Source organism: Acidovorax sp. SUPP1855, assembly GCF_030158955.1.
Lineage (GTDB): Bacteria > Pseudomonadota > Gammaproteobacteria > Burkholderiales > Burkholderiaceae_C > Paracidovorax.
This window is the reverse complement of the sequence record NZ_BQXI01000039.1, coordinates 1-40,543: the sequence shown is the minus strand read 5'-3', so window position 1 is coordinate 40,543 and position 40,543 is coordinate 1. Positions and strand designations below refer to the sequence as shown.

30 protein-coding genes are annotated in these 40,543 nt (G+C 68.6%); 21 read left to right on the top strand and 9 right to left on the bottom strand.

Going from position 1 to position 40,543, the window contains the following annotated elements; translation table 11 throughout:
* Positions 1 to 236: 236 nt before the first annotated feature.
* On the bottom strand, positions 237 to 1,517 hold the full coding sequence (lplT, locus tag AVMA1855_RS23455; RefSeq protein WP_272565936.1) for a lysophospholipid transporter LplT: 1,281 nt from the start codon (positions 1,515 to 1,517) through the stop codon (positions 237 to 239).
* Positions 1,518 to 1,656: 139 nt separating this feature from the next.
* On the opposite strand from lplT, the gene alr reads away from it, so the two are divergent.
* A complete protein-coding gene (gene alr / locus AVMA1855_RS23450; protein ID WP_284427529.1) occupies positions 1,657 to 2,763 on the top strand; it encodes an alanine racemase in 1,107 nt (368 codons plus the stop codon).
* Entirely contained in the window at positions 2,763 to 3,602 is an 840-nt protein-coding gene (locus AVMA1855_RS23445) for a hypothetical protein (protein ID WP_284427530.1), read from the top strand. Before alr ends, AVMA1855_RS23445 begins: the two co-directional genes overlap by 1 nt.
* A gap of 18 nt (positions 3,603 to 3,620) precedes the next feature.
* On the opposite strand, the gene AVMA1855_RS23440 is transcribed toward AVMA1855_RS23445, so the two are convergent.
* Positions 3,621 to 4,556 (bottom strand): LysR family transcriptional regulator, encoded by a 936-nt coding sequence (locus tag AVMA1855_RS23440; protein ID WP_284410533.1) that lies wholly within the window; start codon positions 4,554 to 4,556, stop codon positions 3,621 to 3,623.
* Positions 4,557 to 4,714: 158 nt separating this feature from the next.
* Between AVMA1855_RS23440 and AVMA1855_RS23435 the strand changes: the two genes are divergently transcribed.
* Positions 4,715 to 6,307, top strand: coding sequence for an ABC transporter substrate-binding protein (locus AVMA1855_RS23435; protein WP_284427528.1), 1,593 nt, complete (start codon positions 4,715 to 4,717; stop codon positions 6,305 to 6,307).
* 127 nt (positions 6,308 to 6,434) lie between these two features.
* On the opposite strand, the gene AVMA1855_RS23430 is transcribed toward AVMA1855_RS23435, so the two are convergent.
* From AVMA1855_RS23430 to AVMA1855_RS23420, 3 genes are all read right to left on the bottom strand, one after another.
* Positions 6,435 to 7,043, bottom strand: coding sequence for a glutathione S-transferase family protein (locus tag AVMA1855_RS23430; protein WP_284394644.1), 609 nt, complete (start codon positions 7,041 to 7,043; stop codon positions 6,435 to 6,437).
* Between the two features lie 137 nt (positions 7,044 to 7,180).
* Positions 7,181 to 8,158 carry a 2-dehydropantoate 2-reductase gene (locus tag AVMA1855_RS23425; protein WP_284427527.1) on the bottom strand — a complete coding sequence of 326 codons (978 nt, stop codon included), beginning with the start codon at positions 8,156 to 8,158 and terminating at the stop codon, positions 7,181 to 7,183.
* Between the two features lie 110 nt (positions 8,159 to 8,268).
* A complete protein-coding gene (locus AVMA1855_RS23420; protein ID WP_284410540.1) occupies positions 8,269 to 8,592 on the bottom strand; it encodes a hypothetical protein in 324 nt (107 codons plus the stop codon).
* Between the two features lie 222 nt (positions 8,593 to 8,814).
* Between AVMA1855_RS23420 and radA the strand changes: the two genes are divergently transcribed.
* From radA to AVMA1855_RS23385, 7 genes are all read left to right on the top strand, one after another.
* Entirely contained in the window at positions 8,815 to 10,194 is a 1,380-nt protein-coding gene (radA, locus tag AVMA1855_RS23415; protein WP_284394641.1) for a DNA repair protein RadA, read from the top strand.
* An 82-nt stretch (positions 10,195 to 10,276) separates the two neighbouring features.
* Positions 10,277 to 10,726, top strand: coding sequence for a glycerate kinase (locus tag AVMA1855_RS23410; protein ID WP_272565926.1), 450 nt, complete (start codon positions 10,277 to 10,279; stop codon positions 10,724 to 10,726).
* Between the two features lie 42 nt (positions 10,727 to 10,768).
* Complete coding sequence (locus tag AVMA1855_RS23405; protein WP_284427526.1) at positions 10,769 to 11,707, top strand: branched-chain amino acid transaminase; 939 nt, start codon at positions 10,769 to 10,771, stop codon at positions 11,705 to 11,707.
* A gap of 5 nt (positions 11,708 to 11,712) precedes the next feature.
* Positions 11,713 to 11,919 carry a zinc-finger domain-containing protein gene (locus tag AVMA1855_RS23400; RefSeq protein WP_272549760.1) on the top strand — a complete coding sequence of 69 codons (207 nt, stop codon included), beginning with the start codon at positions 11,713 to 11,715 and terminating at the stop codon, positions 11,917 to 11,919.
* 3 nt (positions 11,920 to 11,922) lie between these two features.
* Positions 11,923 to 12,723 (top strand): glycosyltransferase family 2 protein, encoded by an 801-nt coding sequence (locus AVMA1855_RS23395; RefSeq protein WP_284427525.1) that lies wholly within the window; start codon positions 11,923 to 11,925, stop codon positions 12,721 to 12,723.
* On the top strand, positions 12,720 to 14,036 hold the full coding sequence (locus AVMA1855_RS23390) for an O-antigen ligase family protein (protein WP_284427524.1): 1,317 nt from the start codon (positions 12,720 to 12,722) through the stop codon (positions 14,034 to 14,036). The genes AVMA1855_RS23395 and AVMA1855_RS23390 overlap by 4 nt, the downstream gene beginning before the upstream one ends.
* A gap of 19 nt (positions 14,037 to 14,055) precedes the next feature.
* Positions 14,056 to 15,030: a glycosyltransferase gene (locus AVMA1855_RS23385; protein ID WP_284405766.1), complete on the top strand. Its 975-nt coding sequence runs from the start codon at positions 14,056 to 14,058 to the stop codon at positions 15,028 to 15,030.
* A 23-nt stretch (positions 15,031 to 15,053) separates the two neighbouring features.
* On the opposite strand, the gene AVMA1855_RS23380 is transcribed toward AVMA1855_RS23385, so the two are convergent.
* The 4 genes from AVMA1855_RS23380 to AVMA1855_RS23365 form a co-directional block, all read right to left on the bottom strand.
* Positions 15,054 to 15,569: a type 2 periplasmic-binding domain-containing protein gene (locus AVMA1855_RS23380; RefSeq protein WP_284410547.1), complete on the bottom strand. Its 516-nt coding sequence runs from the start codon at positions 15,567 to 15,569 to the stop codon at positions 15,054 to 15,056.
* A gap of 230 nt (positions 15,570 to 15,799) precedes the next feature.
* Positions 15,800 to 17,020, bottom strand: coding sequence for an ATP-binding protein (locus tag AVMA1855_RS23375; protein ID WP_284427523.1), 1,221 nt, complete (start codon positions 17,018 to 17,020; stop codon positions 15,800 to 15,802).
* Between the two features lie 3 nt (positions 17,021 to 17,023).
* Positions 17,024 to 17,740: a response regulator gene (locus AVMA1855_RS23370; RefSeq protein WP_284427522.1), complete on the bottom strand. Its 717-nt coding sequence runs from the start codon at positions 17,738 to 17,740 to the stop codon at positions 17,024 to 17,026.
* Positions 17,741 to 17,921: 181 nt separating this feature from the next.
* Positions 17,922 to 19,256, bottom strand: coding sequence for an AmpG family muropeptide MFS transporter (locus tag AVMA1855_RS23365; RefSeq protein WP_284427521.1), 1,335 nt, complete (start codon positions 19,254 to 19,256; stop codon positions 17,922 to 17,924).
* A 109-nt stretch (positions 19,257 to 19,365) separates the two neighbouring features.
* Here AVMA1855_RS23365 and AVMA1855_RS23360 point away from each other — a divergent pair, with 109 nt between their 5' ends.
* From AVMA1855_RS23360 to AVMA1855_RS23310, 11 genes are all read left to right on the top strand, one after another.
* A complete protein-coding gene (locus AVMA1855_RS23360; protein WP_284427520.1) occupies positions 19,366 to 20,037 on the top strand; it encodes a helix-turn-helix domain-containing protein in 672 nt (223 codons plus the stop codon).
* 135 nt (positions 20,038 to 20,172) lie between these two features.
* Positions 20,173 to 21,099, top strand: a complete 927-nt coding sequence (locus AVMA1855_RS23355) for a DMT family transporter (RefSeq protein WP_284427519.1) — start codon at positions 20,173 to 20,175, stop codon at positions 21,097 to 21,099.
* A gap of 109 nt (positions 21,100 to 21,208) precedes the next feature.
* Positions 21,209 to 22,108: a M48 family metallopeptidase gene (locus tag AVMA1855_RS23350; protein ID WP_284394632.1), complete on the top strand. Its 900-nt coding sequence runs from the start codon at positions 21,209 to 21,211 to the stop codon at positions 22,106 to 22,108.
* Between the two features lie 557 nt (positions 22,109 to 22,665).
* Positions 22,666 to 24,549 (top strand): filamentous hemagglutinin N-terminal domain-containing protein, encoded by a 1,884-nt coding sequence (locus AVMA1855_RS23345; protein WP_284427518.1) that lies wholly within the window; start codon positions 22,666 to 22,668, stop codon positions 24,547 to 24,549.
* A 9-nt stretch (positions 24,550 to 24,558) separates the two neighbouring features.
* Entirely contained in the window at positions 24,559 to 26,259 is a 1,701-nt protein-coding gene (locus AVMA1855_RS23340; protein ID WP_284427517.1) for a ShlB/FhaC/HecB family hemolysin secretion/activation protein, read from the top strand.
* Between the two features lie 55 nt (positions 26,260 to 26,314).
* Positions 26,315 to 32,527, top strand: coding sequence for a beta strand repeat-containing protein (locus tag AVMA1855_RS23335; RefSeq protein WP_284427516.1), 6,213 nt, complete (start codon positions 26,315 to 26,317; stop codon positions 32,525 to 32,527).
* Positions 32,517 to 36,167, top strand: a complete 3,651-nt coding sequence (locus tag AVMA1855_RS23330; RefSeq protein ID WP_284427515.1) for a hemagglutinin repeat-containing protein — start codon at positions 32,517 to 32,519, stop codon at positions 36,165 to 36,167. The genes AVMA1855_RS23335 and AVMA1855_RS23330 overlap by 11 nt, the downstream gene beginning before the upstream one ends.
* Positions 36,164 to 36,910 (top strand): C39 family peptidase, encoded by a 747-nt coding sequence (locus AVMA1855_RS23325; RefSeq protein WP_284427514.1) that lies wholly within the window; start codon positions 36,164 to 36,166, stop codon positions 36,908 to 36,910. Before AVMA1855_RS23330 ends, AVMA1855_RS23325 begins: the two co-directional genes overlap by 4 nt.
* On the top strand, positions 36,907 to 37,326 hold the full coding sequence (locus tag AVMA1855_RS23320) for a hypothetical protein (protein WP_284427513.1): 420 nt from the start codon (positions 36,907 to 36,909) through the stop codon (positions 37,324 to 37,326). Before AVMA1855_RS23325 ends, AVMA1855_RS23320 begins: the two co-directional genes overlap by 4 nt.
* Complete coding sequence (locus tag AVMA1855_RS23315) at positions 37,323 to 37,877, top strand: hypothetical protein (RefSeq protein ID WP_284427512.1); 555 nt, start codon at positions 37,323 to 37,325, stop codon at positions 37,875 to 37,877. Before AVMA1855_RS23320 ends, AVMA1855_RS23315 begins: the two co-directional genes overlap by 4 nt.
* Before the next feature lie 239 nt (positions 37,878 to 38,116).
* On the top strand, positions 38,117 to 40,456 hold the full coding sequence (locus tag AVMA1855_RS23310) for a hemagglutinin repeat-containing protein (protein ID WP_284427511.1): 2,340 nt from the start codon (positions 38,117 to 38,119) through the stop codon (positions 40,454 to 40,456).
* Positions 40,457 to 40,543 lie beyond the last annotated feature (87 nt).

The following is a 40,543-nucleotide window of genomic DNA, read 5'->3' as shown; positions in this document are numbered from 1 at the left end:
AGCAGCGGCCCCACCTGTCCCTAGAATACAAAACGCCCGATGCGGTGCACCGGGCGTCTCTTGCAAGCCAATTACGGCTAGGGTTCAGTCCCGCATAGGTGTCAACCTATTCCAGGACGGGTCACTCGGATGAAGGCAGTTCCATGTCCGGCTGTGGTTAAGTTGTACTTTCCATTGCGCAGGCCGGCAGGCGGCCGCGCGTGGCGCCCGGGGCGCGCCGCGGCGGCCGGCGGCGGTCAGTGGTGGTGATCGTGCCGCGCCAGGTGCAGCAGGTGGTCCACCTCTTCGCGGTAGCGCACGCAGTTGTGCTGGTGCCAGCGGCGGATCAGCCACATCACCCCGGCCACCACGAGGCCGAACGCGGTGATGGCGCCGAACACCGACAGCCCCATCTTGAGCGACAGGCTGTAGAACGCGCCCAGCGCCAGGATGCAGGCCTGCTCGTTGAAATTCTGCACCGCGATGGAGCGGCCCGCGCCCATGAGGTTGTGGCCCCGGTGCTGCAGCAGCGCGTTCATCGGCACCACCAGGTAGCCGCCCAGGCCGCCCAGCAGGATGAGGAAGGGAATGGCGACCCAGATGCTCTTGATGAACACCATCAGCACCAGCAGCAGGCCCATGGCGATGCCCAGCGGGATCACCTTGGTGGCCATGTCCAGCCGCATGCGCATGGAGGCCACCACCGCGCCCACGGCCGTGCCGATGGCCACCACCCCGGTGAGGGCCGAGGCCTGCGTGGTGTTGTAGGACAGCGCGGCCGCGGCCCAGGCCAGCACGATGAACTTGAGGTTGCCGCCCGCGCCCCAGAAGAGGGTGGTGGTGGACAGCGAGATCTGGCCCAGCTTGTCGCGCCACAGGCGGTTGTTGCAGGCCCAGAAGTCCGGCAGCATCGCCAGCGGATTGGAGGGCAGCGGGCGCATCTCCACGCCGGTGTGGGGAATGCGGGTGTTGAACCACGCGGCCACTAGGTACAGGGTGATCAGCGCGGCGATGGCGGCCTCGGCCGCGGTGTCCACGCCGGTGTCCACGAAGGGCAGGTCCACCGACAGCAGCAGGCCGGCGATGGCGGGCCCCACGAGCTGGCCGCCCAGCAGCACGCCCAGGATGATGGAGGCGATGGTCAGCCCCTCGATCCACCCGTTGGCCTTGACCAGCTGCGAGGCCGGCAGCAGTTCGGTGAGGATGCCGTACTTGGCGGGCGAGTAGGCCGCCGCGCCCAGGCCGACCACGGCGTAGGCGATCAGCGGGTGCGAGCCGAACAGCATCATGAGGCAGCCCACGACCTTGATCGCGTTGCTGAAGAACATGACCTTGCCCTTGGGCATCGCATCGGCGAAGGCGCCCACGAACGGCGCCAGCACCACGTAGAACAGCGCGAACATCGGCACGAGCGCCGCACGCTGCCATTCCGGCGACCCGTTGGTGCGCAGCAATTCCACGGCGGCCACGAAAAGTGCGTTGTCGGCCAGCGAGCTGAAAAACTGCGCCGACATGATGGTGTAGAAACCGCGCTTCATCGAATGGCTGTTGGGTGCATCAGTTCGCCTGATGCCCTGTTAAATATCGGAACCCGCTGCAAGTGACTGGCGGTTATATCACGCGGTTTCTAGAGGGCGATGCCAGAATTCCTTCCTTTTCGCTCCGCAGATCCACCCCATGCCGCGTCCCATCCAAGCCACCATCCACACTGCTGCACTGCAACACAATCTCGAGCGCGCCCGCGCCAGTGCGCCGGACGCCCTGGCCTGGGCGGTGGTGAAGGCCAATGCCTACGGCCACGGCATCGAGCGCGTGTTCGAGGGGCTGCGCGCGGCCGACGGCTTCGCGCTGCTGGACCTGTCCGAGGCCGAGCGCCTGCGCGCCCTGGGCTGGCGCGGCCCCATCCTGCTGCTGGAGGGCGTGTTCGAGCCGCGCGACCTGGAGCTGTGCTCGCGCCTGGGGCTGTGGCACGCGGTGCATTGCGACGAGCAGATCGACTGGCTGGCCGCCCACAAGACGCAGGCGCCGCACCGCGTCTTCCTCAAGATGAACACGGGCATGAACCGCCTGGGCTTCACGCCCGAGCGCTACCGCTCGGCCTGGGCGCGGCTCAATGCGCTCACGCAGGTGGACGAGATCTCGTACATGACCCACTTCAGCGACGCCGATGGCCCCCGCGGCATCGCGCACCAGATGCAGGCCTTCCAGTCCGCCACGCAGGACCTGCCCGGCGAGAAGAGCGTGTGCAACAGCGCGGCCACCCTGCGCCATGCGGTCGATGCGCGCGTGCGCGGCGATTGGATCCGCGCCGGCATCGTGCTCTACGGCGGGGCGCCGGACTACCCCGAGCACGACGCCGCCCACTGGAACCTGCAGCCGTCGATGACGCTTTCGGCCCGCGTGATCGCGGTGCAGCACGTGCAGGCCGGCGACACGGTGGGCTACGGCTCCGCCTTCACGGCCGACGCCCCGCTCACCATCGGTGTGCTGGCCTGCGGCTATGCCGACGGTTACCCGCGCCACGCCGGCACCGGCACGCCCGTGCTGGTGAACGGCGTGCGCACGCGCGTGGTGGGCCGGGTGAGCATGGACATGATCACGGTGGACCTCTCCCCCGTGATCGCGGCGGGCGTGGAGGCGGGCTTCGGCGCCGAGGCCACGCTCTGGGGGCGCGCCGCCAGCGGTGCCGTGCTGTCGATCGACGAGGTGGCGCATGCCGCCGGCACGGTGAGCTGGGAGCTGATGTGCGCCCTGGCCCCGCGCGTGCCGGTGGCGGTGGCCTGATGCGCCCGGGGCAGCGCGCGCCGGCCGCCCGATCCGGCAAGGGCTCGACCTGGCGGCGGGTGCAGGCGCCCGACCGCGAACTGGTGCACACCCTGCGCCAGCGGCACCGGCTGCACGTGCACGGCTGGTGCATCGGCGCCTTCATGATGGCGTTGATGTGGGCCACCTCGCACACCCAGAAGGTGATGGGCGTGGACTCGCTCGCGCTGCGCTACGGCATCACGCTGGGCGTGGGCTACGTCGCCTACCTGCTGGTGCTGCGGGCCTGGGCGGCCTGGCTGGTGCGGCCGCCCCGCCAGCGGGACGACAGTGGGTGGACCGATGGCATCGACCTGCCGTCCGACATCGACCTGCCGACCGGCGGCGCGCGGGTGCCCGTGCCGCGCAGCGGGGGCGGCGGCGACTTCGGTGGCGGCGGGGCGAGCGGTGATTTCGGCGAGGGCGTGGGGAGCGGCCTGGGCGAGGGTTTGAGCGACGTGGCCGGCGGGGCGCTGGAGGCTGCCAGCGGTGCGGACGAGGGTGCGGTGGTGATCGTGCCCGTGGTGGCCATCTTCCTCATCGGCGCGGCCATCGTGCTGGGCGCGGGGGCCCTCGCGCTGCTGTACTTCGGCTTCGACGTGCTGCTGGCCGTGGCGGTGGAACTGGCGTTCTCGTACGCCACCGCGCGCGCCGCGATGGGTGTGGAGCGGGCCGGCTGGCTCTCGGCCGCGGTGCGGCTGACCTGGAAGCCGCTGCTCGGCGCACTGCTGTGCGCGGTGGTGCTGGGCGCGGCCATCGACCGCTTCCTGCCGCAGGCCAACTCCCTGCCCGAAGCGGTGCGCCTGCTGCGCGCGCGCTGAAGCCCGCGGGGCCGGGCGCTACTTCGGCGCGTGCAGCAGCCGCAGGAACGCCTGGGCCGGCGGGCTCAGCGGCCGGTCGGCCCGCACCAGGCTGCCGTAGGCCTCCAGCGTGTGCTGGAAGCGGTAGGGCAGCACATGCAGCAGGCCGTGCTCTGCATCGCGCTGCGCCACGGCCTCCGGGATCACCCCGATCAGCTCGGAGCGCCGCACCAGGTTGATGGTGGTGAGGATGGAGCCGGTCTCGATCAGCCCCTGTGGCAGCGCCGCGCCGTGGTCCTTGAATTCCTGCGCGATCAGGTCGCGCATGGGGCTGCCGGCCGGCTGCAGCACCCACGGAAAATCGAGCAGCGCCGCGAAGCCCACGCGCGCCTTGCCCGCCAGCGGATGGCCGTTGCGCACCACCACCGCCAGACCTTCGCCGTCGATGGGCTGGAAGGTACAGTCCCGGCCCGAATCGCCGGAACGCCGGCCCACCACCACTTCGAGCACGCCCTCGCGCAGCTGCGCCAGCAGCCGGTCGCTCGTGTCCACGGCGATCTCCAGCGCCAGCAGCGGGAACACCGCCTTCAGCCCGAGCAGCGCGTCGGTCAGCCGGCCCGGCGAGGCCGCCATGATGCTGCCGACCGACAGCTTGCCCGCGCTGCCCAGCCGCATCTCGCTGAGCTCGCGGTTCAGCGCTTCCATGCTGCCGCGGATGCTGCGAAAGTAGCCGGTCACCCGCTCGCCCGCGGCGTTCAGCCGCAGGCCGCGGCCCACCCGGTCGAACAGCGGCTGGCCGAGGGCGGCCTCCAGTTCGTGGAGCATCTTGGTCGCGGCCGGCTGGCTCAGGCCCAGCGCGCCCGCGGCCGCGCGCAGCGTGCGGTGCTCGGCAATGGCCAGCATCAGCGCGACCTGCCGCATGCGCAGCCGGTTGAGCAGCTGCGGGGTGCTTTCCTGCGGATCGATGGAGCCCATGTGGGATGGCCTGTGTGAGGGGTGGAAGGCAACGAAACGGGCCCCTGAATTTACCCGGCCCCGCGGCCTGCATAACGTTAGAACCACAAAGTCGTTCGCCGCGCGGAGGGCCGCGGGCATAGTGGCCGCACTCTTCGTTGCTTCAGGGCCTTTGCACCATGCGCTTTTCGCTTTCCCTCGCGGCCACCCTGGCCGCTGCCGCCTTCACCGTGGCCACGCCGCTGGCCGCGCAGGCCGCCACCTTCCGCTTCGCCCGCTCGGCCGACGTGTCCTCGTGGGACATCCACGCGCAGAACGTGGGCGTGAACAACGCGCTGCATTCGGCCGTGTACGAAACGCTGGTCGAATACAACAGCAAGACCTTCAAGCCCGAGCCTCAGCTGGCCACCGCCTGGAAGCGGGTCAGCCCCACGCAGCTGCGCATCACGCTGCGCCAGGGCGTGAAGTTCAGCGACGGCTCCGCCCTCACGGCCGACGACGTGAAGTTCTCGCTGGAGCGCGCCAAGGCCAAGACCTCCAACTACGCCGTGTACACGCAGGGCATCGACCGCGTGGACGTGGTGGACGCGAACACCGTGGACATCTTCTCTGAGGTGCCCAACCCGGTGCTGGTCAACCAGCTGACCGAGCTGCGCATCATGAGCAAGCCCTGGGCCGAGAAGAACAACGCCACGGCGCCGAAGGACATCAAGACCAGCGACGAGCCCTACACCCACCGCAACACGCTGGGCACGGGCCCGTTCGTGCTCAAGTCCTGGGCGCCCGACCAGCGCCTGGTGCTGGCGGCCAATCCCCACTGGTGGGGCAAGGGCCAATTCGGAGGCAACGTGACCGACGTGGTCTACACGCCCATCAAGTCCGATGCCACGCGCACGGCGGCGCTGCTGTCGGGCGAGGTGGACTTCGTGCTCGACCCCAGCCTGCAGGACGTGCCGCGCATCCGCCAGCAGCCGCAGCTGAAGGTGCTGGACGGTGCCGAGAACCGCACCATCTTCCTGGGCCTGGACCAGTTCCGCGACGAGCTGCAGAACTCCAGCGTGAAGGGCAAGAACCCGCTCAAGGACGTGCGCGTGCGCAAGGCGCTCTACCAGGCCATCGACATCAACGCCATCCAGCGCGTGGTGCTGCGCGGCCTGGCCCAGCCCACCGGCGCGATCATCGCGCGGCAGGTGAACGGCTGGACCCCGAAGGCCGACGTGCGCTGGCCCTACGACCCCGCCGCCGCGCAGAAGCTGTTGGCCGAGGCCGGCTACCCGCAGGGCTTCGACGTGGACTTCGCCTGCAGCGCGGGCCGCTACATCAACGACGAGCAGCTGTGCCAGGCCATCACCGCCCAGTGGGCCAAGGTGGGTGTGAAAGCCAGGCTGCGCTCGCTGCCGTTCGCCACGTACTTCCCGATGATCCAGCGCAACGAGGCCAGCATCTACCTGCTGGGCTGGGGCGTGCCGACGTTCGATGCGTTCTATTCGCTGCAGTCGCTGATCCGCTCGCCCGGTGCCGGCGGCGACGGCAACTTCAACCTGGGCCGCTTCAGCGACCCGCAGCAGGACGCGCTGATCGAGCGCATCAAGAAGGAAACCGACGCCGCCACGCGCAACAGCCTGATCGAGCAGGCGCTGGTGCAGGACCACCAGCTCATCTCGCACATCCCGCTGTACAACCAGGTGATCCCCTGGGCGGCCTCGCAGAAGGTGGAGATCATCCACCGCGCGGACAACCGCATCGACTGGCGCCTGCTGAAGGTCAACTGAGCCGCCAGGCCATATCGTTGCCGGTCATCGCGCCTGGCCCTTCACGAACCGCCCCGCGGGCCGCCCGGCCCCGGGGCTTTTTCTGGACGGGCGCCGCCTCGCGCGGCATCCGTCCCCCCGCGGGACATCAATCCAACGACCGCTGCACCGCCGGCCGCGCCGCCACGCGCTGCGCGTGCGCATGCACCTTGGGGAACCGGGCGATGTCCACGCCATCGCTCTGCAGCCATCCACCGATGGTGAACAGGTAGCCGTCGCTCACCGAATAGGCGTCGCCCAGCACCCACGGCCCCTGCAGCTGCTGCTCGATCAGCGCGAAGCATTCGGTCATGTTGGCGCCGACCTTGCGCTGCATCGCGGCGATGGCCTCGGGCTCGTCGGCCCAGCGGTTGGCGCGGGGCCGGTGGGCATGGGCCACGTGCACGGTGGAGGCGAGGTAGCTGTTGAACTCCTGCATGCGCGCGAACCCGTGGGGATCGGTGGGCGCCAGCCGCGCCTCAGGGAACCGCTGGGCCACATAGGCCAGCAGCGCTGGCGTCTCGGTCAGCACGCCCTGCTCGGTGACCAGGGCCGGCACGCGGCCCTTGGGGTTGATGGCCAGGTACTCGGGCGTGCGCTGCTGCTGCGCCTTGAAGTCCATGCGCTCCAGCGCGTGATCGGCGCCGGCTTCGTTCAGCGCGATGCGAACGGCCTGCGCGCAGGTGCCGGGGGCGTAGTAGAGGGTCAGCGAGGCCATGGGGGGCTCCAGTGGGTTGGCGATGGGAAAAGGAACTGCCGACGCCTGCGGCCTGGTGGTTTCAAGCAAAAAACCGCGGCAAGGCAATAAGTACTAGGGCATGTTGCTATGGTTTTTGATATGCCCGTCCGTGCGCATCAGTGCAGGCCACGCACCCGCGCCATCAGCCGCACCAGGCCCAGCAGGGCGTCGGTGTGCGGCGTGGGCACGGCGGTGAGGCGGCCCAGCTCGTGCACCGCGCCCACCAGGGCGTCGATCTCCAGCGGCTTGCCGGCCTCCACGTCCTGCAGCATCGAGGTCTTGAACGCGCCCAGCTTGCGGGTGACGGCGTGGCGGTCTTCGGGCTGCTGGTCGATCGGCAGGCCCAGCCGTTCGCCGATGGCCTTGGCCTCGCGCATCACGTCGGAGATGAAGGTGCGCACCAGGTCGTCGTCGAGGATGCGGTCGGTGGTGGCACCGGTGAGCGCGCTGATGGGGTTGACCGTCAGGTTGCCCCAGAGCTTGAACCACACGTCCTGCTGGATGCGGGAGGACACTTCGGCCTCGATGCCGCCGCGCCGCAGCGTGTCGGCCAGTGCCTGCAGCCGCGGCGTGGGCGCGCCGGCGGGCTCGCCCAGGATGAGCCGGTTGCCGAAGTGGTGGCGCACCACCCCGGGCGCGTCGAGCGAGCAACTGGTGTGGACCACGCCGCCGATCACCTGGCCGGCCGGCACGGCACGCGCCATGGCGCCCGAGGGGTCGACCGACTGCAGCGCCTGGCCTTGTGCGGGGCCGCCGCAGCCGTCGAGGAACCACCACGGCACGCCGTTCATGGCCGTGAGCACCAGCGTGTGGGGGCCGATCAGCGGCGCGATGCGGGCGGCCACGTCGGGCAGGGCCGGGGCCTTGACGGCCAGCACCACCAGGTCCTGCACGCCCAGGGCGGCCGGATCGTCGTGCGCGCGCACCGGCGTGGCGTGCACGGAACCATCGGGTTGAACGAGGCGAAGGCCCTGCGCATCGAGGGCCTGCCGCGTGGCGCCGCGCGCCACCATGGACACATCGCCGCCTGCTCGCGCCAGCGCCACGGCGAGCCAGCCGCCGATGGCGCCCGCGCCATAGATACATGCCTTCATCGAAACATCCGCCTCTGCAGGGACCGGCCGAACGGCCGCGAAGCGGTGGATGTTAAGCGCTCCCCGCGGCGTGCGCCGGGGGAGGCGGCAGGGGCGCGGTCAGCGCGCGATCACTTGGCGTCGCTGGCCGGCTCCGAGGCCGCGGTGGCCGGCGCCGGCGTGCTGCCGCCGAACACGGCGCCGCCGGCCGGGGCGGAGGAAGACGGGGTGGAGGACATGCCAGCGTCCGACGCAGGCGTGGCCGGCGTGGCAGGGGCGGGGGTGGCGGGGGTCGTCGGCGCCGGGGTGGTGACGGGTGCGGTGTTGGTGGGCGTGTCGGCTGGCTTGTTGCGGTCGCAGGCGGTGAGCGCCAGGGCGGACACGACGATCAGCGGGGCGGCGGCGAGCCAGCGGCGGGAAGGGGTGGCCGAAGCGTTCATGGTGTTTGGGGTCATGGGTTGTATCTCCTTGAATGGCGTGCGGCGGACTGCCGCTGGAATGGGCATGCTAGGCAGGCTCCAGCAGGCGCGGGGTAGGATAGGGTTGACATCGCAATTGCTTACTTTCAGGCCGTGCACCCCCGCTGGCGCCCGGCTTGGAGCCGCTGCGGGCCGGCCGCCGCCGGGCATGCCGCCCCGCTGCGATCCCCCCTGGTGCCCCGTTTTCCGATCCCTGCCATGGCCAAAGAAAAAACCCTCTTCACCTGCTCCGAGTGCGGCGGCACCAGCCCGCGCTGGCTGGGCAAATGTCCGGCCTGCGGTGCCTGGAACACCCTGGTCGAAACCGTGGCCGAGGCCGGCCCGGGCAAGAACCGCCTCAGCGCGCCGCAGTTCTCGGGCCTGGCCCAGGCCCAGGCGGTGATGCCGCTGGCCGCCATCGAGGCGACCGACATCGCCCGCACGCCGAGCGGCATCGACGAGCTGGACCGGGTGCTGGGCGGCGGCATCGTGGAGGGCGGCGTGGTGCTGATCGGCGGCGACCCGGGCATCGGCAAGTCCACGCTGCTGCTGCAGGCGCTGGATGCGCTGCAGCGCGTGGGCCTGCCCACGCTGTACGTGACGGGCGAGGAAAGCGGCGCGCAGGTGGCGCTGCGCTCGCGCCGCCTGGGCCTGGACCACAGCCAGGTGAACGTGCTGGCCGAGATCCAGCTGGAAAAAATCCTCGCCACCATCGATGCCACCCAGCCGGCCGTGGCGGTGATCGACTCGATCCAGACGGTGTACTCCGACCAGCTCACGAGCGCGCCCGGGTCGGTGGCCCAGGTGCGCGAGTGCGCCGCGCATCTCACGCGGGCGGCCAAGGCCTCGGGCGTGACCATCATCCTCGTGGGCCACGTCACCAAGGAGGGGGCGCTCGCCGGCCCACGCGTGTTGGAGCACATGGTCGATACGGTGCTGTACTTCGAAGGCGACACGCACAGCCAGTTCCGCCTGGTGCGCGCCATCAAGAACCGCTTCGGCGCGGTCAACGAGATCGGCGTGTTCGCCATGACGGAAAAGGGCCTTAAGGGCGTGACCAACCCGAGCGCCATCTTCCTGAGCCAGCACAGCGAGCCCGTGCCCGGCAGCTGCGTGCTGGTCACGCTGGAGGGCACGCGGCCCATGCTGGTGGAGATCCAGGCGCTGGTGGACGAGGGCGGCCCCAGCCCGCGCCGGCTGTCGGTGGGGCTGGACCGCGACCGCCTGGCCATGCTGCTGGCGGTGCTGCACCGGCATGCCGGCGTGGCCTGCATGGACCAGGACGTGTTTGTCAACGCCGTGGGCGGCGTGCGCATCAGCGAGCCCGCGGCCGACCTGGCGGTGATGCTGTCCATCACCTCCAGCCTGCGCGGCAAAGCACTCCCCCGCGGGTTCATCGCCTTCGGCGAAGTGGGCCTGGCCGGCGAGGTGCGCCCGGCCCCGCGCGGTCAGGAGCGGCTCAAGGAGGCGGCCAAGCTGGGCTTCAGCGTGGCCGTGGTGCCCAAGGCCAATGCGCCCAAGAAGCCCATCGAGGGCATCACCATCCATGCGGTGGAGCGGGTGGAGGAGGCGATGGAAGTGGTGCGCGGCATGGGCTGAAGGCCGCCCGCCGGGCGGCGATGCCGCGCCTACGCACCATCCACACCCGGCCCCGGCGGCCGCCATAGGACAATCTCGCCCCATGAATCTGCGCAACCTCTTCATTCCCGTCGGCATCGCGGTGCTGGTCTTCGCGGCCCACCGCTCCTATGGCTGGCAGGGCGTCATGGCGGTCGGGGGCGGGCTCGTGATGTGGGCGCTGCTGCATTTCACCCGGCTCATGAACGTCATGCGCAAGGCGGCCGACCGGCCCATCGGCCACGTGGGCAGCGCCGTCATGCTCAATGCCAAGCTGCGCAAGGGGGTCAATCTCATGCACGTGGTGGCCATGACGCGTTCGCTGGGCGAGCCGCTGTCGGCCGACGGCGAGGAGCCCGAGCGCTACCGCTGGACCGACGGCACGCAGTCGCACGTGACGTGCGAATTCCGGGCCGGCAAGCTGGTGGAATGGGCGCTCGTGCGGCCCGTGCCGCAGGAGGATGCGCCCCAGGCGCCGGCGGATGTGGCGGCCCCTGCCCGCGCAGACTCGTAAAATCGCGGGTTTTGCGACTTCCAGCAATTCCAAAGGAACCCCATGAGTCCCGTAGCTCCCTCGATGGCCGACCGTGACGGCAAGATATGGATGGACGGCCAGATGGTCGATTGGCGCGACGCCAAGATCCATGTGCTGACCCACACGCTGCACTACGGCTGCGGCGCCTTTGAAGGCGTGCGTGCCTACAAGACGGCCGACGGCACGGCGATCTTCCGCCTCGAGGAGCACACCGAGCGCCTGTTCAACAGCGCCAAGATCCTGCGCATGACCATTCCGTTCACCCGCGACGAGGTGAACGAGGCCCAGAAGGCCGTGGTGCGCGAGAACCAGCTCGAATCGTGCTACCTGCGCCCGCTGACCTGGATCGGCTCGCAGAAGCTGGGCGTGTCCCCCAAGGGCAACCAGATCCACCTGATGGTGGCGGCCTGGGCCTGGGGCGCCTACCTGGGCGAAGAGGGCATGAAGCGCGGCATCCGCGTCAAGACCAGCAGCTACACGCGCCACCACGTCAACATCACCATGACGCAGGCCAAGGCGGTGAGCAACTACACCAATTCGATCCTGGCCAACATGGAGGCCCTGGACGACGGCTACGACGAGGCCCTGCTGCTGGACGCCTCCGGCTTCGTGTCCGAGGGCGCGGGCGAGAACGTCTTCATCATCAAGAACGGCGTGGTGTACACGCCCGACCTGTCGGCCGGCGCGCTCAACGGCATCACGCGCAACACCATCGTCCACATCTGCAAGGACCTGGGCCTGGAGCTGGTGCAAAAGCGCATCACCCGCGACGAGGTGTACATCGCCGACGAGGCCTTCTTCACCGGCACCGCCGCCGAAGTGACGCCCATCCGCGAACTCGACCGCCTCGCCATCGGCAGCGGCTCGCGCTGCCCGATCACCGAAAAGATCCAGAGCGCCTTCTTCGACATCGTGAACGGCCGCAATCCCCAATACGCCCACTGGCTCACCAAGGTCTGAAGAACATGTCGCAAGCCATCGTCGAACTGGTCGCCAAAGACCTCAACCCCCAGGGCGGCGTCTTCTGCCCCAGCCCCAAGGCGGACATGAAGATCTGGAACACCCACCCCAAGGTGTACCTGGACGTCGCCCACACGGGCGAGGCCAAGTGCCCCTACTGCGGCACGGTGTACCGCCTGAAGGCGGGAGAACGCGTCCATTCCGGCCACTGATTGATGCCGGCTGAACGCGGCAGCGCGGCCCGCCCCACGCTCACGGTGGCGGTGCTGACGCTGAACGAGGGCCACCGCATCGAGGCCTGTCTGGCGAGCGCCTCGTTCGCCGACCAGATCGTGGTGGTGGACAGCGGCAGCACGGACGACACCGTGGCCGTGGCGCGGCGCCTGGGTGCCCAGGTGCATGTGTATCCCGACTGGCAGGGCTTTGCCGTGCAGCGCAACCGCCTGCTGGCGCATGCCACGGGCGACTATGTTTTCTTTCTCGACGCCGACGAGGTGATGGGCCCCGACTTCCGCGAGGAGCTGCAGGCCATCGTGCGCTCGGGCGAGCGCGCGGTGTGGAAGATCCGCTGGCGCATGGTGGCCTTCGGCCACGAACTGCGCTACCTGCGCACCACCTCGACCGTGGAGCGGCTGTTTCGGCGCGACATGCTGCGCGAGTACGTGGGCGTGGTCCACGAGGAGGCCGTGCTCACCGAGCCCGGCGTGCCGCGCCACGTGATGCACGCGCGGCTGCTGCACCACTCGCGCGAGACCGTGCGCGGCAGCCTGGAAAAGCTCACGCAGTACGCCATGCTGGGCGCCGCCAAGCGCGCGGCGGCCGGCAAGCGCGGCGGCGTGGGGCGCGGGCTGGCCTCGGGCACGAGCATGTTCGTGCGGCTGTACGTGCTGCGGCTGGGGTTCCTGTGCGGCGGTGCCGGTTTCCTTTACTGCCTGTTCGTGGCCCTGGAGGCGTTCTTCCGGTATGCCGCGCTGGAGTACGACAGCGACCGCCTGAGCGAGAGCGTGCGCCGGTGAAACCTTCGGATGTCTTCGCACGCCTGTCCGGCGTGGCGGCTTTCATGGTGCCCGGCCTGGCCCTGTGGCTGCGCTCGGGCTATTCGTGGGGCGCGGTGGTCCTGCTGCTTTGCAGCCTGGCCACGGCCGGCGTGTGGCTGCGCCGGCCCCCGGGCCGCGAGGCCTGGTGGCTGTTCGCCTCCATCGTCGCCATGGGCTTCGTGTGGGCCCTCGATTTCGACCCGGCCCAGGGCGGCTGGTCCAACTTGGACCGTCCGTCCAAGTACCTGCTGGCGCTGCCCTGCCTTTTCTACCTGCTGGCCTATCCGCCGCGTGCAGTCTGGCTGTGGTGGGGCCTCGCCGTGGGGGCGTGCGGCGCTGGGCTCATCGGCATCTACCAGACCGGCGTGCTGCACCTGCTGCGCGCCAACGGCTACACCAATGCGATCCAGTTCGGCGGCCTGAGCCTGCTGCTGGGCCTGATGTGTTCGGCGGCCCTGCTCGTGCAGTGGAGCCGCTGGGCGCCCTGGCAGCGCGTGGGCTGGGTGGTGTGCATCCTGCTGGGCTTCGAGGGCTCGCTGCTGTCGGAATCGCGCGGGGGCTGGCTCGTGCTGCCGCTGGCGCTGCCCGTTTGCGCGTGGCTGCAGGCCCGCTGCGGCCAGCGCCGGCTGGCGATGATCGGGGCGGCGCTGATCCTGGCCGGCATGGCGGGCCTCATGGCGCTCAAGGCGCACGACGTGCGCTCCCGCGTGGACGAGGCGCGCCAGGAGATCACCCAGTACGAATCCAAGGGCGATGCGGCCAGCTCGGTCGGGCAGCGGCTCGCGCACTGGAAGCTGGCCTGGTCCATGGGCCTGGACCGGCCGCTCACCGGCTGGGGCCGCTACGGCTACGAGGCAGAGAAGCAGCGGCGCGTGGCCGCGGGGCAGGCCCATCCGTTCGTGCTGCGGTTCAGCCATGCGCACAACGAGGTGCTGGACATCTTCGCCAAGCGCGGCCTGCCCGGCGTGGCGGTACTGCTGCTGTTCTATGCGGTGCCGCTCGCGCTTTTCTGGCCGACGCGTCGGCGCGTGTGCCGGACCACGGAGCACGGCACCATGGACCCCCAGGTGCTGTGCCTGCGCATGGTGGGCGTGCTGCTGCCCATCGCCTACATCGGCTTCGGGCTCACTCAGGTGTTCCTGGGCCACAACAGCGGCACCATGTTCTACCTGTTCATGTGCATGCTGGTGCTGGCCATCCTGCAGGGCCGCGAGCGCGATGCGCTGCGGCGGCGGGCTGCGCAGGCCACCGTGCCGCCGGGCCCGGGCCGGCTCGCCGCTGCCTCCTCCTGACCGCCAAGAAGGTTTCGCCATGCACGTGCTGCTCGTCAACAACTCCCCGATCCCGGTCTACGGCTATGGCGGCACCGAGCGCGTCATCTGGGACCTGGGCCAGATGCTGGTGCGCCTGGGCCACCGCGTGAGCTACCTGGTGCCCGAGGGCTCCACCTGCGACTTCGGCGCGGTGCTGCCCATCCGGCCCGATGCGCCGTGGGATTCGCAGATTCCCGCCGACGTGGACATCACGCACTTCCAGTTCAACCCCCGCACCGAGATCGGCACGCCCTACCTGGTCACCGAGCACGGCAATGCCCGAAAGCCCAAGCCGCTGCCGCGCAACACCGTGTTCCTCTCGCGCGACCATGCGGCGCGCTACGGCTCCACCGAGTTCGTCTACAACGGCCTGCAGTGGGAGAGCTACGGCGCCGTGGACTTCGCCCGGCCCCGCGACCACTACCACTTCCTGGGCAAGGCCGCGTGGCGCGTGAAGAATGTGAGCGGCGCCATCCGCGTGGCCCAACTGGCCGGGGTGGAGCTGGACGTGCTGGGCGGCGACCGCATCAACTTCCGCCGGGGATTCCGGTGGACGCTGTCGCGCCGCATCCATTTCTTCGGCATGGTGGGCGGCGCGCAGAAGACCGAGCGGCTCAACGCCTCGCGCGGGCTGATCTTTCCGGTGCGCTGGCACGAGCCCTTCGGCCTGGCCGTCATCGAGAGCCTGTACTTCGGCTGCCCCGTGTTCTCGACGCCCTACGGCGCGCTGCCGGAACTGGTGCCCGCCGAATGCGGCGTGCTGGCGGACAACGCCAGTGCCCTGGCCGAGGCGGTGCGCGCCAACCGCTTCGACCCCCGCGCCTGCCACGACCATGCCGTGCGCCACTTCGGCGCCGAGCGCATGGCGCGCGACTACCTGCGCATGTACGAGCGTGTGCTGGCGGGCGAGATGCTCAATGCCCAGGCGCCCGTGATCCAGGGCGAGGCCCGCTCGCTCGCCTGGCGCAACTGAGCCGGGGCGGCGCGGCGCCGCGCTCAGACCGCCGCGTGGACCGTGAACCCCATCGGCACCGGGCCGAAGTCCTGGATCACCTTCAGTCCCAGCGACCGGGCGGCCTTGGCCGTGGTGATGCAGCCGTCCGTGCGGCCGTGCCGGCATTCCACGGCGGCCTGCGCATTGCTGTTGACGAAGCACAGCTCCGTGCCCGGGGGCGCGAGCTGCTGCGGCGCGGGATGGGTCGAGATGGTGCGGGGCGCCTCGCCCGTTCGCGATGCCAGGATCATGTTGAAGGTGGGCATCACGAAGACATCCACCATCTGGAAGCGGTTCAGGTTGGAGAACACGAGATTGTGCAGGTCGGGATAGGCCACGCACCCCAGCACCGCGATGGCCGGATCGTCATTCAGCGACTCGGCGGCGATCTCGAAGGTGGGGTGCAGGTGCACGGTGCCTTTGCGGCCGTTGCGCCGGAACCATTCGTGGGCTGCGGCTTCGCAGTTGGTGCCGGCCGGCCCGAGGGTGTGGATGACCCGGATGTCTTTGACTGCCATGGTGGAACTGGGTGGATCGGTGTGCAAAATGGACGCCTCGGTCTTGTATTCCGTTGGGCGGAATGCAGGATAAGGGAAACCGCCTTCCGAAGCCACCCGGATTCCGGGGCCAAGCCGCTGACCGAACGAAACAGATGTGACCATGCGCAACATCAAGCGCATGCCCTTGCATGGCGGCCCCAGCCGTGTACCGACACCGGTGCGGCGCGTGCCGCGCCCGCGCAAGGAGGTCAGGCGCTCGCCAACGGCAGGCTCAGCACGAAGCAGGCTCCGCCCTCGCCATCGGGGCGGTCTTCGCAGCGCACCGTGCCGCCTGAGCGTTCCGCGATGGAGCGCACCAGCGCCAGCCCCAGGCCCACGCCGCCGGCGCGCTCGCTGGCGCCGGGCAGCCGGTAGAAGGGTTCGAAGATGCGCTCGCGCTGCGCCGGCGGCACGCCGGGGCCCTGGTCGCACACGCGCACTTCGGCGTGGGTGCCGGTGCGCTGCAGCCCCACCGTGATGTCGCCCTGGCTGTAGCGGCGGGCGTTTTCCAGCAGGTTGCGCAGGGCGCGGCGCAGCAGCTTGGCCACGCCGTTCACCTCCAGGCCGTCCGCGCTGGCGGCGCTGGCTTCCAGCTCGGCATCCACCCGCACGCACTCCTCGGCCGCCAGGCCCAGCAGGTCCACCAGTTCGACGGTGCCCATGTCCGCCTCGCGCGCATCCAGGCGGCTGGCGAGCAGGATCTCGTCCACCAGCTGGTCCAGCTCGGCGATGTTGCGCAGGATCTCGTCGCGAAACGCTGGGGACGGGGCCGAGCCCTGCATCAGCTCCAGCCCCATGCGGATGCGCGTGAGCGGCGAGCGCAGCTCGTGCGAGGCATTGGCCAGCAGCGACTTGTGGGATTTGACGAGCGTCTCGATGCGTGCGGCCGCGGCGTTGAACTGGCGCGCCAGGTCGGCCACTTCGTCATGTCCGGTCTCGGCCACGCGCACGGAAAGGTCACCTTCGCCGAAGCGCTGCACGCCGCGCTGCAAGGTCTCCAGCCGCTGCAGCAGCCGCCGGATGATGGGGAACACGCCCACGGCCACGGCCACGCCGACCAGGCCCAGCATCCACAGGAAGCCGAACGGCGGGCGGGTCCAGAACGCCACCTCGCCGCGCCGGTCGGGGCCGGGCGGCTTCGGGCGCGGCGCCATCTGCAGCGAGAACACCTCGCCGCCCTCGGCCTCCACCCGGAACTCCAGCCCCTCGGCCGGCCCGTTCGGGATGCGCGTGGCCAGCCCGCGCAGCACCGGCTCGCCGCGCTCGTTGATCAGCACCATTTCGCGGGCGGGCGGGGTGGGGGGCGTCTGCGCGTTCTGGTCCGAGGCGATGCGCCAGGCCCATCCCACGGCCAGGGTGAGCACGGCCACGCCCACCACCACGGCCAGCCAGATGCGCAGATAGAGGCGTCGGGAAAACGGGTTGGACATGGGTCAGTCTTGCTGCTTGGCGAACACATAGCCCACGCCGCGCACCGTGAGGATGCGGCGGGGGTTCTTGGCGTCCTGCTCGATCGCGGCGCGGATGCGGCCCATGTGCACGTCGATGGAGCGGTCGAAGGCTTCCAGCTCGCGGCCGCGCACGGCCTCCATGATCTGGTCGCGCGTGAGCACGCGGCCCGCGCGTTCGGCCAGCGCCACCAGCAGGTCGAACTGGTAGGAGGTGAGTTCGGCCGGCTGGCCGCTCACGGTGACGGTGCGCGCATCGCGGTCGATCTCCAGCGAGCCGAAGCGCAGCACCTGCGCGGCGGGCGTGCCGCCGTCGGTGCGCCGGCGCAGGATGGCGCGGATGCGGGCGAGCAGCTCGCGCGGCTCGAACGGCTTGGGCAGGTAGTCGTCGGCGCCCAGCTCCAGGCCGATGATGCGGTCCATCGGGTCGCCCTTGGCGGTCAGCATGAGCACCGGCACCTGCGCCGCCGGCCCCTGCAGCGAGCGGATGCGGCGGCACACTTCGAGCCCGTCCATGTCCGGCAGCATGAGGTCCAGGATCACCAGGTCGGGCAGGGGCCCCGCATCGCCCCCCTGCAGGCGCGCCATGCCGCTCTTGCCATCGGCCATGTGCGTCACTTCCAGGCCCGACTGGCCGAGGTATTCCCCCACCATCTGGGCGAGGCGGAAGTCGTCTTCGATCATCAACAGTTGAGAGCTCATGGCGGGTGTCCTTGGGGGAGGCTTCATCGTCGCGCCGGGGGGCGTCGTTGCGTTGAAGTCCCCGTAAAGTTAGGTAAACCAGGGTCATCCCCCCAGCCGGGGCCATTTTGCGGCCGCGCAGGCCGTGCCGGCGTGGCGTGCGTCATATGCTACTGAATTGATAGCTATGGCAGCATGAAAATCACCGGCGTGGGGGCGTTTCGATCCTGGACGCCAGCGCCACCAGCACCAGCACCGGCAGTCCCAGCAGCGCCGTCCCCACGAAAAACTCGGTGTAGCCGAAGGCGTCCACGAAGCGCCCCGAGAAGCCTGCGATCCACTTGGGCGCCAGCAGCATCATGGAGCTGAACAGCGCGTACTGCGTGGCCGAATACTGCACGTTGGTGAGGCTGGACAAGTAGGCGATGAACGCCGCCGACGCGATGCCCCCCGCCAGGTTGTCGGCCGACACCACGAAGACCAGCCCCGTCACGTCGTGCCCGCGCAGGCCCAGCCAGGCGAACAGCAGGTTGCTGCAGGCGCTGAGCACCGCGCCCAGCATCAGCACGCGCATCACGCCCAGGCGCATGGACAGCACGCCGCCCACGAAGGCGCCGGCCAGCGTCATCAGCACGCCGAACACCTTGGTGACCGCGGCGACCTCGTCCTTGGTGTAGCCCATGTCCACGTAGAACGGGTTGGCCATGATGCCCATCACCACGTCGCTAATGCGGTAGATGGCGATGAGCGCCAGGATCAGCGCGGCCTGCCAGCGGTAGCGCCCGATGAAATCCGCGAACGGGTCGATCAGCGCGCCGCGCAGCCATTCGGCCGGGTTGCGCGCGGGCGTCAGGGGGCGCGGCACGGGCTCGCGCGACAGCAGCACCGTCACCGTGCCCACCAGCATCGAGGCGGCCATCGTCAGGTAGGCTGCCTGCCAGGCGCCTTGCTGGTAGCCGGCGAGGCCAGGCACCTCGGCGCGCGCGGCCACCCACAGCACGCCCGCGCCGGCCCAGATCATCGCCAGGCGGTAGCCCGTCTGGTAGGTGGCGGCCAGTGCCGCCTGGCGGTCGGCGTAGGCCGATTCGATGCGGAAGGCATCGAGCGCGATGTCCTGCGTGGCCGAGCCGAACGCCACGGCCAGCGCGCACCACACCAGCGGCTCCAGCGCCACGCGCGGGTCGTTGAACGCCATGCCCACGAGGCCCGCCATCACCATCGCCTGCGACAGCACCAGCCAGCCGCGCCGGCGCCCCAGCCAGCGCGTGAGCAGCGGCAGCGGCATGCGGTCCACCAGCGGTGCCCACACCCACTTGAAGGCATAGGCCAGGCCCACCCAGCTCAGGTAGCCGATGGTCGTGCGGTCCAGGCCCGCCTCGCGCAGCCAGAACGACAGCGTGCCCAGCACCAGCAGCAGCGGCAGCCCGGCGGAGAACCCCAGCGCCAGCATGCGCAGGCTGGCCGGTTCGAGGTAGACGAGCCAGGCCTCGCGCCAGCTGCGGCGGGGGGCGGTGGCGGGGGCGTGTTCTGGGGGCATCGGAAGGGGTGGGCGGGGGCGGGCCGGGTAGGGGGATCGCAGGGATTATCCGCACCCCTTCCCTGGGGCGCGCCGGCCGTGCTTGCGCCGTGCCGCTACGATGCGCGCCATGGGCCCCGCCGCCGTCCTCCATCCCACCTGCTCGGTGCGCTGCTACAGCGGCGAACACGCCGCGCATGCGCACGGCCACGCGCAGGTGCTCTACGCGCTGCACGGGCGCATGGAACTGGAGGTGGCGGGCCGCGCCGCCTTCGTGGACACCACCTGCGGCATGGTCATTCCGGCCGGCACGGCGCACGCGTTCCTGGCCCCGCCCGGCGCGCGGATGTTCGTGATCGACGCGCCCGACCAGCCCGGCGTCGCGCGCGTGCGGCGCTTCGCCATCGCGCCCGAGCACCGGGCCTTCGCCGCGGGCGACGATGCCGCAATGCGGCTCGCTCAGATCCTGCAGGCCCCGCGCGTGCTCGCGCGCCGCGCCATCGCCCCGGAGCGGCTGGAGCGCGCCGTGCGTGCCGCCCTGCACGAGGACTGGCCCACGGTGCGCATGGCGGCCTTGTGTTTCCTGAGCCCGCAGCGCTTTCATGCCCGCTGGCTGGCGCTGACCGGCCGCACGCCCCAGGCCTGGCTGCGCGGCGAGCGCCTGGATGCCGCCGCCCGCGAACTGGCCCAGGGCGTTCCGCTGGACACCGTGGCCCTGCGCACCGGCTATGCGAGCGCGAGCGCCCTGGCGTATGCGCTGCGCCGCGACCGGGGCACCGGCGCCCGCGCGCTGCGTGCCTGATTCGAATGCTATTATTTTTGTAGCAAAACGCCCTAGTATTGATTGCGGTGGAGGCCGATTCGGCGCATGGCCTGCTGGCGCGCACTTCGCGCGTTGCTCGACATTTGCGCCGCCCGCCCGCGGCACCATGGCGGCATGACGACCCCTTCCCCCCATTCCACCCGCGGCATCGCTCTGGTGCTGCTCGCCTCCACGCTCTGGGGCACCACCGGCACGGCGCAAAGCCTCGGCGCGGGCGGCCTGTCGCCCTTCTGGGTGGGGGCCGCGCAGCTGGCGGTGGCCAGCGCCTTCTTCTCGGTGCTGCTCATCGCCGCGCGGGGGCTGGCGCGCCAACGCGCGCAGCGGCGCGGCCCGGCACCGGCCCCCACCCCCTCGGACCGCCTGCCCGCGCATTGGCTGGCGCTGGCGTCGGCCGGCGTGGCGGGCTACAGCATCTGCTTTTATGCCGGCGTGCAGCGCACCGGCGTGGGCGTGGGCACGGCGGTGGCCATCGGCAGCGGCCCCATCTGGGCGGGACTGATCCAGGCCGTGCTGCTGCGCGCGCCCCTGATCGGCCTGTGGTGGCTGGGCACCGCCGTCAGCGTGGCCGGCGGCGTGCTGATGGTGCTCAGCAAGGGCGCGGGGGCCGGGCCGTCCTGGCCGGGGCTGGCGCTGTGCCTGCTGGCCGGCCTGTCGTACGCCAGCTACGCGCTGGTGAACAAGCGGCTGGTGGCGCGGGCCTCCACCGGCTGGGTCAACTTCTGCGTGTTCACCGGCGCCGCGCTGCTGGCGCTGCCCATGGCATGGCTGCTGGCCGGCGTGCCGCAATGGAGCCTGCCGTCGCTGGCCGTGGTCGTCTATCTGGGCGTGGTGGTGTCCGGCCTGGCCTATGTGGCGTTTTCCAGCGGACTGCGCCACATCGCCGGGGCGACCAGCGTCACGCTGACGTTGGTCGAGCCGGTGGCCGCCTTCGTGCTGGCCGTGGCGATCGTCGGGGAGCGGCAGCCGCTCGCCGCCTGGAGCGGCCTGGGGCTGGTGCTGCTGGGCCTGCTGGTGGTGATCCGCGCGGAGTTGCGCCGGTAGGAGCGCAGGGCGGGGCGGGCGACGCCTCGCATCGGCGCCTTGAAAAAGGGCCCAGGGATGGCTTCCGGCTGACAGACCGGGCCCCCGGCCTGCGGCTAGACTGCCGCCCATGTCGCACCTGCCCACCCCCGATTCCCGCGCTCCGGCGCCTGCCGAGACCGACTCCGCCACGGCCTGTTGCCGGTTCTGCAGCCTGCGCGGCAGCGCCTGGAACGCCCGCCGCGGCTTCCTGCTGGCGGCCGGGGCCGCCGTCGCGGGGCCCGCGCTGGCGCAGGTGGACGTGGGGTCCGCCTCGGGCATGCGCAAGCTGGTGCCGGCCGAGACGATCGAGACCGCCGCCAACCAGCAGTACAGCGAGATGATGGGCAAGGCCAAGGCGCAGCGCGCGCTGGCCGGTGCCGACAATGCGCAGTTGCAGCGCCTGCGCGCCATCGCCCAGCGCCTGATCCCCTACACCGCCCAATGGAACGACCGGGCCCGCCAGTGGCAGTGGGAGGTCAACCTGATCGGCAGCAAGCAGATCAACGCCTTTTGCATGCCGGGTGGCAAGATCGCCTTCTACACCGGCATCCTGGACCAGCTCAAGCTCACCGACGACGAGGCCGCGATGATCATGGGCCACGAAATGGCCCACGCGCTGCGCGAACACGCCCGCGCCCGTCTGGCCAAGACCCAGGCCACCAGCGTGGGCCTGTCCCTCGGTGCGCAACTGCTGGGCCTGGGCGACCTGGGCAACGCGGCGGCCAACCTGGGCACGCAGCTCATCACGTTGAAGTTCAGCCGCGGCGACGAGACCGAAGCCGACCTGGTGGGCCTGGAACTGGCCGCCCGCGCCGGCTACAACCCCGACGCCTCGGTGAGCCTGTGGCGCAAGATGGGCGAGGCCACCAGCGGCCAGGGCGGCATCGCGTTTCTCTCCACCCACCCCAGCGGGCCGGAGCGCATCCGCCAACTGGAGCAGAACGTGCCGCGGGTGCAGGGGCTGTACCAGGCGGCGCGCCGGGGGTGAACAGGGCGCCACGTTGAAGTCACAGGGGCCGCAACGGCCCCTGTTTTTGATGGTCATACCCCCTTTTCTGCTGACAGCCAAGGTAACGGCGGGTGTTTCACCGGCCCAATGACTTGGGGGGCTCGGATGGCAGCCTGAAGGCGCAGGTCCCCATACTCTTCCAACCCACTGACTTCGCTCGTTTCACCATCGAGACGATGGCACGTTTTCTTCGTCATTAATGCTGTCAATAGCACCATTGCAGTAATCCCAAGGTGGAATCAAGTTGCGCCATCTCATGATTTGATGGACGAGGCAAGGCTTTATTCGCAGCTGTGCTTACGTCGCAACATGGTAAGAATCGCGTCAATATTGTGAATATGATCCTGCCCTTGTTTCAAATTGAAATGAAACTCGCGGCGGCGGTCGGCTTCCCGTGAGTTTTCCGATGGCCTGCCTCCGTTTGGGTGACGGAAAGACTGGCGGGTCATGAAATCCTTGGGAATATGACAATGAAAAGAGCCTTCGGCTCAAAGGGAGCGGCGCTGGCATGCCTGCTCGCAGGGGCCGGGCCATTGATGGCCCACGCACAGGCGCTCGTGGTAGCGCATCCGTCCAGTCCAGTGCAGGTGCAGGCCGTGCCGGGTGCGCGGACACTGGTCACCCCCAATGCGACGCAGGACGGGGTGTCCTACAACGGGTTTTCCCGCTTCGACGTCGGTGCTGCCGGCCTGACCTTTGTCAACGATGCCGTGCGGGCCCGCACCATCGTCGCCGAGGTATTGTCGGCAGCGCCTTCGCATATTGAAGGCCCGCTGGACGTCACCGGTCCGCGCGCGAATCTGATTCTCGCCAACCAGAACGGCATTCGCGTCAACGGGGGCAGTTTCTTCAATTTCGGCAGCGTCGCGTTGACGACGGGGGCCGTGAGCCTGCGGGATGAAATCCAGCCTTCCGGCCATTCGCAGCGCTATGTGGATGTGCGCACCACGCAGGGCGAGTTGCTAATCGATTCGCAAGGGGTTTCCGGCAATCTGATCCGATTGGAAATGATGGCCAAGACCGTGGGAATCCGGGGGGCGGTCACCAACAGTTTCTCGTCGTCCACGGCCACGGTGCGCATCGTCGCAGGCGAATCGCTGGCCCAGTTCGATACGGCCGCGTCTCCGGTCGATAACCTGACCCCCTGGGTGCACTACACCGCGGGCAAGGCATCTTCTTCGGCACTGGCGCTCAATCTCAGTGCGGATTCCAAGGTGACGTCCGGCCGCATCGAAATCCTGGTGACGGACCAGGGCGCCGGGGTGCGCAATGCCGGGCAACTCGTGGCATCGGCCGGCGACTTTCAGTTGACGAGCACGGGGCAGATCGAGCAGGTCGGCGGCCAGATCCAGGCGCTGGGCCAGATCCACGTCCAGGCGGACGAGATGAACTTCCGCAACACGGCCGAGCGCAGCAGCCTGGTGGCGGCCGGCTCCAACACCGTGCTGGAAGCCAAGGGCGCCCTTCGCAACGTGGGCGGCGAAATCTCGGGGGAGAACCGGTCGGCCGACGAAGGCGACGGGCGCTATGCCGTCCTGCTCCGTGCGGGCGGGGCCATCGAGCACAGCACGCCGGTGGGAGCCGCGAAGACGGCGCTCCTCTTCGGGCGCAACGATGCGGTGGGCCTGTTCGCCGGCGGCGACATCACCTCGGTGGATGCACGGATCGTGTCCAACGGTGCGCTCACCGTGCAAACCCCCGGCGCGGTCCGCACCGAAACCCTTCACACGCCGGGGGCGGGCAGCATCGACTGGAAAAACCACAGCGTGTTCAAGCGCCGCAGCGGCTACCAGGTGGACATGGGCGCGTTGACCGACACGGCCAACCAGGCCTACTGGGTCGCCCAGGGGGATCTCGCCGTGTCGTCAGGCAGCTTCGGCAACCTGGGCGGCTACCTGTTCTCGAACGGCGGCAAGGTGGACATCGCCGCCACGGGCGACGTCACCATCCAGGCGCACAGCGTCGGGCAATTTGCCTATCGCCAAAGCTGCTTTCTCTTCATCTGCAAGCGCACGGCGTCTTCCTCGGAGGCCCTGGTGGGTGGGCAGATCATGGCGGCGGACGCCCTCAGCATCCGCGCTGGCGGGCAGATCCTGAACGATGCCGGCCAGGTGTTCGGCGGCCGGGGCATGGTGCTGGAGGCTCCCGTCATCACGGCGCGTGCCCGTCCGGTGCACACGGTGATCTTGCGCGACCGGGGGTTGAAGGCGGCGTTGGGCGATACGTGGGCCCAGGTGTATGCGACCGACCAGGGCGGCAGCTTCACCGTGCAGCAAGGCCGCATGGTGCTCAAGGGCGCGGCGCGGCAGGAGGGCGGGCTGTTCACGGCCTCGGAAGGCGTCGATGGCGCCATCGAAGTGATCCGGCCTCCGCACCGCGACCCGGTGCGCCTGGAAAACCACCTCGGTCTTTTCTGGTAGGGGCTCGGCATGAAATTCCCCCGCCTGAGCGGCACGCTCTGCGTGCTGGTGCTCGCCCCTGCCATGGGGCACGCGCAAGTGCCCCCGCCGTTGCGCGATCCCAACGACCAGCTCATCCGTGAGCAGCAAGAGAAGCTGCGGGACGATCTGCTGCGGCAGGCCCCCCCGGCGAACATCCAGTTCGACCAGCCCGGGCCATCCACCCGCACACCGGATGCCCGGGCGCTGTCCGACATTCCGTCCACGGGCCCCACTTTTCCGATCCATACCATCCGCCAGGACGGCGCGGAGCTGCTGTCCCCGGCCGCTTTTCGCGACGTGTCGACGCCCTTCGTGGGCCAGTCGCTGGGTGTGGCGCACATCAACGTGCTGCTGGAGCGCATCAGCCGCGCGCTCGTGGCGGCGGGGTACACCACATCGCGTGCCTACGTGGGCAACCAGAGCCTGCACGAGGGGGTGCTGGTCATCACCATCGTGCCGGGCACCATCGAAAAGCTGCTCTACAACGGCACCGCGGTCGATGCCGGGCGCGCAGACGGGCCCGGCATCGCCATGGCCATGCCCATGCGCGAGGGCGACGTGCTGCGCCTGCGCGACATCGAGCAGGCGGTCGATCAGCTCAACCGCCTGCGGCGCAACAACGTGCAGGTGCAGATACGGCCCGGCACGCAGCCGGGCGGCTCCATCGTGGAGTTCGTCAACCAGCCCCGCGAAGGCGCGAGGTACAACCTGTCGCTGGACAACCAGGGGGCGGCCACCACCGGCCGGCTGCGGGCCCAGATGGGTGTGGACAACGGCAACGTGCTGGGCCTGATGGAGTCGCTGAATGCGGGCCTGACCACCAGCGCGGACACGAACGCCCTCTATGGCACGTTCTCGGTGCCCCTGGGTTACACCACGCTGGCGGGCATGGCGTCCATCTCGGAATACCAGAACCTCGTGGGCGACACCGCGCTCGTGTACGGCCGGTCCAGGAGCTACACGCTTTCGCTCAACCACCTGCTCGACCGCGACCAGACCAGCAAGACGGCCTTCGACGTGTCGCTCACACGGCGCGACTCCGAGCGCTCCATCAACAACCTGCGGCTGTCGCCCCAGGACCAGACCGTGCTGCGTGTCGGCATCAACCGCCTGCAGCGCTTCGAGACGGAGCAGGGCATGGGCCAATGGACGGCCGATGCCGGCGTGTCGCGCGGCCTGCCGTGGTGGGGGGCCAACCGCGACCCGGCGGACCTTCCGTCCGCCGCCGCACGCTACGCGTTCACGAAGGCCGAACTGTCGGCCTCGCTGGAGCGGCCGCTGCCGGGAGCGTGGGTCTGGCGGTCCCGGGCAGTGGGGCAGTGGAGCCGGCATCCGCTGTACTCGTCCGAGCAACTTTTTGCCGGCGGGGTCGGCAGCGTGCGCGGTTTTGCCGAATCCGCCCAGGGCGGGGATCGGGGCGCTTACTGGCGCAACGAATGGGCCTGGCAGAAGGCGCCGCCGCTGTTCGGGGGCGAGGTGCGGTACGAGCCCTATGCCTTCCTGGACATGGCGCGCGTATCGACCGTGTCCGATGGCCGCTCCCACGCTCTGGCTGGCGCCGGGGGCGGTGTGCGCGTGGCGTACCGAACGGGCTACGTCGAAGTCATCCTGGGCAAGCCGATCCGCAGGCCACAGGGCGTGGTCGACAGCGGGTGGCGGGCCAACGTGAGCGCGGCATACCAATTTTGATGTGATGACCCTGGACGGTTCCAGGCAGCAGGACAGGCAGGACGGGCGGTAACTGATGAACAACAAAAACCACACCAAGCAACCGGCAGCAGGGACCGGTCGGCGCGAAGCATCGGCCTCCACGCCGTACCGCGCTCCCCGCTGGGCGCGCCATACCGCACGCGGTGTGCTGGCGCTCTTCACTGCATTGCAGTTGCAGGTGGGCGCCGGGCCGGGCGGTACATGGGCGATCGGTATCCCACCGGCCCAAGCCCAGGTGCCGCCACCCGGGGGATTCAACGCGGTCCCGATCGCCGACCCGCGCGCGCCGCTGGCCTTCCAGCCGGGCGTGCAGATGCTGCAGGGCGGCGCGGCGCTGGTGAACATCACCACGCCCAACGCGGCGGGCATTTCGCTGAACCAATTCCAGCGCTTCGACGTGCCCTCGGCGGGTGCCGTTCTCAACAACAGCCTGGTGGGCGGCACGCCGCTGCTGGGTGGCCAGGCCGCGGCCAATCCCAATCTCTCCAACGGCCGCACCGCCAACACCATCGTCAACGAAGTGACCGTCGCCGGTCCGGCGGGGCGCATCGGCGGCACGGTGGAGGTGTTCGGCAACCCGGCCAGCGTCATCATCGCCAACCCGAACGGGATTACCTGCGACGGATGCGGGGTCGTCAACACGCCCCATTTCACGCTCAGCACGGGCACCGTGCAGTGGCGCGATGCCACGGGTGCACCGAGCGCGTTCGGCCAGGCCGCGCAGCCGCGCTTTTCCGTGGGCGGGGGGCGGATCGACGTGCTGGGCACGGGCATCGAAGGCACCGTCGGCCAGCTCGACCTGATCGGCGAGACGCTCTTCATCGACGGTCCCCTGCGGGCCCACTACCTCAATCGCAGCGTTTCCAGCATCCAGCTCACGGCGGGACGCCAGGCCGATGCGGACGGCAACAAGAGCGCGTTTCCGCTCTCCGCCACGCCGCTGGGCCAGCGCGGCATCGCCATCGATGCGACCGCGCTGGGCGCCATGACCGCGGGACAGATCCGGGTGATCTCCACCGATGAAGGCATGGGCGTGAACCTGCGCGGTGCAGTGCTGGCCTATCAGGAAGATGTCACCGTGCGCAGCGCGGGCAGCCTGCAGGCCGCGGGCGTTTCCGCAGCGCGCAACATCCAGTTGGACAGCTCGGGCCGGATCACCGTGGCGGGCGAGGTCACGGCCCACGGCCAATTGCAGGCCAACGGGGCGTCAGGGGCTCAATTCGACGGCCCCGTGCGCGTGCAGGGCAACGTGCAGCTGCGAAGCAGCGCTGGCGATGTGGCCGTGACCGACAAGCTGCTGGTGGGCGGCAACCTCGACGCCCGCGCGGGCGGCCAGCTGCAGTTGGGCAGCGCGCAAAGCGTCATCGACGTAGTCGGGAATGCCACCCTCAAAGGGCAGGACGTCCGGCAGGACGGCCGCCTTTCGGTGGCGCGGGACCTGACGATCGAGGGCGAACGTTCCGCGGGCCTGTACGGCACCACGCTGGTAGGCAACCAGCTCGACCTGCGGGCGCGTGACTCCGCCGCGCTGGGCGGGCGGTTGCAAGTCAACGAAAGCGCCGCCATCGCGGCGGACAGCGTGAACGCGTCCGGCCAGACGACCGTCAGCCGCAACCTGACGGTGGCAGGCGGGCGCTCCATCGAGATGGGGGGCGCCACCCGCGTGGGCCAGTCGCTGAACATGGATGCAGCCCGCATCGGCCTGCGCGGCGACGTCGATGCCGGCGCGATGAACGTGACGGGCGGCGAGGTACAGCTGGGCCAGCCGGGCAGCGGCCTGAACGTGAGCGGCAACCTCGACCTGAACGTGCGCGGGCCCCTGAGCGCCCAGGGCGCCGTGAACATCGGCGGCAGTGCCGCCCTTTCAAGCGGGAGCGACATCGGCTTCGGCGACGCCGTCCAGGTCGCAGGCAACCTCAGCCTGCACGCCGGTGCCGCAGTGGCCTTCGGGTCCTCGGTCAGCGTGGGGGGCAATGCCCACATCACGGCGGCGCAAGGCATCTCCGCGGCGGCGGACATCGCGGCCGCCGGCGGCATCGGCGCCACGGCAGGCGGCGACATCCGGCTGTCGGGTGCTTCGGTGTCCGGCGCCGGTCAGCAATGGTCGGCCGGCGGCGATTTCGCCGCGCTCGGCGGTCTCACGGGGGGCGGCGTCGGCATCGATGCGGGCAACGTGGCGATCGGCGGCGACGTCGTCGGCGGGCTGGTGGGCATCACCGCCAGGGACCGCCTGCAGCTCGGCGGCGACGTGCGTTCGGGCGGCAGCGTGCAGCTCAACGCGGGCGCGGGCGGCGTCTCGGCGCGTGCCGTGCAAGCCAACGAAAACATCGCCATCCGAAGCCAGGGCAGTGTCGATCTGCAGCAGGCCAGTGCGCGTGGCGATCTCGAAATCGCCTCGCGGCAGGGCGACGTCGTGCTGGGCGGTCCGGTGGCTTCGGGCCGCCATCTCTCGGTGTCGGCGCAGGGGCAGGCCGTGTTCAAGGGCGACGTGCAGTCGGGCGGCGACGTGCAGATCGCGGGAGCCGGTGTCGCCCTGGCCCGCGGGGTGCAGGCGCAGGGCGCCGTCCGGCTGGATGCTGGGACGGGTGGTGTGTCGAGCCTGGGAGACGTGATCGCCAACGGCGATGTGCGCATCGCCTCGGGCGGTGGCATCGACGTGCGGGGGGCGGTCGCATCCGGCGGTTCGCTCGCACTCGACAGCGCCCAGAGGATCGCCGTCACCGGTGACCTCACGGCCGGTGCCGGCCTGATCGTCCAGACCGCGACCGAGCTGCAGGCCCAGAACCTGCGGGCCGGTGGCAACCTCCGCGTGGCGGCGCCCAGCGCCCGCCTGCAGTCCGTTCAGGCAGCGGGCGACGCGGTGGTGCAGACGCAGGACGATCTGCGCATCGCCGGCGACTTCATCGCCGGCAGCATCGCCGCCACCTCCGCCAGGGCCGACATCGGCGTGGGCGGGGTGATCGCCACCTCGGGCGCCCTGACGCTTTCGGCCGGCAGGAATATCACCGCCACCGACGTCACGGGCGGTGCGGCGGCAGGCCCTTCAAACAGCATCGCCCCGGGCGCCGCGGGCCATGCGGCGACGTCCGTGCAGGCGGGGGGTGATCTGCACCTGCGCAGCCTGCAGACGGGCGGCCGGTACGACGCAGCCGTCGGCGGCGACCACCGCATCGATCGATCCGTCACCGTGCAAGGGGCCGCCAGCCTGGTGGCGGGGCGCGACATCCGTGTCGGCGGCGCCGCTTCGTTCGGCGGCAGTCTGGGCGCCCAGGCGGGTGGAGAGGTCGCCATCCAGGGCGATACGCTCGTGCTGCAGGATGCGCGCATCCAAAGCGGCGCCGGCCAGGCCTACGGCGGCACCGCCCGCGTGGGCGGCCGGCTGGACGCCGTGGCGGGCCAGGGCATCGCCGTCGCGCAGGAGCTGCGCGTCAACCAGGGCATCGCGCTGCAGGCGGACGCCGGGGCGATCGACATCGGTGGTCCGTTGGCGACGTTGGGCGACTTGCGCCTGACCGGTCAGCAGGGCGTGCGCGTCGCGGGCGATGCCCAGTTCGCGCGCGGCGACGTGGCCAGCGCCACGGGGGCGATCCAGTTCGGCGGCGCCGTGCAGGCCGGCGCACCGCTCGCGCTGCAGGCGCAGGGCGACATCTCCGTCGCCGGCCCGCTGGTGGCACAAGCGGCCCTCACCGCCCAGAGCCGGTCGGGCAGCATCGGTTTCGGCCGCACGGTGGAGGTGGCCGGCAATGCCGACCTGCACGCAGCGCAGAACCTCGTGTTCGCCGGCAACAGCGAGTGGCTGGGGCAGGCGCAACTGCGCGCCGATGCCGGGCGCATCCACAACCAGGGTCAGATGACGTTCGCCCAACCGGTCGCCATCGACACCACCGGCTACCTCGTCAACGACGGCCTCATGCAGTCGCAGGGCAGCATCGCCATCCGCGCGCGCGCCATCGACAGCAACCGCGTGATCGGCGGCGGCATCGTCACCGCAGGCCAGCTCACCCTTCAGTCCTCCGCAGGCATGTCCCTGGGCACCCAGGGGACCTGGAGCGCGGCGCAGGGAATCGACATTCAGGCCGCTGGCGGCCTGGGCACGGGCGGCACCGTCCAGGCGGGCGGCAACATCACCTACAGCGGCGGCATGCTGTCCAACGCGGGCCGCATGGTGGCCGAAGGCATCGGCATCAATGCGGCGCTGAGCAACGGGGGCGACATCCTGGCCCAGCAGCGGCTGGACGTCTCGGGCGCCACCACCAACAACGGGCAGATCGCCGCCAACATCGTCGCCATGGGCGCGCTTTCCAATGGCGGGCAGGTCTCGGGCTCGGCCGTTTCTGTGGGCAGCACCTCCAACACGGGCGGCATTTCCGGCACGGTGGTGGACATTTCGGGCGGGCTGGACAACAGCGGCAGCGTCAGCGCGCTGGGCACGCTTTCCGCCAACGGCGGCTCGGTCACGAACACCGGCACGCTCAATGGCGGTACCGTCTTGCTCAACGCCGGTGCCATGAGCAACGGCGGCCGCATCCATGCGGATGGCCTGATGTCCATCTCGGGCGGCAGCTTCGACAACGGCCTGACCGAAAGCCGCACCTGTGTCGTCATGGGCGGTTGCGCGCCCAACGGCCCGGCCGCGGACTGGCGCTATGTGCAAAGCCCCGGCACCGTGGATGCGGGCGGCAAGCTCACCGTGCAGGTCTCCAACCTCAGTAACAAGGGCGTGGTGAGCTCCGGCGGCGACGTCGAGATCATCGGCAGCCTGAGCAACGAGCGCAGCACGAACGACCCGCTCACCTCCGCTGGCGTCGCTGGCGGTGGCGCCAGCACCGGCATCATCTCTGCGGGGGGCAGCCTCACCGTGTCGGGCGCGTCCGTGCAGAACAGCGGCGGCCAGTTGAATGCCAACGGCGCCGTCACCATCCGCAGCAGCGGCGCTTTCACCAACACCGCGCCGGCGCAGGGCGTTTCGGGGCAAGTCAGCGGCAGCCGGGTCACCATCGACGCCGCCAGCATGACCAACCAGGGCCAGCTCATCGCCAGCAGCGGCGATCTGGCCGTGACCGCCACCTCCGGCGGCATCGACAACAACGGCACCTTGGCAGCGTCGGGCGACGTCACGCTCAAGGCCACCGCAGGCGTGACCGGCGGTGCCGACAGCCAGGTACTGGGCCGCAACATCACCGTCACCGGTGCGTCCTTCGCCAACGCCGGCACCCTGTACGGCCAGGGCGGCCCAGCGGCCAAGATCGACATCCAGACGGCGGGCGGCTTCAGCAACGCCGCCAGCGGCGTGGTCATCGCAGGCAGTCTGCTGGACATCGGCGCGAGCAGCTACGCCAACAGCGGCGTGGTGGGTAGCCTGGCCGACGCCAAGCTGACCACGCCGGGCAGCTATGCCGCCGCCAGCAACGCGCTCATCGCGCTGGGCAAGCTCGACCTGCAGGTGAACGGCATCCAGGTCGGCGTGGGCGAGAGCTGGAACGTCGGTGCGGCGGAAGTGCGCTGGGGCGGCACCCTGCTCAACCAAGGCAGCGTGGCCATCGCCGGCAGCGCCAGCGGGGCCATCCACAACCAGGCCACCGGCCAGGTGCAGGCCGGCGGCATGCCCAACGTCTTCGACGGCACCTACGAAATCCCCACCGCCCCTGCCGGCCTCACGGACGCACAGGTGGTGAGCTACAGCAACGTGGCCCATCGGGCCCAGCTGGTCATCGGTGGCGGCTTCAACGGCACGCTCATCAACGAAGCCTCGGACGCCACCGTGGGCGGCGGCACCATCGAGCAGCGGTTCATCGACCAGAAGGTCATCTGGGAAGGCAAGGACGCGGACGGCAAGACCGTGCAGGTCGAGGGCGATTCGCGGGCCATCGCGCGGCTGAACACCGGCAGCGGTGCGGCCACCATCACCCTCACCGGGCCGAACACCGGCACCATCGTGGGCGATGCCATCACCATCAACGGCGGCACCATCGTGCACCAGCCAGGGATCGACCCGGCCACCGGATTGCCCCTGGTGCAGCAGGCGCGCGACCGTAACGTGCAGACCACCGCCATCGCCCAGGCGCCCGAGGGCCAGGCCGTGCAGGGCAACGTCAAGGGCCCCACCTTCGTCGGAGTGCAGCGGCCCGACACGCTGCCCGGCCCCATCGGAGGGGGCAGCGGAGCGAACAATGCAGGCGCGGGCAACGTTACGGTGGGCACGGGTGGGCACGGGTGGGCCCGGTGTGCCGGGCGAGGTGCCACCTGAGTTCGTCAACACCAAGCCGCTGGCCCTGCCGCGGGTGGACGTGAGCACGCCGCAAGGCGGCATCGGTGCGCTGCTGGGCGGGGGCGCCAGCGTGGCGCTGCCCGACTGGAGCCAACTGCACATCGTGCCGGGCGGCATCAGCGCCAACGACCTGGCCCTGAACCTGAACGGCCAGTTCATCAACCGGGGCCAGTTCGAGGTCGGCAACAGCCTCATCATCGCGGCCGCTGGGGGCATCGACAACTTCGGCGCCGGCATCCAGGCCGGCGGCGTGATGCGGCTGTCCGGCGGGGGCCTGAACAACGAGCAGGGCCGCATCGAAGCGGGCAGCCTGCTGACCAGCATCCAGGGCGACATCGCCAACAGCCGGGGCACCATCGTGGCGCACAACGGCGGCTACCTGCAGGCCGATGGCAGCATTGCGGCCACCGACGGCCAGTTCACCAGCGACGCTGGCAGGATTGCGCTGGATGCGGGCGGGAACATCGTGCTGGATGCCAGCCGGGTGTCGGGCAAGACCGGCGCGGGCCTGTACGCGAGCGGCGACATCCGCCTGGGCACGACGGCCAAGACGACGAGCAGCGACGAGCGCAGCGCCCAGTACCAGACCTTCGTCACCTACAACGGCGACATGGAAACGCGCGAGGAAACGCGCGTGCAGACCGGCGAGAGCCGCACGCGCCAATCGAGCACCGTGCACACCGGCACCGTCATCGACGGCGGAGAAGGCAGCACCACCGTGCGTGCCAAAGGCGACGTCGTGGCCCTCGGTGCGCAAATCAAGGCGCAGCAGGACGTGCTGATCCAGGGCGCGAACGTGCGGGTGGAGGCCGTCAAAGACAGCGCCTTCTCGCACGAAGAAGAACACCGCAAGGGCTACGACCATGCGCTCATCCAGCGCCAGGAAACCCTCTCGGGCGGGGAGATCAGCGCCGGGCGCAATCTGAGCATCGTTGCGAATGGGAAAGCGGATGCAGGCAAGGCCGAAGCCGGCCAGGGGGACATCACCCTGCGTGGTGCCACCGTCACCGCCAAGGGCGACGTGAGCCTGATCGCCAGCCGGGACGTGCAGGTGCAGGACCTGCAGACCGAGCACGGGCGCTACGAGGAGACGTACAGCAAGAAGAGCGGGTTCCTGAGCAAAAAGAGCACCCTCACCGTGCAGGAAGGCGCCAGTCTTTTAAGCGAAGGCAGCGTCGTCACCGGCAACGCCATCTACGTGCAGGCCGGGCGGGACATCGGAGTGCAGGGCTCGCACCTGGTAGGCCAGGCCGATGTGGGTCTCATCGCGGGGCGGGACATCGCCATCCGGGCGGGCACCGACACCGCCTCGGCCATGACGCACACCGAGACCAAGAAGTCGGGCCTGTTCAGCGGAGGCGGCTTCGGCATCACGCTGGGCAAGCAAAGCACCACCACCGACCACCGCAACGAAAGCCAGCGTGCGGCTGCCTCCAGCGTGCAAAGCCAGGGGGGCAACGTGGCGCTGGTGGCGGGCAACCGCTACGAGCAGGAGGGCTCGGCGGTGCTGGCCAAGGGCGACGTGAGCATCGTTGGCCGGGCGGTGGACATCCACGAGTCGCGGGAACTGGAGCGTGACCTGTTCGAGACGCGGGCCAAGCAAAGCGGCCTCACGGTCACCATCAGCAACCCCGTGGTGAGTGCCGTGCAGGGTGCGCAGACCGTCACGCGCATCGCGGGCGCCATGGGCAAGACCAGCGACACCCGCATGCAGGCCCTGGGCCTGGCCGCCGCTGGCATGGCTGCCAGCGAAACCTACGGGCAGGTCAGCGAGCTCATCAAAGACCCTGGCAAGGCCGGCAGCGTCGGCTTCAACATCAGCGTGGGCAGCAGCCAAAGCCGCAGCACCAATGCCTACCAGGTGGACAGCGCAGCGGGATCGCAGATCAAGGCAGATGGCAACGTGCGCATCACCGCGACGCAGGGCGACCTGCGCGTGCGGGGTAGCGACATCGAAGCCGGCAAGGACGTGGGTTTGGTTGCGGAAAAAGGCAACATCGTTCTGGAGGCAGCGCAAAACCGCTTTGCCGAACAAAACAGCAGCTCCAGCAGTTCCGCCAGCGTGGGCATCGGCATCAACGTCGGTGCGCAAAGCGGCGTCAGCTTCAATGCCGGTGTCAGCCAAAGCCGGGGCCAGGGCAGCGGCGAGAGCGTGAGCTACACCAACACGCACATCCGCGCAAACGGCACGGCCAGCGTGCAAAGCGCGGGCGACACCACGCTGCGCGGGGCCACCATCGTGGCCGATGCCGTGCGGGCCGACGTGGGCGGCAACCTCACCATCGAAAGCCTGCAGGACGTCAGCCGCTACAACGAAGCCAGCCGCAGCGCGGGCCTGAGCGTCAGCGTTTGCGTGCCCCCGCTGTGCTATGGCGCCTCCAGCGTCGGTGGCAGCGTGGGTCGCACCCGCATCGACAGCGACTACCAGAGCGTGGGAGAGCAAAGTGGCATCCGTGCCGGCAATGGCGGCTTCGACGTCAACGTGAAAGGCAACACCGACTTGAAGGGCGGGGCCATCACCAGCACGCAAGCGGCCATCGACGGGGGCAAGAACACGTTCACCACCGGCGGCACGCTGACCCAGAGCGATATCGAAAACCACGCCGCATACAGCGCCAGCGGGTTCAACGTGAGCGGCAGCGTGGGCTTCCAGATGGGCGACCAGGGCAGCGCCCAAACGCCAGAAGACCGCAACGCGGCAGCCAACGACAAGGGCAAGCCCGGCGGCAGCGCCGGGGTGGGCAGCGACAAGGGCAGTGCGGGCAGCACCACCCGCTCGGGCATCTCGGGGGTGAGCGGCAACACCGAAGCGCGCACGGGCGACGCGGAAACCGGCATCAAACCCATCTTCGACAAGGGCCGCGTGCGCGATGAAGTCAACGCACAGATCACCATCACGGCGGAGTTCGGCGCGCGCGCCAGCAAGGCTGTGGGCGACTATGCCGACCGCAAGCTGCAAGAGGCCATGAACAGTGGCGACCAGGCAGAGATCGACAACTGGAAGGAAGGTGGGGCAGGCCGTGTCGCCATGCACGCACTGGTCGGCGCGGCAGGAGGAGGCCTGGCAGGCGCCGTGGGAGCGGGGATGAGCCAAGTGGCTGTGGCGCACCTGGACAGCACGCTTCGGGAGCTGGGCGTGGATGACGGCGTGCGCCAAGTCCTCGTGGGCGCCGCTGGCACGGCCGTGGGTGCCGCGGTGGGCGGCAGGGCCGGCGCAGCCGCCTCGACCAACGCGACGCTCAACAACTTCCTGAACCATCAGGAACTGAGCGAGCGAGCCAACAAGCAGAGTGCCTGTCAGAACGGGGATGCGGGGGCTTGCAGCCGGGTGAGAGAACTGGACACCCTCTCGGCGCAGCGCAACGAGGTCATCCGCGACGGCATAACAACCATGACGACTGACCAGGGGCTGCAGGTTCAGCAGGACTTAGCCACGGTGATGGTGGGGCTCTACGACTATAAGAACCAACTGCAGCAGGAGTTGGGTGCCACCAGCGACCCTAGTAGAAGGGCTGAACTGAGCAACCAGGGAACCTCTCAAAACCCCTGTCTCAGCCACTTGGCGCGCTTACAAATCACGAGTTACGGCGTTCAAGCCTTGCAAATTCGGAAGTTTTGAGAGGTTCCCACCAGATCAGTGGAGCGGACAACAACATCCGGCAATTGGCTGGGCTGGGGCAAGACAATCTACTCAGCTTGTATAGCAAGACCAATGAGCTCAAATATTGGCATGCGTATAAGCAACTCCAGGCGTCCAGCAGTGGCAATGAAATTGCCGATGTGCTGATGAGTGGCGTGGCATTGCTGGGCAAGGATCGCAAGCCGACGCGAACCAACGGAGCGGAAGGAGGAAAGAATCTAGGTGGAGAGGGAACGGCAGGTAATCCTCTTCTTGCTGACGCTCTTCCAAGAAATGGAGATCGAGCCGTTTATGGTCAAGGCGAGGGAACAGTGACCTGTGGCCATAATTCTTGTGGAATGGTGTTGGACACTATGGGGAAGCCGGTTGATGTTGGTGATTTGGTGGCAAAAATTCCACCAAGTGAGCGTGGAATAGTACCGGACGTTGTCGCACGCCTAATTCGATTAAACGGCGTCGATGCTGTCACTGTAAGTAACAGAAATATCGATGATCTGGCTCGGCTGACTGCCAAGGGAGTCCCTGTCATCGTGCGCGTGCAAGATGTGGGAACTGATTTTTCACATTTTGTTGTTGTCGATGGTGTGACGACAACAAGTACTGGTCAGGCAGTAGTAGCAGTCAGAGATCCCCTTGGTAAGGGGCGACAGTATTTCAGTCCCGTAGACACTTTTGGAAGGTACTTCTCTGGCGAGGTTGTGATTCCTAAAGGAAAACAATGATACTCAATATAAATTTTCCCGATAACTTAATAGTAGAGAGCTTGTTAAGTCTTGGTGAAATTCCATGTGTTTGCAAAATTCGAGGAGGTCTTTCATTTGAAATTGAATTTTTATATCCTCTTCCGGAGGCTGCAGGATTTGTTGAAAATTGGAATGTTGATGATATAAATAAACGCGCCCCTGCCGGTGCGGGAGGAAAATATACTCATTATTGTTTTGGACAGATTGAGTTAAAAAAAATTCATGAAAATGAATATCAGGTCGTTAATCTGAAGTTTTTTAGTGAATATCGTGGGTGGCTAGGGATTTTGTCAAATTCTAAGCTTTGTGAAGAGTACCAATCAGAGGAGCCTGATTGGTTAAAGGAGTTAGAGAAGACTCCGATAAAAAACAAGAAAAAAAGGTTTGTTAAATGATCTGCCGTAGTGCTGTCCATAAAATGATGGGAAAATTATTGCCGGTCGTATTAATGAGTATGGTTTTGGGCGCCTGCAGTACCGAACCCCGACGCCTCTATGCCCAACAACCCGGCGATGCCACCGTCCACCTCCATTCCAAAAACATGCCAATGGCCGTCGGCTATTCGCTGAGCAGCAGCGAAGTGCCTTGCGAGGGCTTCGAATACGTGGGCTCCGTCCGGGATGATGGCAAAAGCTCCCTGCTGCCCTGGGTCGCTTCATTGAGCAACGCGCTCAACGGCGTACCCACCGAGCGGCAGGCCCGCGTGCCAGCAGGCAAGCCGGTCCAGGTCAAGGGTTTTTCTTACTGGTCGGACAAGTACAGCAAGGGCTCATGCGGCCCGGTCGCACGGCAATTCGTCGCCCAGCCTTCAGGCGTCTACCGGGTGGATTTCGTCTGGTCCGGCCCTGCCACCTGCACGATGCGCGTGATGGATGTAGCCGTGCCTGAATCGCCCAAGGATGTACCCGTTCAAAGTTTGAACTGCCCTCGGCCGCCAGGGCTGTAGGCAAAGCCCGCCTTCTCTGAACCGTGGCCCATCGTGCCTTTGTCATGAATGGCCTTTGGCGCGCTTGGGCGGCGGTGCTGTTTGCAGGTGCGCTGCCGCTTGCCCAGGGGTATGAGCCAAAAAGCCCTCCAGCGCAATTGGATCTAGGGCATTTCGCTACAAAATTTGTAGCTACTGTGTCTGTTGCCGGTACGGCTACCGACCACCGCAACGAAAGCCAGCGTGCGGCTGCCTCCAGCGTGCAAGCCCAAGGAGGCAACGTGGCGCTGGTGGCGGGCAACCGCTACGAGCAGGAGGGCTCGGCGGTGCTGGCCAAGGGCGACGTGAACATCGTTGGCCGGGCGGTGGACATCCACGAGTCGCGGGAACTGGAGCGTGACCTGTTCGAGACGCGGGCCAAGCAAAGCGGCCTCACGGTGAGCGTGGGCAGCCCGCTGATCGACTTCGGCATGACCGCGGGGCGCGTGGGCCGTGCCATCGGGCGCACCAGCGATGCGCGCACCCAGGCCCTGGGGGTCGCGGCCATCGGGCTCAATGCCTACAACAACGCCAAGGACCTGGGCAACGCGGGGCAAGCCCTGCTGAACGGCGACCCCCTGGCGGGAGCCAGCTTCAACATCAGCCTGGGCAGCAGCACCAGCCGCAGCACCAGCGCCTACCAGGTGGACAGCGGCGCGGGCTCTGCAGTGCGGGCCGACGGCAACGTGCATATCACCGCCACCGATGGCGACCTGCGCGTGCGCGGCAGCGACGTGGAGGCGGGCAAGAACGTGGGCCTGATCGCGCAAAAGGGCAACATCGTTTTAGAAGCGTCGGAGAACCGCTTTGCGGAACAGAACAGCCGCAGCAGCAGCTCGGGCAGCATCGGCGTGAGCATTGGCGCGGTGGGCGTGAGCGTGAACGCCAGCGCCAGCCGGGCGCGGGGCCAGGGCAGCGGCGAGAGCGTGAGCTACACCAACACCCACATCCGCGCGGGCGGCACGGCCAGCGTGCAAAGCGCGGGCGACACCACCCTGCGCGGAGCCACCCTCGTGGCCGACGCCGTGCGGGCCGACGTGGGCGGCAACCTTGCCATCGAAAGCCTTCAGGACACCAGCCGGTACAACGAGACCAGCCGTAACAGCGGCTTCGGGATCAGCGTGCCCATTGTGGGAGCGGGTCGGGTGGGCGGCAGCATCACCGCGGGGCGCACGCAGATCGACAGCGACTACCAAAGCGTGGGCGAGCAAAGCGGCATCCGGGCGGGCAACGGCGGCTTCGACGTCAACGTGAAAGGCAACACCGACTTGAAGGGCGGGGCCATCACCAGCACGCAGGCGGCCATCGATGGCGGCAAGAACACGTTCAGCACCGGCGGCACGCTCACCATGAGCGATCTGGACAACCGGGCCAGCTACAACGCCAGCGGGTTCGAAGTCACGGTGGGCGTGGGCAGCCAGCTGGGCAGCAGCGGAGCGGGCGTGGGCAGCGACAAGGGGAATGCGCAAAGCACGAGCCGCGCGGGCATCTCTGGCGTTGCGGGCCACACCGAGGCCCGCACGGGGGATCAAGAGACCGGCATCAAGCCGATCTTCGACAAGAACCGGGTGAGTGAGGAGGTGAATGCGCAGATCACCATCACGCGCGAGTTCGGGCGGCAGGGCGCGCGAGCGGTTTCTACCTACTCCGACGAAAGAGCGGCGCAGCTCAGGCGTGAAGGCAACGAAGAAGAAGCGCGTCAATGGGACGAAGGCGGCGCAAATCGTGTAGCTATGCACGCCATGCTGGGTGGCCTGAACGGCGGAGTGGGGGGCGCTGCGGGTGCGGCGGCCAGCGCAGCGGGGGTTCCACTCATTGGGGAGGAAATTGCCAGCCTGAACCTGCCGGACTCCGTAAGACAAGGGTTGACCCAACTGGCGGGCATGGCAGCAGGCGCGATCGCAGGAGGCGCTGGCGGTGCTGCGGCTGCGCTGGACACGACAGCGCACAACTACCTCACGCACAGCCCGTTTCGGGAAGTGCGAAATACGGTGAACCGCGAGAACGCGCGGATGATGAATGCGTGCGGGGCCGATTGCACACTGGCGGACTTGCGTTTTATCGACCAGCAGATGCAGGCGTTGGACACGGCAGGCACACTGGCCCACATCTCCCGAACCAGCGCGCTGACCACAGAGCAAAGCGTCTTCTTGGGTGAGAGCATTGCGCAATTGCTGCCTTTCTACGGCACGCCGATTGCGCTGTACCAAGCCATCACGGGGGAAAGCCTTACCGGGCGGGAGTTGGGTACGCTGGAGCGGTTTTTTAGCGGGCTTGCGGGAGGCGTTGCGGCTGGGTCAACCGCTTATACGGTGTTGAATCGGGCAGCGCAGGAGGCACGAGTAATCGCTTCTGGAGGCACAGCGAATTCAGCAACGGGGGCTAGGTTGGCGGAGGATCTTTTTACTGCTCAAGCAAAAGACCCGCGGATTGGGACGCAATTGCCAGGGGCTAATGCACCAATTACGGTGACGGCTGAAGCTAATATTGGAGGAAGAGTTTTGGTCGATACGAATCAGACGGGAGCCTCTCACAACCCCATGTTTGACGAATCCGAATAGGGAGGAGTGGGCGCCAGTAGCCGTTTGAGCGTGATGAGGCCCAGCAGCGGTCTGCGCCTGGGTGCATGAGGGGCCTTGCAGGCCCGG

Coding starts and splice junctions, on each gene's coding strand:
- radA (WP_284394641.1), top strand. CDS start 8,815: ATGGCCAAAGAAAAAACCCTCTTCACCTGCTCCGAGTGCGGCGGCACC.
- AVMA1855_RS23345 (WP_284427518.1), top strand. CDS start 22,666: ATGGCCCACGCACAGGCGCTCGTGGTAGCGCATCCGTCCAGTCCAGTG.
- AVMA1855_RS23430 (WP_284394644.1), bottom strand. CDS start 7,043: ATGGCCTCGCTGACCCTCTACTACGCCCCCGGCACCTGCGCGCAGGCC.
- lplT (WP_272565936.1), bottom strand. CDS start 1,517: ATGAAGCGCGGTTTCTACACCATCATGTCGGCGCAGTTTTTCAGCTCG.
- AVMA1855_RS23360 (WP_284427520.1), top strand. CDS start 19,366: ATGGGCCCCGCCGCCGTCCTCCATCCCACCTGCTCGGTGCGCTGCTAC.
- AVMA1855_RS23420 (WP_284410540.1), bottom strand. CDS start 8,592: ATGACCCCAAACACCATGAACGCTTCGGCCACCCCTTCCCGCCGCTGG.
- alr (WP_284427529.1), top strand. CDS start 1,657: ATGCCGCGTCCCATCCAAGCCACCATCCACACTGCTGCACTGCAACAC.
- AVMA1855_RS23405 (WP_284427526.1), top strand. CDS start 10,769: ATGAGTCCCGTAGCTCCCTCGATGGCCGACCGTGACGGCAAGATATGG.
- AVMA1855_RS23410 (WP_272565926.1), top strand. CDS start 10,277: ATGAATCTGCGCAACCTCTTCATTCCCGTCGGCATCGCGGTGCTGGTC.
- AVMA1855_RS23365 (WP_284427521.1), bottom strand. CDS start 19,256: ATGCCCCCAGAACACGCCCCCGCCACCGCCCCCCGCCGCAGCTGGCGC.
- AVMA1855_RS23395 (WP_284427525.1), top strand. CDS start 11,923: ATGCCGGCTGAACGCGGCAGCGCGGCCCGCCCCACGCTCACGGTGGCG.
- AVMA1855_RS23315 (WP_284427512.1), top strand. CDS start 37,323: ATGATCTGCCGTAGTGCTGTCCATAAAATGATGGGAAAATTATTGCCG.
- AVMA1855_RS23445 (WP_284427530.1), top strand. CDS start 2,763: ATGCGCCCGGGGCAGCGCGCGCCGGCCGCCCGATCCGGCAAGGGCTCG.
- AVMA1855_RS23440 (WP_284410533.1), bottom strand. CDS start 4,556: ATGGGCTCCATCGATCCGCAGGAAAGCACCCCGCAGCTGCTCAACCGG.
- AVMA1855_RS23375 (WP_284427523.1), bottom strand. CDS start 17,020: ATGTCCAACCCGTTTTCCCGACGCCTCTATCTGCGCATCTGGCTGGCC.
- AVMA1855_RS23385 (WP_284405766.1), top strand. CDS start 14,056: ATGCACGTGCTGCTCGTCAACAACTCCCCGATCCCGGTCTACGGCTAT.
- AVMA1855_RS23435 (WP_284427528.1), top strand. CDS start 4,715: ATGCGCTTTTCGCTTTCCCTCGCGGCCACCCTGGCCGCTGCCGCCTTC.
- AVMA1855_RS23425 (WP_284427527.1), bottom strand. CDS start 8,158: ATGAAGGCATGTATCTATGGCGCGGGCGCCATCGGCGGCTGGCTCGCC.
- AVMA1855_RS23400 (WP_272549760.1), top strand. CDS start 11,713: ATGTCGCAAGCCATCGTCGAACTGGTCGCCAAAGACCTCAACCCCCAG.
- AVMA1855_RS23320 (WP_284427513.1), top strand. CDS start 36,907: ATGATACTCAATATAAATTTTCCCGATAACTTAATAGTAGAGAGCTTG.
- AVMA1855_RS23380 (WP_284410547.1), bottom strand. CDS start 15,569: ATGGCAGTCAAAGACATCCGGGTCATCCACACCCTCGGGCCGGCCGGC.
- AVMA1855_RS23335 (WP_284427516.1), top strand. CDS start 26,315: ATGAACAACAAAAACCACACCAAGCAACCGGCAGCAGGGACCGGTCGG.
- AVMA1855_RS23340 (WP_284427517.1), top strand. CDS start 24,559: ATGAAATTCCCCCGCCTGAGCGGCACGCTCTGCGTGCTGGTGCTCGCC.
- AVMA1855_RS23355 (WP_284427519.1), top strand. CDS start 20,173: ATGACGACCCCTTCCCCCCATTCCACCCGCGGCATCGCTCTGGTGCTG.
- AVMA1855_RS23350 (WP_284394632.1), top strand. CDS start 21,209: ATGTCGCACCTGCCCACCCCCGATTCCCGCGCTCCGGCGCCTGCCGAG.
- AVMA1855_RS23370 (WP_284427522.1), bottom strand. CDS start 17,740: ATGAGCTCTCAACTGTTGATGATCGAAGACGACTTCCGCCTCGCCCAG.